Annotated in this window: 50 protein-coding genes and 1 tRNA gene (1 of these 51 only partly in view); 24 read left to right on the top strand and 27 right to left on the bottom strand. The window is 65.1% G+C overall.

Annotated features, from left to right (window positions below):
* Together VF34_RS16540 and VF34_RS16545 are read right to left on the bottom strand one after the other, a co-directional pair.
* Positions 1–369, bottom strand: a 369-nt coding sequence (locus VF34_RS16540; protein ID WP_045841759.1) for a YbhB/YbcL family Raf kinase inhibitor-like protein, incomplete at its 3' end; no start/stop codon positions are given.
* 16 nt (positions 370–385) lie between these two features.
* Positions 386–1744: a M20/M25/M40 family metallo-hydrolase gene (locus VF34_RS16545; RefSeq protein WP_080733170.1), complete on the bottom strand. Its 1359-nt coding sequence runs from the start codon at positions 1742–1744 to the stop codon at positions 386–388.
* A gap of 193 nt (positions 1745–1937) precedes the next feature.
* Between VF34_RS16545 and VF34_RS16550 the strand changes: the two genes are divergently transcribed.
* The 5 genes from VF34_RS16550 (at position 1938) to VF34_RS16570 (ending at position 7898) form a co-directional block, all read left to right on the top strand.
* A tRNA-Leu gene (locus tag VF34_RS16550) sits at positions 1938–2023 on the top strand.
* A gap of 142 nt (positions 2024–2165) precedes the next feature.
* Positions 2166–3629 carry an SDR family NAD(P)-dependent oxidoreductase gene (locus VF34_RS16555; protein ID WP_032372440.1) on the top strand — a complete coding sequence of 488 codons (1464 nt, stop codon included), beginning with the start codon at positions 2166–2168 and terminating at the stop codon, positions 3627–3629.
* Between the two features lie 134 nt (positions 3630–3763).
* A complete protein-coding gene (locus tag VF34_RS16560) occupies positions 3764–5260 on the top strand; it encodes a glutamate-cysteine ligase family protein (RefSeq protein ID WP_032372441.1) in 1497 nt (498 codons plus the stop codon).
* Positions 5261–5298: 38 nt separating this feature from the next.
* Positions 5299–6564: a saccharopine dehydrogenase family protein gene (locus VF34_RS16565; RefSeq protein ID WP_032372442.1), complete on the top strand. Its 1266-nt coding sequence runs from the start codon at positions 5299–5301 to the stop codon at positions 6562–6564.
* A gap of 5 nt (positions 6565–6569) precedes the next feature.
* Positions 6570–7898 (top strand): CoA transferase, encoded by a 1329-nt coding sequence (locus tag VF34_RS16570; protein ID WP_052718682.1) that lies wholly within the window; start codon positions 6570–6572, stop codon positions 7896–7898.
* On the opposite strand, the gene proP is transcribed toward VF34_RS16570, so the two are convergent.
* Positions 7887–9317 (bottom strand): glycine betaine/L-proline transporter ProP, encoded by a 1431-nt coding sequence (gene proP / locus VF34_RS16575; protein ID WP_370878783.1) that lies wholly within the window; start codon positions 9315–9317, stop codon positions 7887–7889. The two genes, VF34_RS16570 and proP, sit on opposite strands and share 12 nt — an antisense overlap.
* 306 nt (positions 9318–9623) lie before the next feature.
* On the opposite strand from proP, the gene VF34_RS16580 reads away from it, so the two are divergent.
* The gene (locus VF34_RS16580) at positions 9624–10094 is read left to right on the top strand and encodes an OsmC family protein (protein ID WP_032372444.1); all 471 of its coding nucleotides are present in this window, start codon (positions 9624–9626) and stop codon (positions 10092–10094) included.
* Positions 10091–11164 (top strand): nucleoside hydrolase, encoded by a 1074-nt coding sequence (locus tag VF34_RS16585; RefSeq protein ID WP_032372445.1) that lies wholly within the window; start codon positions 10091–10093, stop codon positions 11162–11164. Before VF34_RS16580 ends, VF34_RS16585 begins: the two co-directional genes overlap by 4 nt.
* Here VF34_RS16585 and meaB read toward each other — a convergent pair.
* The 3 genes from meaB to mutA are packed head-to-tail and all read right to left on the bottom strand — an operon-like array spanning position 11141 to position 16289.
* Positions 11141–12139: a methylmalonyl Co-A mutase-associated GTPase MeaB gene (gene meaB / locus VF34_RS16590; RefSeq protein WP_027497048.1), complete on the bottom strand. Its 999-nt coding sequence runs from the start codon at positions 12137–12139 to the stop codon at positions 11141–11143. The two genes, VF34_RS16585 and meaB, sit on opposite strands and share 24 nt — an antisense overlap.
* Positions 12140–12141: 2 nt before the next feature.
* Positions 12142–14412, bottom strand: a complete 2271-nt coding sequence (gene scpA / locus VF34_RS16595) for a methylmalonyl-CoA mutase (RefSeq protein ID WP_032372446.1) — start codon at positions 14410–14412, stop codon at positions 12142–12144.
* Positions 14409–16289 (bottom strand): methylmalonyl-CoA mutase small subunit, encoded by a 1881-nt coding sequence (gene mutA / locus VF34_RS16600; RefSeq protein WP_032372447.1) that lies wholly within the window; start codon positions 16287–16289, stop codon positions 14409–14411. The genes scpA and mutA overlap by 4 nt, the downstream gene beginning before the upstream one ends.
* Positions 16290–16489: 200 nt before the next feature.
* Here mutA and VF34_RS16605 point away from each other — a divergent pair, with 200 nt between their 5' ends.
* The 3 genes from VF34_RS16605 to VF34_RS16615 are packed head-to-tail and all read left to right on the top strand — an operon-like array spanning position 16490 to position 18343.
* Positions 16490–17206, top strand: coding sequence for a TVP38/TMEM64 family protein (locus tag VF34_RS16605; protein WP_027497045.1), 717 nt, complete (start codon positions 16490–16492; stop codon positions 17204–17206).
* A 31-nt stretch (positions 17207–17237) separates the two neighbouring features.
* Complete coding sequence (locus VF34_RS16610; protein WP_032372448.1) at positions 17238–17837, top strand: hypothetical protein; 600 nt, start codon at positions 17238–17240, stop codon at positions 17835–17837.
* Positions 17834–18343 (top strand): hypothetical protein, encoded by a 510-nt coding sequence (locus VF34_RS16615; RefSeq protein WP_032372449.1) that lies wholly within the window; start codon positions 17834–17836, stop codon positions 18341–18343. Before VF34_RS16610 ends, VF34_RS16615 begins: the two co-directional genes overlap by 4 nt.
* Here VF34_RS16615 and VF34_RS16620 read toward each other — a convergent pair whose 3' ends face one another.
* Genes VF34_RS16620 through VF34_RS16630 form a run of 3 tightly spaced genes read right to left on the bottom strand, consistent with a single transcriptional unit; the run spans position 18344 to position 20828 of the window.
* Positions 18344–19528, bottom strand: a complete 1185-nt coding sequence (locus VF34_RS16620; protein ID WP_027497042.1) for an SPFH domain-containing protein — start codon at positions 19526–19528, stop codon at positions 18344–18346.
* Between the two features lie 5 nt (positions 19529–19533).
* Positions 19534–19965 carry an NfeD family protein gene (locus tag VF34_RS16625; RefSeq protein WP_027497041.1) on the bottom strand — a complete coding sequence of 144 codons (432 nt, stop codon included), beginning with the start codon at positions 19963–19965 and terminating at the stop codon, positions 19534–19536.
* 56 nt (positions 19966–20021) lie between these two features.
* Positions 20022–20828: a DUF3097 domain-containing protein gene (locus VF34_RS16630; protein WP_032365846.1), complete on the bottom strand. Its 807-nt coding sequence runs from the start codon at positions 20826–20828 to the stop codon at positions 20022–20024.
* 76 nt (positions 20829–20904) lie between these two features.
* Between VF34_RS16630 and VF34_RS16635 the strand changes: the two genes are divergently transcribed.
* A complete protein-coding gene (locus VF34_RS16635) occupies positions 20905–21738 on the top strand; it encodes a hypothetical protein (protein WP_027497039.1) in 834 nt (277 codons plus the stop codon).
* Positions 21739–21821: 83 nt separating this feature from the next.
* On the opposite strand, the gene VF34_RS16640 is transcribed toward VF34_RS16635, so the two are convergent.
* From VF34_RS16640 to VF34_RS16675, 8 genes are all read right to left on the bottom strand, one after another.
* Positions 21822–22901 carry a ferrochelatase gene (locus tag VF34_RS16640; protein WP_032372450.1) on the bottom strand — a complete coding sequence of 360 codons (1080 nt, stop codon included), beginning with the start codon at positions 22899–22901 and terminating at the stop codon, positions 21822–21824.
* 102 nt (positions 22902–23003) lie between these two features.
* Entirely contained in the window at positions 23004–23828 is an 825-nt protein-coding gene (gene inhA, locus VF34_RS16645; protein ID WP_027497037.1) for an NADH-dependent enoyl-ACP reductase InhA, read from the bottom strand.
* 60 nt (positions 23829–23888) lie between these two features.
* Positions 23889–24611 carry a 3-oxoacyl-ACP reductase FabG1 gene (gene fabG1, locus VF34_RS16650; protein ID WP_032372451.1) on the bottom strand — a complete coding sequence of 241 codons (723 nt, stop codon included), beginning with the start codon at positions 24609–24611 and terminating at the stop codon, positions 23889–23891.
* Positions 24612–24677: 66 nt separating this feature from the next.
* A complete protein-coding gene (locus VF34_RS16655; protein WP_032372452.1) occupies positions 24678–25676 on the bottom strand; it encodes a VWA domain-containing protein in 999 nt (332 codons plus the stop codon).
* A complete protein-coding gene (locus VF34_RS16660; protein WP_032365771.1) occupies positions 25673–26659 on the bottom strand; it encodes a DUF58 domain-containing protein in 987 nt (328 codons plus the stop codon). Before VF34_RS16660 ends, VF34_RS16655 begins: the two co-directional genes overlap by 4 nt.
* Positions 26656–27966, bottom strand: coding sequence for an AAA family ATPase (locus tag VF34_RS16665; RefSeq protein ID WP_045841910.1), 1311 nt, complete (start codon positions 27964–27966; stop codon positions 26656–26658). The genes VF34_RS16660 and VF34_RS16665 overlap by 4 nt, the downstream gene beginning before the upstream one ends.
* Positions 27967–28187: 221 nt before the next feature.
* Positions 28188–29738, bottom strand: coding sequence for an NlpC/P60 family protein (locus tag VF34_RS16670; protein ID WP_371129002.1), 1551 nt, complete (start codon positions 29736–29738; stop codon positions 28188–28190).
* Between the two features lie 403 nt (positions 29739–30141).
* Positions 30142–30684: an Rv1476 family membrane protein gene (locus VF34_RS16675; protein ID WP_032372454.1), complete on the bottom strand. Its 543-nt coding sequence runs from the start codon at positions 30682–30684 to the stop codon at positions 30142–30144.
* 347 nt (positions 30685–31031) lie between these two features.
* Here VF34_RS16675 and VF34_RS16680 point away from each other — a divergent pair, with 347 nt between their 5' ends.
* Positions 31032–33842 (top strand): aconitate hydratase, encoded by a 2811-nt coding sequence (locus VF34_RS16680; RefSeq protein WP_027497032.1) that lies wholly within the window; start codon positions 31032–31034, stop codon positions 33840–33842.
* Between the two features lie 117 nt (positions 33843–33959).
* Positions 33960–34541 carry a TetR/AcrR family transcriptional regulator gene (locus VF34_RS16685; protein WP_027497031.1) on the top strand — a complete coding sequence of 194 codons (582 nt, stop codon included), beginning with the start codon at positions 33960–33962 and terminating at the stop codon, positions 34539–34541.
* On the opposite strand, the gene VF34_RS16690 is transcribed toward VF34_RS16685, so the two are convergent.
* On the bottom strand, positions 34529–36160 hold the full coding sequence (locus tag VF34_RS16690; RefSeq protein ID WP_027497030.1) for an ABC-F family ATP-binding cassette domain-containing protein: 1632 nt from the start codon (positions 36158–36160) through the stop codon (positions 34529–34531). The two genes, VF34_RS16685 and VF34_RS16690, sit on opposite strands and share 13 nt — an antisense overlap.
* A 156-nt stretch (positions 36161–36316) precedes the next feature.
* Here VF34_RS16690 and VF34_RS16695 point away from each other — a divergent pair, with 156 nt between their 5' ends.
* The 3 genes from VF34_RS16695 to ku are packed head-to-tail and all read left to right on the top strand — an operon-like array spanning position 36317 to position 39267.
* The gene (locus VF34_RS16695) at positions 36317–37105 is read left to right on the top strand and encodes an SDR family oxidoreductase (protein ID WP_045841762.1); all 789 of its coding nucleotides are present in this window, start codon (positions 36317–36319) and stop codon (positions 37103–37105) included.
* The gene (locus VF34_RS16700) at positions 37102–38244 is read left to right on the top strand and encodes a lycopene cyclase family protein (protein ID WP_032372455.1); all 1143 of its coding nucleotides are present in this window, start codon (positions 37102–37104) and stop codon (positions 38242–38244) included. Before VF34_RS16695 ends, VF34_RS16700 begins: the two co-directional genes overlap by 4 nt.
* Before the next feature lie 51 nt (positions 38245–38295).
* The gene (ku, locus tag VF34_RS16705; RefSeq protein ID WP_032365768.1) at positions 38296–39267 is read left to right on the top strand and encodes a non-homologous end joining protein Ku; all 972 of its coding nucleotides are present in this window, start codon (positions 38296–38298) and stop codon (positions 39265–39267) included.
* 21 nt (positions 39268–39288) lie between these two features.
* Here ku and VF34_RS16710 read toward each other — a convergent pair whose 3' ends face one another.
* The 7 genes from VF34_RS16710 to VF34_RS16740 are packed head-to-tail and all read right to left on the bottom strand — an operon-like array spanning position 39289 to position 45857.
* Positions 39289–39669, bottom strand: a complete 381-nt coding sequence (locus VF34_RS16710; protein WP_027497026.1) for a metal-sulfur cluster assembly factor — start codon at positions 39667–39669, stop codon at positions 39289–39291.
* Positions 39666–40163 (bottom strand): Fe-S cluster assembly sulfur transfer protein SufU, encoded by a 498-nt coding sequence (sufU, locus tag VF34_RS16715; RefSeq protein WP_032372456.1) that lies wholly within the window; start codon positions 40161–40163, stop codon positions 39666–39668. The genes VF34_RS16710 and sufU overlap by 4 nt, the downstream gene beginning before the upstream one ends.
* Positions 40163–41455, bottom strand: coding sequence for a cysteine desulfurase (locus tag VF34_RS16720; protein WP_032372457.1), 1293 nt, complete (start codon positions 41453–41455; stop codon positions 40163–40165). The genes sufU and VF34_RS16720 overlap by 1 nt, the downstream gene beginning before the upstream one ends.
* A gap of 2 nt (positions 41456–41457) precedes the next feature.
* The gene (gene sufC, locus VF34_RS16725) at positions 41458–42234 is read right to left on the bottom strand and encodes a Fe-S cluster assembly ATPase SufC (protein WP_027497023.1); all 777 of its coding nucleotides are present in this window, start codon (positions 42232–42234) and stop codon (positions 41458–41460) included.
* A 39-nt stretch (positions 42235–42273) separates the two neighbouring features.
* The gene (gene sufD, locus VF34_RS16730; protein WP_094694594.1) at positions 42274–43464 is read right to left on the bottom strand and encodes a Fe-S cluster assembly protein SufD; all 1191 of its coding nucleotides are present in this window, start codon (positions 43462–43464) and stop codon (positions 42274–42276) included.
* 24 nt (positions 43465–43488) lie between these two features.
* Positions 43489–44934, bottom strand: a complete 1446-nt coding sequence (sufB, locus tag VF34_RS16735) for a Fe-S cluster assembly protein SufB (protein ID WP_027497021.1) — start codon at positions 44932–44934, stop codon at positions 43489–43491.
* Positions 44931–45857 carry a helix-turn-helix transcriptional regulator gene (locus VF34_RS16740; protein ID WP_371828217.1) on the bottom strand — a complete coding sequence of 309 codons (927 nt, stop codon included), beginning with the start codon at positions 45855–45857 and terminating at the stop codon, positions 44931–44933. The genes sufB and VF34_RS16740 overlap by 4 nt, the downstream gene beginning before the upstream one ends.
* 172 nt (positions 45858–46029) lie before the next feature.
* Between VF34_RS16740 and mptB the strand changes: the two genes are divergently transcribed.
* The 4 genes from mptB to VF34_RS16760 all read left to right on the top strand — a co-directional run bounded on the left by mptB (position 46030) and on the right by VF34_RS16760 (position 50498).
* Positions 46030–47688, top strand: coding sequence for a polyprenol phosphomannose-dependent alpha 1,6 mannosyltransferase MptB (gene mptB, locus VF34_RS16745; protein WP_230595128.1), 1659 nt, complete (start codon positions 46030–46032; stop codon positions 47686–47688).
* Complete coding sequence (locus VF34_RS16750; RefSeq protein WP_032372458.1) at positions 47685–48629, top strand: ABC transporter ATP-binding protein; 945 nt, start codon at positions 47685–47687, stop codon at positions 48627–48629. Before mptB ends, VF34_RS16750 begins: the two co-directional genes overlap by 4 nt.
* Positions 48626–49426, top strand: coding sequence for an ABC transporter permease (locus VF34_RS16755; protein WP_032372459.1), 801 nt, complete (start codon positions 48626–48628; stop codon positions 49424–49426). The genes VF34_RS16750 and VF34_RS16755 overlap by 4 nt, the downstream gene beginning before the upstream one ends.
* Positions 49427–49493: 67 nt before the next feature.
* The gene (locus VF34_RS16760) at positions 49494–50498 is read left to right on the top strand and encodes a COX15/CtaA family protein (protein WP_094622132.1); all 1005 of its coding nucleotides are present in this window, start codon (positions 49494–49496) and stop codon (positions 50496–50498) included.
* A gap of 190 nt (positions 50499–50688) precedes the next feature.
* On the opposite strand, the gene VF34_RS16765 is transcribed toward VF34_RS16760, so the two are convergent.
* Positions 50689–51063 carry a hypothetical protein gene (locus tag VF34_RS16765; RefSeq protein ID WP_027497017.1) on the bottom strand — a complete coding sequence of 125 codons (375 nt, stop codon included), beginning with the start codon at positions 51061–51063 and terminating at the stop codon, positions 50689–50691.
* 135 nt (positions 51064–51198) lie between these two features.
* Between VF34_RS16765 and VF34_RS16770 the strand changes: the two genes are divergently transcribed.
* A complete protein-coding gene (locus VF34_RS16770; RefSeq protein ID WP_032372461.1) occupies positions 51199–52164 on the top strand; it encodes a quinone oxidoreductase family protein in 966 nt (321 codons plus the stop codon).
* A 28-nt stretch (positions 52165–52192) separates the two neighbouring features.
* On the opposite strand, the gene VF34_RS16775 is transcribed toward VF34_RS16770, so the two are convergent.
* The gene (locus VF34_RS16775; RefSeq protein WP_027497015.1) at positions 52193–53197 is read right to left on the bottom strand and encodes a heme o synthase; all 1005 of its coding nucleotides are present in this window, start codon (positions 53195–53197) and stop codon (positions 52193–52195) included.
* 442 nt (positions 53198–53639) lie between these two features.
* Between VF34_RS16775 and tkt the strand changes: the two genes are divergently transcribed.
* The 3 genes in view from tkt to zwf are tightly spaced (at most 3 nt apart) and all read left to right on the top strand, a layout consistent with a single transcriptional unit that may run on beyond the window.
* On the top strand, positions 53640–55739 hold the full coding sequence (tkt, locus tag VF34_RS16780; protein ID WP_032372782.1) for a transketolase: 2100 nt from the start codon (positions 53640–53642) through the stop codon (positions 55737–55739).
* A gap of 3 nt (positions 55740–55742) precedes the next feature.
* Positions 55743–56867: a transaldolase gene (gene tal / locus VF34_RS16785; protein WP_027497013.1), complete on the top strand. Its 1125-nt coding sequence runs from the start codon at positions 55743–55745 to the stop codon at positions 56865–56867.
* A 3-nt stretch (positions 56868–56870) separates the two neighbouring features.
* Positions 56871–57671, top strand: the 5' portion of a protein-coding gene (gene zwf / locus VF34_RS16790; protein WP_032372462.1) for a glucose-6-phosphate dehydrogenase. Its footprint extends 756 nt past the window's final position; only the first 801 of its 1557 coding nucleotides appear in the window; its start codon is at positions 56871–56873; the stop codon falls past the right edge of the window.

A 57671-nucleotide genomic window follows, 5' to 3' on the forward strand; every position in this document is an offset into this window, starting at 1 on the left:
CGGGGCAGCACCGATGTACCGGAACAGGCCCGCGTCGTTCTTCAGCGTCACGGCCGTACTGGGCACCCCGGTTCCACCGTCGTCGCCTGCTCCCGAGACCAGCGACGTCGTCTCGACCGGAATGTTCGCCACGGCCCAATGCCAGAACCCCGAGGCGGTCGGTGCGTCGGGATCGTAGACCGTCACCGCGAAGCTCTTGGTGCCCTCGGGAAATCCGGACCAGGACAGCTGCGGGGAGTTGTCGTGTCCACCGGCTCCCATGATTCCGCTGACCTGCTGGGCCTTCAGGGGCTTGCCGTCCTGCACATCCTCGGACGTCAACTCGAAGGACGGTAGGTCCGGAAGCGAGTCGTATGGGTTGTACGCCACGATGGTTCCTTTCGTATCAGCTGTGCATCAAGAAGTGCTCGAGCACCTGTGTGCCGAACTCCAACGACTCCACGGGTACTCGTTCGTCGATGCCGTGAAACAACGCCGCGAAATCGAGTTCGGGCGGAAGCTTGAGCGGAGCGAACCCGAAACAACGAATTCCGATGCGCGCGAACGCCTTTGCGTCGGTACCGCCGGACAACATGTACGGCACGGTGCGCCCGTTGGGGTCGTGCGCGAGGACGGCGTCGTTCATCGCGTCGACGAGATCCCCGTCGAACGTGGTCTCGTACGGTTCGAGCTTGGTGATCCACTCGCGTTCGACATTCGGGCCGATCAGTTCGTCGACCTCCTTCTCGAAGGCCGCCTGGCGGCCGGGCAACACGCGGCAATCCACCACGGCTGTCGCGGTCTGCGGGATCACGTTGGCCTTGTAGCCGGCCGAGAGCATCGTGGGGTTCGCCGTGTCACGCAGGGTCGCGCCGACGATGCGGGCGATGCTGCCGAGTTTGAGCAGCGTGCCGTCGATGTCCGGTGACGTCGGATCGAAGTCGAGTCCGGATTCCTCGGAGACCGCCTGCAAGAACTGCGATACCGACTCGGTGAGCACCAGGGGAAATGTGTGATTGCCCAGTTTCGCCACGGCCTCGGCCAGGTAGGTCACGGCGTTGTCGTCGTGCAGGAACGATCCGTGTCCGGCCCGCGCCTTCGCGGTCAGCCGCATCCACGCCAGACTCTTCTCGGCGGTTTCGACTATGTACAGCCGCTTCTCGGTGCCGTCCGGTCGAGCGACCGTCAGAGAGAACCCGCCGACTTCGCCGACTGCCTCCGTCACGCCCTCGAACAAATCCGGTCGGTTGTCGACCAGCCAGTGCGATCCGTACTTGCCGCCCGCCTCCTCGTCGGCGAGGAACGCGAACAGGATGTCGCGGGGCGGAACCGTGCCGTTCGACTTGAACTGGCGGGCCAGCGCCAGTGCCATCCCGACCATGTCCTTCATGTCCACGGCACCTCGACCCCAGACGTAGCCGTCTTCGACGGCTCCGGAGAACGGGTGCACACTCCAGTCGGCCGGCTCGGCCGGGACGACGTCGAGGTGTCCGTGTACGAGCAGAGCTCCACGGGACGAGTCGGCGCCGCGCAGCCAGGCGAAGACGTTGCCGCGTCCGGGGGCACCGGATTCGACGTACTCGGTCTCGTACCCCACCTCTTCGAGCTTGCTCGCCACCCATTCGGCGCATTCCTTCTCGCCGACCGTGGTGTCGAGTTCGCCGGTGTTCGAGGTGTCGAACCTGATCAGAGAGCTGACCAGCTCCACCACTTCGTCGAGAGCGACGGTGGGAGCGCGTTCTCCTCGGCTTCGGGCATTGCTCACTTCGGGATCGTTCGAATCGTTTGCCACATCGTCGTTCCTACCATCACCGAGGTGTCGGGGCACCACCGAAAACCGCTCGACGCATGAACTGACGTGGGGATTTGGGTTATCGGGAACCCGTCGGATAATCTTACGCAGCGCACAGCGACCAGCTGTGAGAGCAACAAGAGAATATGCGGCAACGGTCGCACATGTCCGAGTGGCGGAATGGCAGACGCGCTAGCTTGAGGTGCTAGTGTCCTATTAACGGACGTGGGGGTTCAAGTCCCCCCTCGGACACCGTCTGAATGTTGTTCACAGACAAAGATTTTCAAAGATCTGAGTTGAGACAGACGAAACTGACCCTGATTCTTCGGAATCGGGGTCTTTTTCGTTGTTCTCACGTCGACGGCTCGACCGGGCCGATGCTAGGAGACTGAAGATGGACTCGATCGACCCCACCGATCTCGACACGTGTCTGCGGGTGCTCGCACAAGCCGCCGAGCTGGACAAGAATCATCCGGATTCCATCGCCGTCCAGCGGGCGTCCGGTGCCATGTTCAAAGATCTCAAGCGTGCTCGACGCGTTGCCGCACGGAACGCCGTCAGCGCAGCCGACCGGGCCGTCGTGGCGGCCACGGCGACCGGATCCCCGGATCGTATCGACGACGAGACCGCAGGTCTGTCCCTCACCTCGCGCGCCGAGGGTGAGATCGCGGGCACCTTGATCAGGGCGCGCCCGTGCTACATCTGCAAGCAGCGCTACACCGATGTCGATTCGTTCTATCACCAGCTGTGCCCCGAGTGCGCGGCTCTCAACCGCGGTAAGCGAAACGCTCGGACCGACCTGTCGGGGCGACGTGCACTGTTGACCGGTGGCCGAGCGAAGATCGGGATGTACATCGCGCTTCGACTGCTGCGCGACGGTGCCCATACGACCATCACCACCCGCTTCCCCAACGATGCGGTGCGGCGATTCGCCGCGATGGACGACAGCGACCAATGGCTCCATCGTCTGCGCGTCGTCGGCATCGACCTACGAGATCCGGCACAGGTTGTCGCTCTTGCGGATTCGGTGGCGGCCGAGGGGCCGCTCGACATTCTGATCAACAACGCTGCGCAGACGGTCAAGCGCTCCCCCGGCTCGTACAGCGCGCTGGCCGACGCCGAAGCGGAACCGTTGCCCGCGGCACTGACCGACGGTGCCGGGCCGGAACGGATCACGTTCGGCAAGACCAGCGACGCCCACCCTGCGTCGTTGGCCAGCTCGTTGCCGGCCACGGCGATCGGCGGTCAGCAGGTCTCGGCGACTCTGAGCGCAGACGACGTTGCGTCTCTGGCGATGGTGGCGGGTTCGGTGACAGCGGAGCGCATCGAGAACGGACTGGCGATCGACGCGGGCGGCCTGGTGCCCGACCTCGCCGAGACCAACAGCTGGATTCACACCGTCGAGCAGGTCGATCCGGTCGAGTTGCTCGAAGTGCAGCTGTGCAATTCCGTGGCACCGTTCATCCTCGTCTCACGCCTGCGCGCGTCGATGGAGGCGTCGCAGGCTCGACGCAAGTACGTGGTCAACGTTTCTGCCATGGAGGGTCAGTTCGGTCGGGCATACAAGGGCCCGGGGCATCCGCACACCAACATGGCCAAGGCGGCACTGAACATGCTGACCCGCACCAGCGCCAAGGAGATGGTGGAGAGCGGCATCCTGATGACCGCCGTCGACACCGGATGGATCACCGACGAGCGCCCGCACCCCACCAAGATGCGGCTGGCCGACGAGGGCTTCCACGCGCCGCTGGATCTGGTCGACGGTGCTGCGCGGGTGTACGACCCCATCGTGCAGGGCGAACTCGGAATCGATCTGTACGGCTCGTTCCTCAAGGATTACCAGCCCTCGCCCTGGTGACGATCGGCCCCGGGGTCGTTCCTCCGGGCGATTCTGCACGTGGATGCCCCGGAGCAACCCCGGGCTGCGATACTCGGAAACGACGCCGTCTCGCGTGAGCGAACGGCACCGAGACACAGCGTTAGGCGGTCACCATGGGCGAGGATGTCGAACGCCGAAAGTTCACCAGACAGGACCGACACCAGTTTCGGCAGAAGGTTCAGGACTGTCTCGACGCGTTGGCCATCATGTTGGCCGACGAGACGTTCCAGGTCGGCGAACCCCAGATCGGCATGGAGATCGAGCTCAACCTCGTAGACGAGGACATGGCACCGTCGATGGCCAATGCCGAAGTACTCGACGCCATCGCCGATCCTGATTATCAGACCGAGCTGGGCCAGTTCAACATCGAGATCAACGTCGATCCTCGACCGCTGCGGGGCTCGTCGATCGCCGAGTTGGAGACGGATCTGCGGCGATCGCTGAATGCTGCCGACGAGCGGGCCCGTGGCTCGGGTAGTCGACTTGCCATGATCGGCATGCTCCCGACTCTGACGAAGGAACACTTCGAGCATCGGTGGCTGTCGGCGAATCCGCGATACGACCTACTGAACCAGCAGATCTTCGCCGCCCGTGGTGAGGACATCGAACTGAAGATCGCGGGCGTGCGTCTGCCCGGGTCTGCGGCCGCCGAGAACCTCGATATCGTGACCGACACGATTCTGCCCGAGGCGGCCTGCACGTCCGTCCAACTGCATCTGCAAGTCGCCCCTGACGAGTTCGCGTCGTATTGGAATGCCGCACAGGCGTTGTCGGGTGTTCAGGTCGCGCTCGCCGCGAACTCGCCGTTCCTCGCCGGGCGTGCACTGTGGCACGAGACCCGCATACCGTTGTTCGAGCAGGCCACCGATACGAGGCCGCAGGAGCTCAAGAACCAGGGAGTTCGCCCGCGAGTGTGGTTCGGGGAGCGATGGATCACCTCGATCTTCGACCTGTTCGAGGAGAACTCGCGCTACTTCCCCGCCCTGCTCCCGGTGAGCAGCGAAGAGGACCCCAAAGCCGCTCTGGCCCGAGGTGACACACCGTCGCTGTCGGAACTGCGGATGCACAACGGAACCGTGTACCGGTGGAACCGGCCGATTTACGATCGGTCCGGCGACGGGCACCACATCCGGCTCGAGAACCGCGTTCTGCCTGCCGGACCGACAGTCGTCGACACCCTCGCCGATGCCGCGTTCTACTACGGCACCGTACGGGCTCTCGCGGATGCCGATCGGCCCCTGTGGTCGCAGATGTCGTTCGATGCCGCCGAGGAGAACGTGCACTCCGCGGCGCGCGGCGGGTTCGATTCGATGCTCTACTGGCCCGAGGTCGGCTGGGTGAGTCCGCAGGAGCTGGTACTGCGCCGATTGCTTCCGATGGCCGAGGCCGGTCTCGCCGCGTACGGCGTCGACTCTGCCGTACGTGACCGCTATCTCGGCATTATCGAAGCGCGGTGCCTGGCCAAGCAGTCGGGTTCGGGGTGGCAGCGAGCCGCCGTCGTCGCGCGCGAACGGGCCGGCGATACTCGGGAGCAGGCTCTCGCGGGGATGTTGGGAGATTACGTGGACAGGATGGACACGGGAGAACCCGTGCACACCTGGACCCACTAGCCGACGCTGCCGGCGGCGTTCGCGTTAGTGTCGTAACCATGACTACGTCCGACTCGGATTTCACCTCAGGCCCCGACCGCACCCACGACATCGTCGTCTACGGCGTCACCGGATTCGTAGGAAAGCTGACGGCGAAGTACCTCGCCGAACACGCGCCTGCCGACACCCGTATCGCGCTGGCAGGCAGGTCCACCGGACGCATCGAGGCAGCGCGAAAGGAACTGGGACCCACCGCCCAGAACTGGCCCGTCATCGAAGCCGACGCCGCCGACACCGCTGCGCTGCGATCCATGGTCGAATCGACCCGAGTCGTCATCACGACGGTCGGCCCGTATGCCAAGTACGGCTTGCCACTGGCGACTGCGTGCGCCGAGGCCGGAACCGACTACGTCGACCTCACCGGCGAGGTGCTCTTCGCTCGCGAGAGCATCGACACCAACCACGAGATCGCACAACGTACCGGTGCCAGGATCGTCCACTCGTGCGGGTTCGACTCGGTTCCGTCCGACATCGGTGTCCACGCTCTGTACGAGGCCGTCACGGCCGACAATGCGGGCGAACTCACCGACACCACGCTCGTGGTCACCTCGATGTCGGGCGGGGTCAGTGGCGGTACCGTCGACTCGCTCCGTGGTCAGATCGAGGCCATGAAGAAGGACAAGCGGGCCAGACGCATCGCGGCCCGTCCGTATTCGCTGAGCCCCGATCGAAGCCTCGAGCCCCAGCTCGGCCGCCAACTCGATACCGTGCTCATCGACGGAAAGAAGATCGATCCGAGCCTGCGCGGGTGGAAGGCTCCGTTCGTGATGGCCTCGTACAACACACGAGTCGTGCGGCGTACCAATGCACTTCGAGACTGGGCCTACGGAAAGCAGTTCCGGTACAGCGAGGTGATGAGCGTCGGCTCGTCCGTCGTCAGCCCGGTGCTCGCCGGTGCACTGTCGGCAGGACTGTTCGTCGGAGTGTCGGCCATGACGGTACTGCCGGGCAAGGTGCTCGATCGCATCCTGCCCAAGCCCGGTAGCGGCCCCAGTGAAAAGGCCCGAGAGAAGGGCCATTTCACGGTCGATCTATACACCCTGACGACGTCCGGGGCGCGATACCGGGCCCGGGTCAAAGCGTCCGGCGACCCCGGCTACAAGGCGACGGCGGTCATGCTCGCCGAGTCCGCACTCGCGCTGGTTCTCGGTGGAGACGCACTGCCGAAAGCCAGCGGAGTTCTCACTCCCGCGACGGCCATGGGCGACGTTCTGGTGGACCGTCTGAATGCGGCCGGTATGGAGATCTGGGCCAAGCGGAACTGATTGCGGTGCAGGGAACGTCGGGCACGACTGGATATCTCGCATCGACACTTCCGGTCGCGGCGCTCGCCGCCGAGTCGGTCGGTGCCCTCGGCACCGCCGTCGCCCAGTTGCAAAGCGCGCTGGGATCGGTGACGACGGATTCCGAGACGGTGACGCCGACAGCGTCCATGGCGCGTATCACCGCGTCGTTCATGGGCGACACCGTGTTGCGGATCGACGGCGAGCCGGTGCAGGGTTTCGCCGATCTGTCCGGCTTCTTCCCGGTGTCCGACGGTTGGGTGAGAACCCACGCCAACTACCCACACCACCGAGAGGCATTGCTCGGTGTGGTGGGCCTCGGTGGCGCCGGCTCGGCGGAGTCGATCGACGTGTTCGGCGATCGACTCCGTGGAATGTCCGGGTTCGAGCTCGAAGAGCTGTGCGCGGCGTCGGGCGCTCTGGCCGTGCGGGTCCGCACGGAAGATCAATGGTCCGCTCACCCCGCTGGTATTGCCGCGAGCTCCGGTCCGGTCGTTGCACGAAGTGCGGCCGATCCGGCTGCCCGAGTGCGCATTCCGTCGTTCCGGCTGCTTTCGTCGCTTTGGCCACACGGTGCCGAATACCCGTTGGCGGGTATCCGGGTGCTCGATCTGACGCGGGTGATTGCCGGTCCTGTCGCTACGCGCGCTCTCGCACTTCTCGGTGCCGACGTGCTCCGTGTCGATTCGCCCCGGCACCCGGAGTTGCCCTGGCAGCATCTGGAGAACGGCCAGGGCAAGCGGTCGGCCCTGCTGGACCTGGACACGGCGGAGGGACTCGATCGGATGCTCGGGCTCCTCGACTCGGCCGACGTGCTCGTCACCGGGTATCGGCCGGGGGCCCTCGATCGTTTCGGCCTCGAACACCGGGCGGACCTCGTCCACGGGCGCATCAGCGCATGGGGCACAGAGGGTCCCTGGTCGCGGCGGCGGGGCTTCGACAGCCTCGTTCAGGCTGCGAGCGGTATCTCTGTTCTGGAAGGCCGTGACGGTCGGCCCGGTCGGCTTCCGGCTCAGGCGCTCGATCATGCGAGCGGTTATCAGCTGGCTGCCGGAATCGTCTCGGAACTGGCGGCGCGCGTAGAAGGGTCGGGCGCTGCGGCACCGGTCGACGTAGCGCTCGCAGCAACGGCGGCGTGGCTGACCGGTCTTCCCGGGCGCGACCCCGAACACGGCCCCGCCGCGCTACCGCCACCCGAGTGCGTGGTCACGCACGGCTCGGTGACGGCAGCGCGACCGGTGTTCGACTGCTACTCCGACTACGCGTACCCGGCTCACGTCTGGGGTAGCGACGAGGCCGGTTGGTTACCGCGCTGACCGGTCTGCGGAGCTACTCCCGGTCAGTGCAGAAGCCTCGGTGTACAGATCCTTGGCCTCCTCGGTCGAATCCACCTGGGGCGGAGAACCATCGAGCGGCTGAGTAGCCGACTCGCGGAGGAAACCGACGGCGATCAGACCGATGACGCCGCTGATGATCAGGTAGTAGGCCGGGATCATGGTGCTGCCGGTGGAACTGACCAGGGCCGAGGTGACCAGCGGTGTGGTGCCGCCGAAGATCGACACCGACAGGTTGAATCCGATCGACAGTGCGGCGTAGCGCACGCGCGTCGGGAACAGTGCAGGCAAGGTGGAGGCGCTGGGTGCGGCGAAGCACGCCAACACCACTCCCAGCAGCAGGCACGCAATCAGAGGCCCGATCCATCCGCTGCGCTGAATCAGCAGAAAGCACGGGATGGCCAGGACTATCTGTCCGATGGCACCGAACACGAACACCGGCTTGCGGCCGATTCGGTCGGTCAGCCGACCGACGGCCACGATGATGGACACGACCACGACCATCGCGGACAGGACCAACAGATCGGCGCTGAGCTGGCTGCGACCGACGACCTCGGTGAAGTACGTGGGCAGGTACGAGGTCACCATGTAGTTGGTGACGTTGTACAGCAACACGATTCCCATGCAGATGAGCAGTGCTTTCCAATGGACCGTGAAGATCTTTCCGATCGAGCTGCGTCCGGTCTCCTGCGCCTTGACCTTGGAGTCGTGCTCGTCGAGTTGCTTGCGGAACGCGGGGGTGTCCTCGAGCTTGAGGCGCAGGTACAAACCGATGATGCCCATCGGTCCGGCAATGAAGAACGGTATGCGCCAGCCCCATTCGATCATGGTGGCGTCGCCCAGTACCGCATTGAGAATCGTCACCAATCCGGACCCCATCGCGTATCCGACGAAAGTGCCGAAGTCGAGCCAACTGCCGAGAAAACCACGTCTTTTGTCGGGTGAGTATTCGGCGATGAAGGTCGTGGCACCGCCGTATTCACCACCGGTCGAGAATCCCTGAACCAGGCGGGCGACGAGCAGCAGGATGGGAGCCCAGATTCCGATCGAGTCGTAGCTGGGAATCAGGCCGACGGCCAACGTACCGATCGACATCATGATCATGGTGGCGGCCAGGACCTTCTGGCGTCCGATGCGGTCGCCGAGAGGGCCGAAGAAGAGTCCACCGAGTGGCCGTACTACGAACGCGGCCGCGAACGTGGCGAAGGTCGACAGCAACTGGACTGCGGGTGACGCGTCCGGGTAGAACACCTTGCCCAGTGTCGCGGCCAGATAGCCGTACACACCGAAGTCGAACCATTCCATCGTGTTGCCCAGTGCCGCTGCAGACACGGCCCGCTTGAGCATGGGCTGGTCCACGACTGTGATGCTCTCTTCCGACATCGCCGGCTTGCGACGCATACGTTTGAAGAATGCGTCACGCCGCAGACGCTGTACGTGGCGCTGGCCCCATTTCGGGATCTGGGGTGACGACTCGGGCGATTCTGGACCTTGCGCAACCGTCATTGCAGCAACGTTAGCGAGCGCAATGACCAGCAGACAAACGCCGAAACGGACATCGGCACGCACGAGCGTATATTCCCCCAGGTAGAGGACGGTCGATCGAATCTTGGCCACTACCTTGACAATTGGCGCATTGATCGCAATACGGACAGGTCACCTCGGCGTGCGTGACGACGGTGGACGGCGGCCTGGCACGATGGACCCATGCCCACCCATGACTACGCCCTGGCCGTGAGCTGGACCGGCAATCTCGGACACGGGACGGCGAATGCAGCCGCATACGACCGCGATCATTTGGTCACGGCACCCGGAAAACCCGATCTCTCGGCCAGTTCCGATCCGAGCTTTCGAGGCAATCCCGAGCGGTGGAATCCAGAGGAGCTACTCGTGGCGTCGCTGTCGAGCTGCCACATGCTGTGGTACCTCGGGTTGGCCGCCGCGTCGCACGTGACCGTCACCGACTACGTCGACTCCCCCACCGGGGTCATGACCGAGCAATCCGACGGCTCGGGGCAGTTCGTCGAGGTGACCCTGGCTCCGGTAGTGACGGTCGCCGAGTCCTCGATGGTGACCCGTGCGGAGGAACTGCACGCCGAGGCCGCAGCCAAGTGCTTCATCGCCCGATCGGTCAACTTCCCGGTCCGCCACAACCCGACGACTCGGGTGAACGCATGACCGTACCGATGATCGTCGACGTCGACACCGGGATCGACGACTCGCTCGCACTGCTCTACCTGTTGGCCACCGACGAGGCCGAGATCCTCGGCATAGCGTCCACCGCCGGTAACGTGCCGGTGAACCAGGTCGCCGCGAACAACCTGGCCTGGCTCGACCTGTGCCGCGCGGCCGATATCGAAGTGTCGCTCGGTGCGCAGGTGCCGTTGGTGGCACCACTGATGACCACCGAGGACACTCACGGACCGCAGGGCATCGGATATGCGGAGCTGCCGGTGTCGAGTCGGGACCTGTCCGCACGCGATGCCACCACGATGTGGATCGAGTTGGTTCGCTCGCGACCGGGTGAGATCACCGGTCTCGTCACCGGTCCGCTGACCAATCTCGCGCTGGCGGTTCGCCGAGACCCCGAGTTGCCTCGGCTGTTGAAGCGATTGGTGTTGATGGGTGGTGCTTTTCAGCATCAGGGCAACACGACGCCGACGAGCGAGTGGAACATCGCGGTGGACCCCGAGGCTGCAGCGGAGGTCTTCGCCGCTTTCTCCGGACTACCCGAGGACCGCCGCCCGATCGTCTGCGCACTCGACATCACCGAGACCATAGAGATGACACCCGAGCACATTCGCCTTCTCGGTGAACGCGCCGGAAGCGTTCCGGCCGAGCTGATCTCGTCGACCGATGCGCCGGGGGCGCGATCGACGGCCTCGAACCCGATCGTGCGTCATTTCTCGGACGCGGTCCGCTTCTACTTCGAATTCCATCGCGATCACGATCAGGGGTTCCTGGCCCACATGCACGATCCGTTCGCCGCAGCAGTGGCGGTGCAACCGGATATCGCCACTTATCGGCACGCGACCGTGGACGTGGAGCTGGTCGGATCCCTCACTCGCGGAACGACGGTGGCGGATTGGCGCGGAATGTGGGGCAGGCCTCCGAACGCAGCAATCGCCACCCACGCCGATCCTCAGGCGTTCTTCGATCAGCTCGTCGAACGCGTCGGCGAGCTGGCGGCGACTCTGTACCCCGCCCAGCAGGGACAGCAGGCGTCAGGAATCGAAGGCGTCGAGTAGCTCCTGAGCGGCCAACGCCGCCGTGAGCGACCCGTCGCGCACGCGAGATTCCACGTCGTCTCGAATTGCCTTCACCGACGGGCTCTGAGCCAACCGACGCAGTAGCTGATCGTTGACCATCGTCCACGTCCAGTCCACCTGCTGCTTGCGACGCTTCTCGGCGAACTCGCCTGCGTCACGGAGCACCTGCTGGTGGCGGAGCACTGTGTTCCAGTACTCGTCGAGGCCGGTGCCTTCGATGGCACTCATCGTCAACACCGGGGGCTTCCAGATCGCATCGTGCGGATAGATCAGCCGCAGCGCACCCGCCAACTCTCGCGCCGCGTTCTTCGCGTCGGTCGCGTGCTTGCCGTCGGCCTTGTTGACGGCCACCAGATCGGCGAGTTCGAGAACGCCCTTCTTGATGCCCTGCAACTGATCCCCGGTACGCGCAAGCGTGAGGAACGTGAAGCAGTCGACCATGTTCGCGACGGTCACCTCGGACTGGCCCACGCCCACGGTCTCGACCAGGATCACGTCGAACCCTGCGGCTTCGAGCAACACGATGGTCTCTCGAGTCGCGCGGGCGACTCCGCCCAACGTTCCCGACGTCGGAGACGGCCTGATGTACGCGTTCTCCTGCACGGCCAAGCGCGACATGCGGGTCTTGTCACCCAGGATGGAACCACCGGTCCGCGTCGACGACGGATCGACGGCCAGCACCGCGACCCGGTGGCCCTGTTCGATCAACCGCATTCCGAGCGCATCGATGAACGTCGACTTCCCGACCCCCGGAACCCCGGTGATGCCCACCCGGTGCGATCCGCCGGCGTCGGGCAGTACCCGGAGGAGCAACTGCTGCGCCAAGTCGCGATGGTCCGCGCGGGTCGACTCGACCAACGTGATCGCCCGCGCGAGGCCGGATCGTTCGTTCGCTCGGACCGACTCGGCCACCGCATCGATGTCGATGACGCGGCCCTTGTTCGGAGAGTTCATATTCAGGCGTTGGCCTCGCGTGGTGCATGCCCGAGCGCAACGGACAGCTTCTCCACCAGGCCGATCGCCGCGTCGGCGATGACGGTGCCCGGAGGGAAGATCGCCGCGGCACCCGCCGCGTAGAGCTCGTCGAAATCGCCCGGGGGGATGACGCCACCGACGACGATCATGATGTCCTCGCGCCCGACGTCGGCCAAGGCCTGTCGCAAGGCAGGCACCAGCGTCAGATGGCCCGCCGCCAGCGACGACACTCCGACGACATGGACGTCGTTATCCGCCGCCTGCCGGGCCACCTCCTCGGGCGTCTGGAACAACGGACCGACGTCGACGTCGAAGCCGATGTCGGCGAACGCCGTGGCAATGACCTTCTGGCCTCGGTCGTGTCCGTCCTGCCCCATCTTGCACACCAGAACACGAGGACGACGGCCCTCGTCCTCGGCGAACTGTTCGACCAACGCGGTGGCACGGGTGATGTTCTCGGATTTGCCTGCCTCGTCGCGGTACACACCACTGATTGTCCGGATTTCGGCCTGGTGGCGCCCGTAGACCTTCTCCAAGGCGTCGGAAATCTCACCGACGGTGGCCATCTTGCGGGCGGCATCGATGGCGAGAGCCAGTAGATTGTTCTCCATGCCCGGCTGATCCGACGCTGCGGCCCGAGTCAGGTTCGCCAATGCCGCCTCGACCTCGGCGGTGTCCCGCTCGGCACGAAGACGCTCGAGCTTCTCGATCTGTTCTTTTCTCACCTTCGAGTTCTCGACCTTGAGTACCTCGATGGTGTCGGGCTCGTCGGGCACGTACTTGTTGACGCCCACCAGCGGTTGGCGCCCGGAGTCGATGCGCGCCTGGGTACGAGCCGCCGCCTCCTCGATGCGCAACTTCGGAATGCCTTCGCCGATGGCCTGCGCCATGCCGCCCGCTTCCTCGACCTCCGCGATGTGTGCGCGAGCCCGATTCGCCAGCTGATGGGTGAGCCACTCGACGTAGTGCGACCCGCCCCACGGATCGATCGGCCGAACGGTGTTGGATTCCTGCGCGATGAGTAGCTGAGTGTTGCGGGCGATACGGGCCGAGAAGTCGGTCGGCAACGCCAGTGCCTCGTCGAGCGCGTTGGTGTGCAGGGACTGCGTATGGCCCTGGGTCGCGGCCATGGCTTCGACACAGGTGCGGGCGACGTTGTTGAACACGTCCTGTGCGGTCAGCGACCAACCCGACGTCTGCGAATGAGTGCGCAGGGAACGGGATTTGGCACTCTTGGGCTCGAATTGTTGGACGAGCTCGGCCCACAGCAGGCGCCCCGCGCGGAGCTTGGCAACCTCCATGAAGAAATTCATTCCGATGGCCCAGAAGAACGACAGTCGCGGTGCGAACGTGTCGATGTCCATGCCCGCATCCAGACCGGCCCGGATGTACTCGACACCGTCCGCAAGGGTGTAGGCGAGTTCGAGATCGGCTGTGGCACCGGCTTCTTGGATGTGGTAGCCGGAGATGGAGATCGAGTTGTACTTCGGCATCTTCTCGCTGGTGTACGCAAAGATATCCGAGATGATGCGCATCGACGGCTTCGGCGGATAGATGTAGGTGTTGCGCACCATGAACTCTTTGAGGATGTCGTTCTGGATGGTGCCGGCGAGTTTCTCCGGCCCGACGCCTTGCTCCTCCGCGGCGGCGACGTACAGCGCCAGAATCGGCAGCACCGCTCCGTTCATGGTCATCGACACCGAGACGCTACCGAGGTCGATGCCGTCGAACAGCTGACGCATGTCGTAAATGGAATCGATTGCCACCCCGGCCATTCCGACGTCACCCTGCACTCGCGGGTGATCGGAGTCGTAGCCCCGGTGCGTGGCCAGATCGAACGCCACGGACAGGCCTTTCTGCCCGGCCGCGAGGTTGCGGCGGTAGAAGGCGTTGGACTCGGCCGCGGTGGAGAATCCGGCGTACTGACGAATGGTCCACGGCTGGTTGACGTACATCGTGGGATACGGCCCGCGGAGGAACGGCGGAGCACCCGGATAGCTGTGCAACGGGTAGCCCTCTGCCTCGGCGGCGTCCCGGTCTGCCTCGGTGTACACCGGCTTGACGTCGATGCCCTCGGGAGTGGACCACACCACCTGCTCGGGGGTGTAGAAGTTCGCCTTGGCACCGTTCTTCACGTGTGTGGCCACGTCCTCCGCGGACGGCGACGACGGCGTCGGCTCGTCGGGATCGACCAGCGGTACGTCGGCGAAACTGCCGATGGTGTGCGAGATTCGGTTCTCGTCGGTACTCACTTCGAGGCTCCCAGCGTGTCGAGAAGTTCGGTCAGCACGGCGACGGCGTCGACCTTGGCGGTCAGGAATCCATCGGGACGGGACGGGCCGTCGACGCCGGCGAAGATCTTTTCCGGGCCGGCGAGCAAGACCCGCGAGACCCCTGCTGCACGCAGAGCATCCACGGCAGTAGCGGCCTCGTCGCCGTAGCGCTTGTCGGTTCCGCACACCACGGCGATCGAGGCTCCCGACGCTTCGACAGCACCGGCGACAGCGTCGACGCCCAGGGGGCCGGGGTTGACCGCTTCGATTCCCCCCGACGCCAACAGATTGGACGCGAAGGTCGTCCGGACGTTGTGCTCGGCGACGGTCCCCAACGGGACCAGTAGCACCTGGGGCCGCGAATCATGTTGGGCCAGATAAGAATCGGATCGATCTCGGAGCGACTCGAATGCCCGGCCGTACCGATACACGGGTGCCGAGCCGGCAGGCTGCGTCTGCTCGGGAGTCAGGGGGGCCTCGGCCAGATTCGGAAACTCGTTGACACCGGTCAGCGGAGTGATGCGATGCGCGATGTCGGAATCGCGCTCTGCACGGGTCTTCTCGATGTCGGCGACCAGCGAACCGTCCGCGGTTGCTGCAGCGAATCCGCCCGACGCTTCGATGGTCTGGAAGAAGTCCCACGCCGTCGCGGCAACCGCAGCCGTGAGTTCCTCGATGTACCACGAGCCCGAACCCGGATCCAGAACCCGACCCAGATGGGCTTCCTCCAGCAGGAGCAACTGAGTGTTTCTCGCGATACGGGCAGCGAACGTCTTGGACACTCCGGCGGCGCCACCGTTCAGTGCCGCGTCGAACGGCAGCACCGTCACCGAATCCGCACCACCCACTCCGGCGCCGAACGACGCAAGAGTGGTACGCAGCATGTTCACCCACGGATCGCGCTGCGACATCATCGCTTCCGACGTCACCGCATGCTGAGGAGCATCACCGGCGTCGGGCGCACCGCACACCTGCGCAATCCGTGCCCACAGAATGCGAGCAGCGCGAAACTTGGCGATGGTCTGGAACTGGTCGTCGGTTGCTGCGAATCGAAACTCGATCTGGCGCAAAGCATCCGAGACGGCCACACCGTTCTCGGTCATCGATCGGACGTACTCGAGCCCGGCCGCGATCGACGCACCCAGTTCCTGCGCATCCGACGCACCGAGATTGTGGAACACGGTGCCGTCGACGGTGATGGCACGCATCGACTCGGCGCGGTCGACGCACGCGCGAGCCAGTTCGAGTGCATCGGCCATCGCTATGGATTCCGTGCCTGCCACTGCAGCAGTGAGAGTGTCCACTCCGAGCCTGACGTCGACGGCGGCGCGATCGTCGATCTCTGCCGCATCGAGAACGTCGAACAGTGCCGTCGCTGCCGCGCGAACATCCCTGCGGGCATCGATCGTCAACGGGGCCAGCTCGAGCAGCACACCACGGAGAGCCTCCGACAGATCCGACGGATCCAACCCACGCGACCCCACCGTCAACCAGAGCGCACTGGTGCCGTTGGCGAGCGAATCGAGGATCTGACCGTTCAGCGCGGGCACACCGTCACGAACGTCGGAACCGTGACGCGTGCACACCTTCCAGCCCGCATTGACGTCCCGATGCGGATCACGCCCCCGCAGGTACGGAAACTGCCCCGGCAACGGACCCTCGGGGCGCTCGTCGAACGCGGTGTACAGCGGAGACACCGTGATTCCGTCGTACGTCGTGGAATCGAGAAGATGTTCGGGATCGGCAGGCAGATCCGCCACATCGACCCGGCGAGACTTCGCCAGGACCCCGGCCACCGCCTGCTGCCAGGCCGCGTGGGCACTGCGTGCGGCATCTTCGTGCGACGCGATGGACACGTGTGCTGCTCCCTCGGTTCGGCGGGCAGTCCTACACCCGACTTGAAGTGATGCTAACCCCACCTACATGCAGGCTATCGTGAGGATCACCTCACGTTCGGTGACCCACGCCGCAGGCTCCGCTCCCGCCCCTTTTCGGTCACTCCGCAGGCTCCGCTCCCGAACTGTTCTGTCATCTCACGCCGGTACTCTTGCCTCTCGTGACTCGGCACCTGCGCGACCTTCGTCTGATCGCGCTACTGGCGGTGATCGTCGTCCTGGCTGTCGTTGCGGTGTTCGCCCCGCATCCGAGCGTCGAGCAGATGCGCCAGTGGGGCACCTCGGTCGGTCCTGCGTTTCCGCTCGTGTTCTTCGCCGTCCATGCACTGGTTACCATTGCACCCATTCCAAGAACCCTGTTCACATTGAGCGCCGGAGTGCTGTTCGGGCCATTCACCGGTCTGGCGGTGACGATCGGCGCCTCTACGGTCAGCGCGGTCCTCGCCCTGCTGTTGGTTCGGGCGATCGGGCGAGAAGCCGTGGCGGCGCGAATGTCGCATTCAGCTCTCGACTCTGTCGACGAGAGCCTGCGCCGACGAGGGTGGCTCGCGGTCGGCTCTCTGCGATTGATCGCCCCGGTGCCTTTCTCTCTGGTGAACTACGCCTGCGGTGTGTCGGCGGTTCGGCTTGTCCCCTTCGCTCTGGCCACTGCCGCCGGCATGCTGCCCGGCACCCTCGGGATCGTGGTGATCGGTGGAGCAATCGGCGGGCAGACCCATCCGGTACTGCTGGTGCTGTCCGGGATCTGCATTGCGATCGGCGTGAGCGGGTTGTTCGTCGACTGGCGGTTGTCGCGGACTCGTGAGGCCGCATCGGCACCGGAGAACAGGCGTCAGGGCGAGAACCTTGATTCGGGACAATCAAGCCTGGAAGCTTGACTTGATCAAATCAACGCTCTAGCCTTGTCGCATGTTCGTGATGACCGTCGACCAGCGTCGCAGCAGACGTGACATCGATCGCGTGCCCGATCTACTGGACCGGTATCGCGATTTCGATCTGATCCGCCCGTTCGAACGCACCGCAGGCGACGAGGTCCAGGCCGTCTGTGAGGACGCAGCAACCGTCGTCGCGATCGCCCTCGACCTGGTGGCGACGCCACATTGGAGCGTGGGAATCGGCGTCGGTTCGGTCGAGCTTCCGTTACCCGACACGACGCGCGCCGGCCGGGGCCAGGCATTCGAGGCTGCCCGAGACGCCGTCACCAGAGCGAAGAATGCGCCTGCTGCGCTCGCCGTCACCGGACCCGAGCCGGAAGCGGCCGAGGACGCCGAAACCGCATCGACCTTGGTTGCCATACTCGTCGCTCGTCGCTCGGACCAGGGCCGAGAGGCGGTTGCGCTCATGGCAGAGGGAATGTCGCAGACCGACGCGGCCGAAAGGCTCGATATCAGCAAACAGGCTATGTCGCAACGACTTTCCGTCGCCGGCTGGCACGTCGAAAATGCCGGCCGCACCCTTGCCGCGAGGTTGTTGAACGCGGCTGACGCGACAGGAAGTCACACGTCATGATCGTCGTCGCCCTCGTTCTTCTGGCTCTGACGGCAGGTGTCGCCCTCGTCCCGGCCGGCGACCGCATCAGGCTGTGGGTCCCCACTGTGGCTGCCTCGACTCTGCTCACCGCATCCGCTGTGCTTGCCACGCTCGCCGGGCCGGCACACGGCGTCGGTCATGCAGTCGGAGTCGTCCTGAGCGTTGCCGTGGCCGCCGTCGGCGGCACTGCCGTGGTGCCGAGCGTCTTTCGCGTCGCCAGACGACAGAACGACTCGACCGACGACGAGCCGGTCGAGCCGCTGCGTGGAGGGTTGACGATAGGAATTCTCGAACGTGTAGCGGTTGCGGTATCCATTCTCACCGGCTGGCCCGAGGGAATCGCCATCGTACTGGCGGTCAAAGGACTTGCGCGCTACCCCGAACTGCGCGAATCCCACGCCTCCGAACAGTTCATCATCGGCACCTTCGCCAGCGTTCTGTGGGCACTGGCGGCAGCGGGCGTGGGATTCGCGATCAATTCGTGATCAGCGCGCTTCCGGTTCTGCCTCGGGAGATGCCGACAGGGCACCGATATCCATACCCTTGGACAGCTCCGGAGATGCGGCCAACGACGTGTCCACCGGCTTACGGGCCACCGCCTCGGCGGCCTTGACGGCTTCGGCGACAGCCGGATCGGTCTTGGTCTCGAACCACTCCGCAACCTCGTCCGAGTCGTCCTCGGGTTTCGGCTCGTTGCCCGCGGACTCGTTGGGCTCGTATCGGAACACCCCGTCCTCGCCTGGGGCTCCGAGGGTCTTGGCGAACCCTTTGAGAGCGTCGCCGAAATCGCTCGGGATCATCCACACCTTGTTCGCGTCGCCCTGCGCCATCTGAGGCAACGTCTGCATGTACTGGTAGGCCAACAGTTCTGGAGTGGGCTTACCCGCCTTGATGGCACCGAAGACCTTCTCGATGGCCTTCGCCTGCCCCTGCGCCTCGAGGTACTTCGCGGCGCGATCACCCTGAGCCCGCAGAATTCTGGACTGCCGCTCACCCTCGGCAGTGAGGATGGCCGCCTGCTTACCGCCTTCGGCAGCGAGGATTCGACTCTGCTTGTCGCCCTCGGCTGTCTTGATCGCCGATTCACGGTGCCCCTCGGCCGTGAGAATGGTCGCGCGCTTCTCGCGGTCGGCCTTCATCTGCTTCTCCATCGATTCCTGAATCGAGGGTGGCGGGTCGATGCTCTTGAGCTCGACGCGGGCGACTCGAAGACCCCACCGACCGGTGGCCTCGTCCAGCACCACTCGGAGCTGACCGTTGATCGAATCACGGGACGTCAGAGTCTCTTCCAACGTCATTCCGCCGACGACGTTACGCAGCGTGGTCGTGGTCAACTGCTCGACACCGACGATGTAGTTGTTGATCTCGTACACGGCCGACTGTGGATTGGTCACCTGAAAATAGACGACGGTGTCGATCGACACCGTCAGGTTGTCCTTGGTGATGACCGGCTGCGGCGGGAACGAGACGACCCGTTCTCGCAGATCGACTTTCGCACGGATGCGATCGACGAACGGGACGAGGAACGTGAGCTGACCGGACACGGTACGCGTGTACCGACCGAGTCTTTCGATCACTGCTGCCTCGGCTTGCGGGACGATCGAGATGGACTTGGCCATCAACACGGCGACGAACGCAACGATGACGGCCAGTGCTATGAGTGCTTCCACTGGCTTTACGGTCCCTTCCATACGACGGCGGTGGCACCGTCGATTTCCATCACGGTCACGGTGGTACCGGGGGCGTAGACCTCTGTCTCGTCCAACGGACGCGCGGTCCACACCTCGCCACCGAGTTTGATCTGGCCTTCGTGCGCAGTGACCTGTTCGAGCACGACTGCACTCTTACCGGTGAGAGCCGCAACCCCCATCGGGGTGTCCGGCGGATGTGCGAAGCGCCGCAACAAGATCGGACGCAGACCCAGAACCAACGCCAACGACAACACGCCGAAAACGATTGCGTCGGCCCATACCGGGAAGTCGGTCAACGCCGACACCCCGGCGGTACCGAGCGCACCGCCGGCGATCATCAGTAGGAAGAAGTCCCCCGTCAGTGCTTCGGCACCGGCAAGCACAACCGCCGCTATGAGCCACAAGATCGCTGCCACAAGCTCCATCCTGGCACGAATCGGACATCCGCCGACGGATCAGCTGGTCGTAACAGCTACTCGGTGACGAAATCGACCAACTGTTCGACGGCACCGATCAGTGGAGCCTCCAGATCTCGGAAGCTCGACACCGACGAGTACACCCGCCGCCATCCTTCTTGCGGAGTTCCCCAGCCCAGCTCTCGACAGATTCCGGTCTTCCAGTCCTGACCGCGCGGAATCTTCGGCCACGCCGCAATGCCGACCGCCGACGGCTTGACGGCCTCCCACACGTCGATGAACGGATGGCCGGTGACGAGAACGTGTTCGCCCAACGATCTGGTCATCTTCGATTCCTTGGACCCGGTCACCAGGTGGTCGACCAGGACCCCGACGCGACGGCCCGGGCCGGGGCCGAAATCGGCCAACCGCTCCCCCAGATTGTCCAGGCCCTCGAGATGTTCGACGACCACGCCCTCCACTCGAAGGTCGTGTCCCCACACGCTTTCCACCAGGGCCGCGTCGTGCACACCCTCGACCCAGATACGGCTGGCACGAGCCGTCCGGGCTCGCAGGCCCTCGACCTTGGTGGATCCGGACGCCGATCTGGTCGGTTTGGCCGCGGTCGCGGGCTTCGGGCGGACCAGCGTCACCCGGCGGCCGTCGATCAGAAATGCGGCCTCGCGCAGGGCGAACAGTCGCGTCGTTCGGGCGCCGTCCTCGAGTCGGACGAAATCTCCGTCGTATGTGCGCTCGAAGCCGACCACAGCACCGCAATAACCCGAACCTGCGTCCTCGACCACCATGCCGCGCTCGGCCGGCACCTCCGGTGCCGGAACCTTCCGCATGCGACTGTGCCCTTTGAGAATGTCTCCGCCGTACATGTCGTTCACGGCGACCAACGCTAGCGATACCGGCGTCCCGAGCACGGTTCGCCACGCCGACCTATGCTCGTGAGTCGTGTGTTCTCCGAGTGCAAGTCTTGCCCTGTGGGCCGGTTCCTGGCTGGCCGGTGCCGGTTCGCCGGACGACGTCATCGACGCGATGTCCGAGTGGGCACCGATGCATCTGGTCGGTGCCGGTGACAACGAAGCAGCAACGACGTACGGGCTGCGCTTTCCGGGCTACGCAGAGGGCATCGCCGGGGCGCTCGCCGCGGTCCGAACCGCCGCGAACGCAGGACCCTCACCCGCAGCCGGGGAGGAACGGATACGTCTGGTGCTGCCCGCAGCGGGTGCGGTGGCCGAACTGCCGGCCCGGACAGAATTCTCTCGTGCAGCGATCGGTGCCGAGCAGGCGGTGATGATCGGTACCCCGGGCTCCGCCGGAATCGGGGTGGTACCCGTCGTCGAGGGCCCCGACGTGCTGCGCTGGACCGTGTATTCGATCGACGTTCCCTCTCACGCCCACCGAGATCGAGGTCTCGGTGAGGCCGAGTACGAGATGCGCGAGGCCGTGCGCGGCGCGGCGGATGCACTCGCACAGATGCAATCGCTCCCCACCCGCACTCTCGAGGCCGACCCGCGCACTCGCATCGCCGAGCTGATCGCCGACGCTGCACGGCACCGCTATCCCCCCGAGATGTCCGAACGCGCCTTCCGAGTGCTCGAATCGGCCGATCGGGTCGCGGCCATCCTCACCGTCGCCGCCGGATCGGCTCCCTCGGAGGCACCGACTGCCGCCGCAGCGGCCGCCCGAGAAGAACTCGTCCGGCCGCTGTGGGCCGCCGTGCGCACGGCCCGGACCATCGCCGTGGCGACGAGCATCGGTGCCTCGATGCAGTCGGCCCGATGACCGACAGGACCGACACGTAGCGGTCCTGTCGGGGCTGGGCCGCGAGACAGGCAAGAGGCCACCCGTCAGGCAGGAGCCGCCAGTCAGGCAGGTGCCGTCGCAGGCCGCGATGGACGCGTCGGCTGCTCGCAACATCCGACGGCACATCGATTGCCGTCGAGGGTGGATCCGTAGCCGGGAACGCTGCCGAGTCCTCGGCACGTCCCGCCGACGCGATACTCGTCCACCAGCTCCCTGATCATCTTCGGGAATCGAGCATCGGAACCGGGCGTACCCACGCGGGCGAAAGCCATCCCGAGTTCACGGGCCTTCTCCTCGGCTTCGGTGTCGAGATCCCACACCACTTCGAGGTGGTCGGACACGAAACCGATCGGGCACACGATCACCGCGTCGACGGACTTCTCGGACAGTGCTTCGAGATGATCGCAGATGTCGGGGTCGAGCCACGGAACCTGCGGTGGTCCGGAACGAGACTGCCACACCAGATCGTATTCGGTGCTGCCGGATGCGGCCGCGACCAGACGCGACGCCTCCGCAACCTGCCGGCTGTACAGGTGGCCACCATCCGCGGGTGGGCCTGCATTGGCGTCGGCTGCCGACGGAATGGAATGCGCGGTGAACACCAGCCGCGCTCCTGCCCGATGCTCCTCTGGCAGCGACCTGCGCGCGGCATCGACGGCCTCGGCGAACGCCTCGACCATCAACGGGTGGTCGTAGTACTGACGGATCTTGAGCAAATGCGGGGCGTCGTCCCCCACGGACGCACGGGCCCTGGCGATGTCCTCGTGGTACTGCCTGCACCCGGAATACCCGCCCCACGCGGAAGTCGGAAAGACGAGCGCGGAGCGGACGCCGTCCGCCTTCATCGTCGCAACGGTGTCCTCGACCATCGGATGCCAATTGCGATTGCCGAAGTAGATCGGCAATTCGATTCCGGCCGAATCGAACTCGGCCTGCAGTGCGGCGATGATGTCGCGATTGAGTTCGTTGATCGGTGACACGCCACCGAAGTGCATGTAGTGCTCGACGACGGCGTCGAGACGCTCGGGCGGCACACCACGTCCGCGAGTGACGTTCTCGAGAAACGGGCGAACGTCGGCGGGCTTTTCCGGTCCGCCGAACGAGAGCACCAACAGTGCGTCGAAATCTCCAGGGGTGGTCATGAATCCATTGTGCCCCTGTCGCAGCAGGGCTGCGGCAGGGGCACAATCGGTCGACGAAACCTACGGTGAGCGAGCCCACGTCGGACTCCGCTCACCGACGTGTCACATGTTTTCGGGCAGGTACGTGTTGTGGCTCGCTCCGCCGTCGACGTACACGATCGACCCGGTGGTTCCGGGCAGCCAATCCGACAGCAACGCGACGATCGACTTGGCGACGACGGTCGGATCGTTGACGTCCCATCCGATGGGAGCGGCACCGTCCCAGTACACGTTCAGCTGGTCCATCTTGGCCGCATCGCCGGTCGCGGTGCCCGCAATCGCCTTGGCGGCAAGAGTCCTGATCGGTCCTGCTGCAACGAGATTGGAGCGGATACGCTTGGCTGCGCCCACTTCCCGTGCCACGTAACGATTCACCGACTCGAGAGCAGCCTTGGCTACGCCCATCCAGTTGTAGTAGGGCATCGACGTCCGCGGATCGAAGTCCATTCCGACGATCGAGCCACCCTCGTTCATGACCGGCAGCACGGCACGCGCGAGAGATGCGTAGCTCCACGCCGAGATCTCGAATGCCCTCGCCGCGTCGGGGCCGGGGCCGTCGAGGAACGGCTTGGCATCCGGGCCCATCAGGGTGCGAGGTGCGAATGCGATGGAGTGCAGAACTCCGTCGATACCCTCCGGCGCTACTTCACGAATTCGGTCCGCCAGCGCGGCGAGGTGCTCCTCGTTGGTGGCGTCGAGCTCGATCGCCGGGGGCACCTCCTTGGGCAGCCGCTGCGCGATGCGGTCGATGAGCCGCAGCCGATCGAACCCGGTGATGATCACCTTGGCACCCTGCTCCTGCGCCATGGCCGCGGCGTGGAACGCGATCGACGCGTCGGTGATGATGCCGGTGATGAGAATGGTCTTGCCTTCGAGCAATCCGCCCATAATGCTACGTCCTTAATTCGGAGGTGAGTATCTATCGAAATCGTTGTGCGAGAGGGTTTCTCAGTGCCCCATGCCCATGCCGCCGTCGACGGGAATGACAGCACCGGACACGTACGACGAGTCCGGTCCCGCAAGGAAACTCACGACTGCTGCAACGTCCTCGGGCTGACCGAGACGCTGAAGTGGAATGTATTCCTTCGCCTTGCCGCGCAAGTCGTCCGACAACTCTGCGGTCATGTCGGTTTCGATGAATCCCGGTGAGACGACGTTCGCCGTGATGGACCGCGAACCCAACTCCCTCGTGATCGACCGGGCCATGCCGATGACTCCGGCCTTCGACGCCGCGTAATTGATCTGCCCCGGCCCGCCGGCCATCGCGACAACGGAACTGAGGAAGATCATCCGACCCCAGCGCGCGCGCAGCATGGCCCGGTTGGCGCGTTTGGCGACTCGGAAGGCTCCGGTCAGGTTCGCATCGATGACCCGCTGGAACTGCTCCTCGGTCATACGCATCAGCAGGGTGTCGTCGGTGATGCCCGCGTTGGCGACGAGTACCTCGACAGGTCCGTGCTTCTCCTCGACCTCCTTGAAGGCCGCGTCGACCGAATCGGAGTCGGTGACGTCGCAGACGACCCCGAGCAATCCGTCGGGAGCCCCGGATCCGCGGTGGGTGACGGCCACCTTGTGTCCGTCGTCACTGAGCCGTTGGGCGATGGCCAGACCGATACCCCGGTTACCTCCGGTGACGAGTACCGATCGCGCGATGAAGTCAGGTGTGGACATGCCTAGCAACCTATCTGTTCGTCCTGGAATGACAAAGCGAAACTTACTGGTGAGTAATAACAGCGATCACGGCAATCGTTGCCGCATCACCAACGCCGAACCGAGCCCGGCGGAGATGCACAGGACACCGAGGATCAACCAGGGTCGCGATGCGTCCCCGCGGGTGATCTCGAAACCGATCTGCTCCTCCAGGGTGTCGTAGACGTCTCGGAGGCCCTCGAGCGAGGAGGCCGTGAAGAAACTCCCTCCGGACAGAGTCGCGATCTCGCGCAACGACGGGTCGTCGACCGGAACGGGGACGCGCTCGACCCCGCCTCCACCTTCGTCTTCGATCTCGACCGACCCGTAGCTGGTGCCGAACGAGATCGTCGAGATCGGCACTCCCTTGTCCTTGGCTGCGCGCGCTGCGGTGTAGCCGCCCCGTGGATCGTCGAGGTTCTGGGGAACGGTTTGCTTACCGTCCGAGAGCAGCACGATGCGGGCCGGCGGTGCCGCGTCGCCACCCCCGAGGATCGCGCCGAGAGTGTCGATCGACTGCAGCGAGGTGAAGATTGCTTCACCGGTGGCCGTCCGCTCGCTGAGCTGCAGTTTGTCGATTGCCGACTTGGTGGCGTCGCGGTTGGCCGTGGGTGAGACCAATACCGAGGCAGTGCCGGCGAACGCGACGAGACCGAGGTTGATGCCGGGCGTTAGGCCATCGGCGAACGACTTCGCTGCTTCTTGGGCCGCAGCCAGCCGAGTGGGTTCGACGTCCGTCGCTTCCATGGACAGCGACACATCGATGACGAGCATGACCGTCGCGCGGTTGCGTGGAACACGTTGATCGGCAGTGGGGCCGGCCAACGCGACGGTCAGGAACATCAGCCCGACCAGTACCAGTGCGGTCGGGAGATGACGCAGACGACTGGGCCGGTTCGGCGCGATCGACTCGAGCAACTCCATGTTGGAGAAACGCAGCACGTGCTTCTGCTTGCGGCGTTGAATCCAGACGTACCCCGCCGTCAAGGCGATGACGACGACCAGAAACGCGAGCCACCACGGCGCAGAGAAATCGGTGAGGCTCATCGCGAACCTGCCCTCGCGGTATTGGTGAAACCGGAGCCGATGGTGTGCCTGCGAGCAGTGACGAAGCGGACGACATCGGCGATCCAGTCACCGTCGGTGCGCAGAGTCAAACGCGGTGCCCCGCATCGGCGCAACGCTTTCTCCACGTCGTCGCGGTGTGCTGCGGCTGCTCGCGCGAAGTCGGCGCGGAGCCGGGGCGTCGCGGCGAACTCCCGAGTGCGGCCGGACTCCGGGTCGTGCAGAACCACGTCTCCCACATCCGGAAGTTCGAGGTCTCGCGGATCGAGTACCTCGACGGCCAGTACGTCGTGTCTGGCAGAGATCGCCCGCAGCGATCGCTCCCAGTCGATCGGGCCGAGGAAGTCGCTGATCACCACGGCCAGACCGCGACGGCGTTCGGGACGCCGCAGCGCCTCGACGGCATCGCGAAGATCTCCTCGGACGCCGTCCGCGGCGGACGGTGTCGTAGCGATCGTCCGCAGCATCGACTGGCTGTGCACCCGGCCCCCGCGCGCCGGGATTCGCGTCGTCGTCGCGCCGGTGGCCACGACAGCTCCGATGCGATTACCACCGCCGCCGGTCAGGTGGGTGATGGCGGCCGAGGCCGCGACCGCGAGATCGCGCTTCTCACACCCCGCGGTTCCGAAGTCGAGGCTGGCCGACAGATCGACGACAAGCCACGTTTCCAGTTCGCGATCGGCCACCGACTGCCGCACGTGTGGGTGTGTCGTCCGGGCAGTGACCGACCAGTCCATCTGCCGAACGTCGTCACCGGGCTGATACTCGCGCGCGTCCCCCGGTTCGGATCCCGGGCCGGGTATCAGGCCGAGGTGGTCGCCGTGCAGAACGCCGTCGAGACGCCTACGTACCGTTATCTCGAGCGTGCGCAGCGCAGCGGCCAGCTTCGGATCACGCAGTTCGCCGGACCGAAACGACGGCGGCCGTGAGACCGCACCTCGGCCGGCTCTGTCGGCTGCGCTCACTGACCCGGCGAACCGGTCGACGATGCATCACCCGACGGCTTGTGCAGCGACGGAGCGGGTTCGCCGGCCGGACCGCCCGGTGGGCGCTGCTCGGGTCCGGGCTGGGGTGCCGAGCCGGGCCCTTGCCCGGGGAACTGCGGCTGACCCGGGTACTGCCCCTGGGCCGGATGCGGTACCTGAGCCGGATACTGCGGCCCCGCTCCCGGAAACTGCGGTGTGCCCTGTTGGCCACCGAAGGGCTGACCGGGTGCGGTGCCGTTGTCCTGCGACATCGGAACCGCCTGCGGCGACACCTGCGGTAGTCCGACGGTCTGCAAAATGCGGGAGATCACGGTCTCGGGCGTCACTTCGTCGGCGAGGGCATCGTAGGAGAGCACCAGCCGATGCCGGAGCACGTCGGGAATCACCTCGAGCACGTCCTGAGGAACGACGTAGTCGCGGCCTCGCAGCAGGGCGAGGGCGCGGGACGCAGCGATGATGCCGAGGGTCGCACGCGGGGAGGCCCCGTATGCGATCCAGCTGCCGACATCGTCCAACCCGAACTGTTCGGGCGTGCGGGTGGCGGCGATGACCCGAACCACGTAGTCGACGAGCGCGTGGTGCACGAACACCGAACTGGCCAGGTTCTGCAGACGGACCAACTCGACAGGGTCGAGTATCTGCTTGGGCTCGGGGGCCTTGATCCCCATGCGGTAGACGATCTCGCGTTCTTCCTCCACCGTCGGGTAGTCGACGACGATCTTGAACAGGAAGCGGTCGCGCTGGGCTTCCGGGAGCGGGTACACGCCTTCGTTCTCGATGGGGTTCTGCGTCGCCATCACCAGGAAAGGATCGGGCATGGGGAACGTCCTGCCACCGATGGTCACGTGCCGCTCGGCCATGACTTCGAGCAGCGCCGACTGGACCTTCGCCGGTGCTCGGTTGATCTCGTCGGCAAGGACGAAGTTCGCGACGACCGGGCCGAGTTCGGTGTCGAACTCTTCGCGGCCCTGACGGTAGATGCGGGTTCCGACCAGGTCGGTGGGCACCAGGTCCGGGGTGAACTGGACGCGGGAGAACGAGCCACCGACCACGCGGGCGAACGTCTCCACTGCGAGGGTCTTCGCCACGCCGGGAACGCCTTCCAGCAGCACATGCCCACGGGCCAACAAGCCGACTAGAATGCGCTCGACCAGACGATCCTGACCGACGATCACCCTTTTGACCTCGTACACGGCCTTCTCGAGAAGCCGAACGTCCTCGGCGAGATCGGGACTGTCCACCCGCTCCGGCTCCCCACCCCGAGGATTCGGACTCGAAGACCCGATCTGTGTCGGCTCCTCGTCGTTCGAAATCCGGCCGTCACGTGATGTCACCAAGAATTCACCGCTTTCAGTCGATCATCGTCGGGCACGTTCCATACCGCCGAGATCAACTATTCCAGGTGATGCTCGCGCGCGCCGAAACCCACCCCTGACCCGCGCGCCGGAGTGGAGCCTGCGGAACGACGCAGAAGTACCGAACAGCGACCTCGGGAGCGACAGCGAGCTCAGGACACCATGCGCACGGCGTACGGCGTCATACCGCTGTATCTGACGTCGGAGACCTTGACCACCGATCCGGATTGCGGAGCCTCGAGCATCTTCCCGTCGCCGAGGTAGAGCGCGACGTGCTGACTGGCGTTCGGTCCGTAGAAGATCATGTCGCCACGCTTCATCTGCGACGACGGAACCTGCTTGCCTGCCGTGTACTGGTAGCCGGTGTAGTGGGGCAGAGAGATACCCAGACCTGCGAATGCGTAGATCATGAGGCCGGAGCAGTCGAAGCCGACCTTGTTGTAGTCGCCGTAACTGTCTGCGACTCCGCCGTCTCGGATTCCCTTGGTCGGCCCGTTCTCGTCGCCGCCGCCCCAGGAATACGGAACACCGAGCTGGCTCATCCCGCGGTCGATCGCCAATTCCACGGCAGCACTGCCCGTGACCGACGGTGTGGTCGAGGGCTTGGGCTTGCTGGGAGTGGGCTTGCTGGGTGTGGGCTGGGTCGGAGTCGTGGTTCCGCTCGAACTGTCGGAGTCGGTGGACGAACTCGAGTCGTCGTCGACATCGACGTGCGAGCGTTGGCCCTCGGCGATCGCAGCGGCTCGCTGTTGTGCGGCCAGGTTGGCCGAGACCCGGGCCGCCGCCTGAACCGCGGCCTCACGAGCGGCAGCTGCGGCTGCTGCTATTGCTGCGTCCTCTGCTGCCTTCTGCGCCTCCCAGTCGCTGTATGCGGCTCGTTGACCCTGGAGGCCGGCCACATTGCTTCGGGCTGCGTCGAGCTCGGTCTGAGCGGCGTCTCGCTGGGACTCGATAGCGGCTTTCTGATCGGCCTCGGCTTGCAACGCCGCCTGCGCTGCAGCGATGGCCTGCTCGGCCTCGGCCTTCTTGGATTCGGCTTCGGACGCTGCCGCGTCCGCCTGCTGCTTGGATTCGCGGGCGGCCGAGTCCCGGTTCGCCTGCTCGGTTCGGGCCCGCTGGAGGCTGTCGAGCACGGCATTCTGGCTGTTGGACAGCACCTTCAGGACCTGGGCGCGGTCGAGAACGTCGTCCGGTCCGCTCGAACCGAGGAACGACGCCATCGAGGCGACGCCCGAGCCCTGGGTGTAGCTCGATTTGGCGAATTCGTCGAACTTGCGCTGGGCTGCCTGAATCTGTGTGCCTGCATCGGCGAGCGCCTGCTGCGCTGCTCCTACGACTGCTGCGGCCACGTCGGCGGCGTCCCGTGCGTTCTGCAGGTCGACCAGTGCTTTGTTGACGCCTTCTCGCTTCACGGCGACCTCGTCGTCGAGCTGTGCGAGTTGTTGGTTGGCGGATGCGATCGCGTCGATCAGCTGTCCGACCTGCCCCAGGCGTGAGTCGACGGCGCTGCCGGCCGCGGCGATGTCGGTATCGGACGGGTTGGGCGGGGGCGGCGGTACCGCGGCGGCGACTCCGGGCATGGTCGCGGTCAGCGCGAGAACCAGACCGGCACCTGCCAGTACGAATCGGGTACGGACGAGCGCTCTGCGGCGCGTGCCGCGAACTGGACGTCGGCTCACAAATGTCTCCCTCGGGTCCGGCATTCACTCGGGTCCCGAGAGGACCGTCGTGCCGTCGAGGCGTTCCCCGTTCCCACCCCGATCGCAGGTGACGGTGAACATGTTCGCCGGGCGGGAAAGTGGCGCGCAGCGACACGACAGGTGCGAACCACGTCAGTCACACCCGAAGCAGTGGCCTCCCGAGTTCCCCACGGATGACACCTGCCTTCTGCGACACTCCTTCCCCAGCAGTGCCAATGGCACCGTACGACACTTCGCACACTAAAGAAACTCCAGTCACAAATGACACATTTGTAATTCCACCAGGCACAATGCCGTGAACTCGGTGTTTGCCCGAAACAATTTTTCGGACTTTTTCCGGACCGACGTCCGGTGGAGTAATCGCGCGTCGATGTCGGTCGGTCGAATGACGAATGTGCGCGCTACGTCAGCGCTCGACGGGCTGCGCTTCGTGCGGGTCGGCAGTGGCCGACCGCGCGCGGTATCGCCGGACCTTCACAGCGGCTGTCAACGCGGCCACCGCGGCGACGATCACCACCAACCCACCCGTCAGCAAGCCCCACGGAGTCTGGTCCTCGACGAGTGTGTCGACGAAGTTGTCGGCGGCGACGACGTGATTTCCGGTGTACGTGCGATCCTGACCGGCTTCGAGTGTCACTCGGCTGATCGAGTCGCTGAACGTTCCGACCTGCCCCGGGCTCAGCACCAACACCGTTCCGCCCTCGCGGGCACCGACCGCAGTGGCGAGGTCGCGTAGCTGCGAATCGTGGCGCGGTTCGTCGGGGACGATCACGATGCTCAGATCGATTCCGTGGTCCTCGGCTCGGTTCACGGCGGCAGTCAGTCCGTCCTGCTCTGCCGCAGGAGCACTGACTCCTGACTCGCGGACCGTGGCGACGATGCTGTCGACGTCCAGACCTGCCGGGATATCGGTGGCAAGTGGGGAAACAGCGTGGATCGGCTCAGTCATCTCTCGTCCAGTCGGTAGGAACCAGTCGCGTGGAACCCTACGTCACGGTGCCGTCGATTCTCGGGAGGCAGGTATGCCCGACGCGGCAACTGAGGCCGCCCTTCATTGCGTCGCACGAAGCACTACGTGAGGATTGTGACGTGGGTCGTTCTCGCGGTGTCCACCGCGAAACGGACCCGCACGTTTTCACAGGACAAGCGTACTGTTAGACTTCCATCGAGACACTGCCCGAGGGTCCGCAAGCAATCCGCACGCCGGATGCCATGCCGAGACACACGGTCAGCGCCTCGCTTCAACCGTCGACACAGCCCCGTCGGCGGTGTGCCTCATAGACGAGTGGAGCTGAAGTGACCGCAAGTAACAATTCATTCGGTGCAAAGGGCACCCTCGAAGTCGGAGAGAACTCGTACGAGATCTTTCGGCTGTCGGCCTTGCCCGGTGCCGAGAAACTGCCCTATGCACTGAAGGTCCTCGCGGAGAACCTCCTTCGCACCGAGGACGGTGCCAACATCACCGCCGACCATATTCGCTCGATCGCGTCGTGGGATCCCTCGGCCGACCCGAGTATCGAAATCCAGTTCACCCCTGCGCGAGTCATCATGCAGGACTTCACCGGCGTTCCGTGTGTCGTGGACCTCGCCACCATGCGTGAGGCCGTGACCACCCTCGGCGGCGACCCCAACAAGGTCAACCCCCTCTCCCCCGCCGACATGGTCATCGACCACTCGGTCATCCTCGACGTGTTCGGCCGCGCCGATGCACTCGAGCGCAACGTCGACCTCGAGTACGAGCGCAACGGCGAGCGTTACCAGTTCCTGCGTTGGGGCCAGGGCGCCTTCGACGACTTCAAGGTCGTCCCGCCCGGCATGGGCATCGTGCACCAGGTCAACATCGAGTACCTCGCACCGACCGTCATGACCCGCAAGGGTCAGGCGTACCCCGACACCTGCGTCGGAACCGACTCGCACACGACGATGGTCAACGGCCTCGGCGTGCTCGGCTGGGGCGTCGGCGGAATCGAAGCCGAAGCTGCCATGCTCGGCCAGCCCGTGTCGATGCTGATCCCGCGTGTAGTCGGCTTCAAGCTCTCGGGCGAGATCCAGCCGGGAGTCACGGCCACCGACGTCGTTCTGACCGCCACCGAGATGCTGCGCAAGCACGGCGTCGTCGGAAAGTTCGTCGAGTTCTACGGCGAAGGTGTGGCCGAGGTTCCCCTCGCCAACCGCGCCACCCTCGGCAACATGAGCCCCGAATTCGGCTCCACCGCAGCCATTTTCCCGATCGACGAAGAGACGATCAACTACCTGCGCCTCACCGGCCGCAGCGACGAGCAGCTCGCTCTCGTCGAGGCGTACGCCAAGGAACAGGGCATGTGGCACGACCCGAAGAACGAAGCCGTGTACTCCGAGTACATCGAGCTCGACCTCAACACGGTCGTCCCGTCCATCGCAGGCCCGAAGCGCCCGCAGGACCGAATCCTGTTGTCCGAGTCCAAGGTTGCGTTCCGCAAGGACATCCACAACTACGTGGAGGAGAACCACCCGGCGCACGAGGGTGACAGCAAGCTGGACGAGGCCCTCAACGAGTCGTTCCCGGCCAGCGATCCCGCGTCGCTGAGCTTCGCGGAAGACGATGCAGTCGATGTGCGGTCGGCCGCATACGGCTCCGAAGGTCGCCCGAGCAAGCCGGTTCGTGTCATCACCGACGAAGCAGGCGAGTTCGTTCTCGACCATGGCGCCGTCGTGGTGGCAGGTATCACCTCCTGCACCAACACCTCCAACCCGTCGGTCATGCTGGGCGCAGCACTGCTCGCTCGGAACGCCGTCGAAAAGGGCCTGTCCACCAAGCCGTGGGTCAAGACCAACATGGCACCCGGTTCGCAGGTCGTGACCGACTACTACGAGAAGGCCGGCCTGTGGCCGTACCTCGAGAAGCTCGGCTACTTCCTGGGCGGCTACGGCTGCACCACGTGCATCGGTAACACGGGCCCGTTGCTCGAGCCGATCTCGAAGGCGATCAACGACAACGATCTTTCGGTGACCGCCGTGCTGTCGGGCAACCGCAACTTCGAGGGTCGCATCTCCCCCGACGTCAAGATGAACTACCTGGCGTCGCCGCCGCTGGTCATCGCTTACGGCCTCGCGGGCACGATGGACTTCGACTTCGAGACCGACGCGCTCGGTAACGACCACGAGGGCAACCCGGTGTACCTCAAGGACATCTGGCCGTCGTCGCAGGAGATCGAGGACACGATCAAGTCCTCGATCAGCCGGGACATGTTCAGCAAGTCCTACGAGACGATCTTCGCCGGTGACAGCCGCTGGCAGAACCTGTCGACCCCCGAGGGCGACACGTTCGAGTGGGATCCCAACTCGACGTACGTGCGGAAGCCTCCGTACTTCGACGGTATGACGATGGACCCGGCTCCGGTCGAGGACATCAAGGGTGCCCGCGTGCTGGCCCTGCTCGGCGATTCGGTCACCACCGACCACATCAGCCCGGCAGGACCCATCAAGGCCGGTACGCCTGCCGCTCAGTACCTCGATTCGCACGGCGTGGAGCGCAAGGATTACAACTCGCTCGGATCGCGTCGTGGCAACCACGAGGTCATGATTCGCGGAACGTTCGCGAACATCCGTCTGAAGAACCAGCTGCTCGACGACGTCTCGGGTGGCTACACCCGCGACTTCACCCAGGACGGTGGCCCGCAATCGTTCATCTACGATGCGTCGCAGAACTACCAGAAGGCCGGCATCCCGCTGGTCGTGCTGGGCGGCAAGGAGTACGGCTCCGGAAGCTCCCGTGACTGGGCGGCCAAGGGCACCTCGCTCCTGGGCGTCAAGGCGGTCATCACCGAGTCGTTCGAGCGCATCCACCGCTCCAACCTCATCGGCATGGGCGTCGTTCCGCTGCAGTTCCCGGCAGGCGAGAGCGCCGCGTCGCTCAAGCTCGACGGCACCGAGACGTTCGACATCATCGGCGTCGAGAAGCTGAACGAGGGCACCACCCCGAAGACGATGGCGGTGACCGCGACCAAGGAAGACGGAACCAAGGTCGAGTTCGACGCCGTGGTCCGTATCGATACCCCCGGTGAAGCGGACTACTACCGCAACGGCGGAATCCTGCAGTACGTCCTGCGCAACATGATCAGAGGCTAGTCACACGGCGCTGTAGACAAACGCCACGCACAGCGATGGGCCCGGAACTCGATACGTGTTTCGGGCCCATCGCCGTATCGGTACGGGCCCCTTCATCGGAAAGTAGGAGTTTCACACGTGCCCAAGGTCAGTGAAGACCACCTGGCGGCCCGCCGCAGCGAAATTCTCGACGGTGCGCGTAAATGCTTCGGAGAGTTCGGCTACGAGGGTGCCACCGTGCGACGCCTCGAGGAGGCGACAGGCCTCTCCCGCGGAGCCATCTTCCACCACTTCAAGGACAAGGACGGTCTCTTCCTCGCGTTGGCGCAGGAGGACGCCCGGCGTATGGCCGAAGTCGCGGCGACGCAGGGTCTGGTTCAGGTGATGCGAGACATGCTGGCCCAGCCGGAGCAGTTCGAGTGGCTCGGAACGCGGCTCGAGATCACCCGACGACTACGAACCGACGCCGACTTCCGAACCAGCTGGGCCGAGCGTTCGGCCGAGCTGACCGACGCGACACTCGGCCGACTCGAACGCCAGAAAACGGCAGGAAAACTGCGGGACGACGTTCCCAACGACGTTCTGGCCGACTACCTGGACCTGGTTCTCGACGGTCTGGTCGCCAGAATCGCGTCGGGCAACGGCGGGTCGAACCTGTCGGCCATTCTGGATCTGGTCGAAGAATCGGTGCGCAGGCGCGACCCGGGTCAGGCCAGCTGAATCAGTTCCAGGTAGTCCTGCGACCAGTGGTCCTCGGTGCCGTCGGGAAGGAGGATGACTCGTTCTGGTGAGAGCGCCTCGGCGGCACCCGGATCGTGAGTCACCAGAACGACAGCACCCTTGTAACTGCGCAGTGCGTCGAGAACCTGCTCGCGTGAGATCGGATCGAGGTTGTTGGTCGGTTCGTCGAGCAGCAGCACGTTCGCAGCCGAAGACACCAGTCCGGCCAGCGCCAGACGCGTCTTCTCGCCGCCGGACAGCGTTCCTGCGGGCTGTTCGAGCTGGGGTCCGGTGAACATGAAGGCGCCGAGTAGCGATCTGAGCTCCTGCTCGCCGGTGTCGGGTGCCGCATGCCGGATGTTCTCCCACACCGACGCCATGTCGTCGAGGGTGTCGTGCTCCTGGGCGAAGTAACCCACGCGCATGCCGTGGCCGGGTTCGATCTCGCCGGTGTCGGCCTTCTCGGTTCCCGCGAGGATCCGAAGCAGCGTCGTCTTGCCCGCACCGTTGAGCCCGAGCACCACCACTCGACTTCCTCTGTCGATCGCCAGATCGACGCCGGCGAAGATCTCCAGCGACCCGTACATCTTGGTCAGGTTCTTGGCCATCAACGGAGTCTTGCCGCAGGGAGCAGGCTCAGGGAAGCGAATGTGCGCAACCTTGTCGGATACGCGCTCCGCATCGAGGTTGGCCATCAGCTTGTCTGCTCGTTTGGCCATGTTCTGTGCCGCAACGGCTTTGGTTGCCTTGGCACCCATCTTGGCGGCCTGGACGCGCAGCGCACCCGCCTTCTTCTCCGCGTTCGCGCGTTCGCGACGGCGCCGTTGCTCGTCCGTGGCGCGTGCGTCGAGGTACTTCTTCCAGTTCATGTTGTAGATGTCGGCCTCACCGCGCACTGCATCGAGGAACCACACCCTGTTCACGACATCACCGAGCAGTTCGACATCGTGACTGATCACGATGAGTCCGCCCTCGTGGTTCTGCAGGAAACTGCGCAACCAGGTGATGGAATCGGCGTCGAGGTGGTTGGTGGGCTCGTCGAGCAGCAATGTGGTGTTCGAGCGTCCGCCACTGCCGTCGGACGCGGCGAACAGAATGCGAGCGAGTTCGACGCGTCGACGTTGACCACCGGACAGGGTTCGCAGCGGTTGACCGAGAATGCGGTCGGCCAAGCCGAGGCTGTTGCAGATGCGAGCCGCTTCGCTTTCGGCTTCGTAGCCGCCGAGGGACGCGAACCGCTCTTCCAGCTCGCCGTACTTACGGACGGCTTTGTCGAGCAATGTCTCGTCGGCAACCTCGGCCATCAGAGCCTGCTGCTTCTCCATACTGTGCAGGAGGGTGTCCAGCCCGCGGGCCGACAGCACCCGGTCCTTGGCCAGCACGTCCAGGTCGCCCTCTTTGGGATCTTGCGGGAGGTAGCCGAGATCTCCGGTGCGTACGACCTCGCCGGCATACGGTTCGCCCTCGCCCGCCAGGATGCGCAGCGTGGTGGTTTTTCCGGCACCGTTGCGGCCGACCAGCCCGATGCGGTCACCTGCCTGCACGCGGAGCGCGGGCCCCTCGGTGGACAGAAGGGTCCGCACACCGGCACGAACTTCGAGGTCGGTGGCGGTGATCACGCGTGAGCTCCTAGCGATTGCCGAACAAGATGAGTGCTCGTCGACCGACGAGCGAGCAATGAAAGCGCCGTAGGTCGGCACAGCAAACCCCCATTTTAGCTCAGCATTCACGTGCCTCCACCCAGGAACGCAGGTGACCCCGGTAACGTCTGAGCGATGACCGACGTCACCGAAACGGCCACTGCCCGCCCAGCCCTGCCCCTCGACCTCACCGGACGGACCGCACTGGTCACCGGGGGTAGTCGAGGCATCGGCCGCGCGATCGCCGCAGAACTGCTCGCGCGCGGTGCCAACGTGGCCATCACTGCGCGTAAGCGGGAACCGTTGCTGGCCGTCGCGGCGGAACTCGGCGACTCCGTACTCGCGCTGGACGGTAACGCGGGCGACCCGGAACATCGGCGCACCGCAGTGGACCGCACCGTCGAGACCTTCGGTTCGCTGGACATCCTGGTCAACAACACCGGTATCAACCCCGTCTACGGCTCGCTGATGGATGCCGACCTCGTCGGTGTCAGCAAGATCTTCGACACCAACGTCGTCGGCACGCTCGGCTTCGTGCAGAACGCGTTCCATGCGTGGATGGGAGAACACGGCGGTGCGGTCGTCAACATCGCCAGCGTCGCAGGCATCCGCTCCACCGGAGTCATTGCCGCGTACGGCGCATCCAAAGCTGCGTTGATTCGGCTCACCGAGGAGCTGGCATGGCAGCTCGGTCCGAAGATCCGCGTCAACGCGGTGGCGCCGGGCGTGGTGAAGACCAAGTTCGCCGAGGCGTTGTTCGCCGGCGGCGAAGAAGCAGCAGCGGCCGGCTACCCGATGAAGCGACTCGGTACCCCCGAGGACGTGGCATCGCTCGTCGCGTTCCTGGTCTCGGACGCGTCCTCGTGGATCACCGGCGAGACGGTGCGCGTCGACGGTGGCCTGCTCGCCACCGGCGGAATGTGAGCGACCTGTCGGCCGACGTCGCCGTGATCGGGCTGGGACCGGCGGGTCGCGCGATCGCCCACCGCTGCGCGGCCGCGGGTATGGACGTTCTCGCACTCGATCCGCACCCGTCCAGAACCTGGACGCCGACCTACTCGGCATGGGCGGACGAATTGCCGTCATGGCTCTCGGAGTCCGCAATCGCCTCGACTGCACGCAGGCCCGCAGTGTGGACCGATCGGCATCGCGTCATCGACCGGACGTACTGCGTGCTCGACACCCATGCCCTGCAAGCCTCGCTGTCTCTCGACCTCGTACGAGTGCACGCGGGCACCGCAGTCGACGTCACCGGCACCCGCGTCACCACCGTCGACGGGACGGTCGTCACGGCTCGCCACGTCGTCGATGCGCGAGGAACGCTCGACTCGCGTGATCTGGCGCAACAGACCGCATACGGAATCGTCGTCGAGCGGGAACGCGCCGAGCCCATTCTGGAAGGCTCCGACGCCTGGTTCATGGATTGGCGTACCGACAACGGCGTACGACCCGGTGACGCTCCGAGTTTTCTCTATGCCGTCGCACTCGACGACCACCGCGTTCTGCTCGAAGAAACGTGCCTGGTCGGCAGGCCTGCCCTCCACCTCGATGTACTCCGGACTCGTCTGCATCATCGTCTCGCCCGACGCGATCTCGTGCCGACCGGGACCGAGGACGTCGAGCGGGTGCGCTTTTCGGTCGAACCTCCGCCGCGCTCACGGCTGCACACCCCACGAAGCGGTCCCGTCTTGTTCGGGTCGCGGTCGAATCTGATGCATCCGGCGACGGGATACAGCGTCGCCGCGTCGTTGGCGTCTGCCGATCACCTGGTCGACGGACTTCGCACCGGCAAGCCGGGGAGCCGACGTGCACTCCACACCTGGACGGTGCAGAAGCTACGCAATCTCGGTCTGCGCACTGCGTTGAGCCTCGAGCCGGAGATGGTTCCGCAGTTCTTCGCCAGCTTCTTCTCGCTGCCGGTCGAACTGCAACGCTCCTACCTGTCCGGCCACGACGACGCCATGGGGACCATGACCGCAATGCTGAGAATGTTCCCTACACTTCCGGTCTCGGCCAGGCTCGCTATCGCGCGCACCGTCGTCCACGCTCCGAGACGCGGCTGAGTTTCTCGGCAACGGTCGACACACAGGCGCCCGGTCGGCGATCATGAACACATGCGCAGCATTTGGAAAGGCTCGATCGCCTTCGGACTCGTCAACGTTCCGGTGAAGGTCTACTCGGCCACCGAGCAACACGACATCCGGTTTCATCAAGTGCACGCAAAGGACGGCGGACGAATCAAGTACGACCGCATCTGCCAGGAATGCGGAAAATCGGTCCAGTTCGCCGACATCGACAAGGCGTACGACTCGCCCGACGGCGAGCGCGTGATCCTCACCGACGACGACTTCGACAAACTCCCCGCTGCCGAGAAGCACGAGATCCCCGTTCTCGAATTCGTTCCGACCGAGCAGATCGATCCGATCCTCTACGACAAGAGTTACTTCCTGGAGCCCGACTCGTCGTCGCCCAAGGCGTACGTACTGCTGCGAGAGACGCTGGAAGAAACCGAACGCACCGCGCTGGTCCATTTCACGCTGCGACAGAAGACGCGGCTGGCCGCCTTGCGGGTCCGTGACAACGTGCTGGTCATCCAGACTCTGCTGTGGCCGGACGAGGTACGAGCCGCAGAATTTCCGTCGCTCGACGACGCCCCGTCGGCGCGCCCGCAAGAAGTGAAGATGGCGACGTCGCTCGTCGAGAGCATGTCCTCGGAATTCGATCCGACGGAGTACACCGACGACTACCAGATCGAACTGCGCAAACTGATCGACGAGACACTGGCGAACGGTGGCGAGAAGGTCATCCACACCGAGGCCGAGTCACAGGACGACGGCGAGGACGCGGAGGTCGTGGATCTGGTCGCCGCCCTCCAGCGCAGCGTCGAGGCCGCGGGAAAGAACGCGAAGTCGGGGTCCGATTCGTCGACATCATCATCGTCGAAATCTTCGTCGTCGAAGACACCGGCCAAGAAGACCGCTGCCAAGAAGACCACTGCGCGGAAGACCCCGGCAAAAAAGGCTCCGGCCAAGAAGGCCGCAGCAAAGAAGGCTGCCCCGTCGACCGACGAAGCGAAGGGTGCGTGACGGGGCAGCCGGACCGGACCGTCAGACGGTGAAGCCGAGGGCCCGAAGCTGCTCGCGTCCGTCGTCGGTGATCTTGTCCGGTCCCCACGGCGGCATCCAGACCCAGTTGATCTTGAGGTCGGCGGCGAGCCCACTGCGCACGAGCGCACCACGGGCCTGATCCTCGATGACGTCCGTCAACGGGCAGGCCGCCGATGTCAGTGTCATGTCGACGGTGACGATGTCCTCGGCGTCGATCTTGATGTCGTAGACCAAACCGAGATCGACGACGTTGATTCCCAGCTCGGGGTCGACGACGTCGCGCATCGCTTCTTCGAGGTCCTCGAGTACCTTGATCTCGTCGGCGGTGAGTTCCACCGGCGTCGTCGTCACAGCCGGTGTGGTCTCTGTTGCGTCGGTCATGATTGCTGTCCTCCGGAAAGTGCCGACTGGGCGGTCCCGCCCGTCGTAGCTGTCGTATCTGCGTCCACTACTTGAACAACCGCATCCTTGAAAGCCATCCAACCCAGCAAGGCGCATTTCACGCGAGCCGGATACTTGGCCACACCGGCGAACGCAATGCCGTCGCCGATGACGTCTTCGTCTCCCTCGACGGTACCTCTGCTGCCGACCATCTCGCTGAACGAATCCACGGTCTTCAGGGCGTCCTGAACTGACAAGCCGACCACCTGATCGGTCAGCACCGACGTGGAGGCTTGGCTGATCGAGCAACCCTGGCCGTCGTACGAGACGTCCGCAACGGTGCCGTTGTCGACGTGAACCCGCAGAGTCACCTCGTCGCCGCAGGTGGGATTGACGTGGTGCACCTCCGCACCGAACGGCTCGCGCAGTCCACGACCGTGCGGATGCTTGTAGTGATCGAGGATCACTTCCTGGTACATCTGTTCCATTCGCATCAGGCGTGTCCCTCCTCACCGTTGCGGTCGGTGCCGAAGAACGATTGCGCGCGACGAATCGCGTTCGCGAGCACCTGCACTTCCTCGACCGTGTTGTACAACGCGAAGGACGCCCGCGCGGTCGCTGCCACTCCGAAGCGCCGATGCAGTGGCCACGCGCAATGATGACCGACGCGAATGGCGACGCCTTCGTCGTCGAGAATCTGCCCCAGGTCGTGTGCGTGGATACCGTCGACGACGAACGACACTGCCGAACCTCGATCGACGTTCTCCGTCGGACCGATGACTCTAACGCCGTCGATCTTTGCGAACTCGGCGAGAGTCGCTGCGACCAAGGTCTTTTCGTGAGCTGCCACGGCGTCGATACCGATGTTGTCGAGGTACCGCACGGCGGCACCGAGCCCGATGACCTGCGACGTCATGGGCACACCGGCCTCGAAGCGTTGCGGCGGAGGAGCGAACGTCGTCTTCTCCATCGTGACCGTTTCGATCATCGATCCGCCGGTGATGAACGGCGGCATCGCATCGAGCAGCGCGGCCTTGCCGTACAACACTCCGACACCCGAGGGTCCCAGCATCTTGTGGCCGGAGAACGCTGCGTAGTCGACATCGAGGTCGTGGAAATCGACCTTCATATGGGGCACGGATTGGCACGCGTCGAGAACGACGAGCGCGCCGACAGCTCGGGCGCGACGCACCAACTCCTCGACGGGAGCGACGGCACCGGTCACGTTCGACTGGTGGGTGAACGCGACGACCTTCACCGCGGACGACAATTCCAGCGAGTCGAGGTCGATTCGACCGTCGTCGGTCACTCCGTACCACCGCAGAGTTGCGCCGGTACGGGCCGCAAGCTCTTGCCACGGAACGAGATTGGCGTGGTGTTCGAGTTCGGTGACGACGATCTCGTCACCGGGTCCGAGATGACGATCGAAGCGCTGATCGGCCAACACGTACGTCACGAGGTTGAGCGACTCGGTTGCGTTCTTGGTGAAGACGATCTCGTCGACGTCTGCACCGACGAACGCGGCGATATCCGCCCTGGCTCCCTCGTACGCGTCGGTGGCTTCCTCGGCCAGCTGGTGCGCCCCGCGGTGCACCGCCGCGTTACAGGTGGTGAGGAACTCGCGTTCGGCGTCGAGCACCTGCACCGGCCGCTGCGAGGTTGCGCCGGAATCCAGATACACCAACGGCTTTCCGTCGCGGACGGTGCGCGAGAGGATAGGAAAATCGCGGCGAACGGTAGCGACATCGAACGATGTCGCTACCGCCACAGCTGCCGGTGCAGCCATACTCATGCTCCGGTGGTCGCGGCCTGCGTGTAGCCGGCGTAGCCGTTGGCCTCGAGCTCGTCGGCCAGCTCGGCGCCGCCGGACTTGACGATCTCACCGTTGACGAAGACGTGCACGAAGTCGGGCTTGATGTAGCGAAGAATGCGGGTGTAGTGCGTGATCAGCAGCACTCCCCCGTCTTCACGCTCCTTGTACTTGTTCACGCCCTCGGACACCACGCGCAAAGCGTCGACGTCGAGGCCGGAATCGGTCTCGTCGAGGATGGCGATCTTCGGCTTGAGTAGTCCCAGCTGCAGGATCTCGTGACGCTTCTTCTCGCCGCCGGAGAAACCCTCGTTGACGTTGCGCTCGAGGAAGTTCGCCTCGATTTCGAGCTCGCTCATGGCGGTCTTGGCTTCCTTGACCCAGTGCCGCAGCTTGGGGGCTTCGCCGCGCACGGCGGTGGCGGCGGTGCGCAGGAAGTTCGACATCGACACTCCGGGCACCTCCACCGGGTACTGCATCGCCAGGAACAGACCTGCGCGGGCGCGCTCGTCGACGCTCATCTCGAGAACGTCTTCACCGTCGAGGGTGATGGTGCCGGAGGTGACGGTGTACTTCGGGTGGCCGGCAATGGCGTACGACAAGGTGGACTTGCCGGAGCCGTTGGGCCCCATGATCGCGTGCGTCTCGCCGGACTTCACGGTCAGATCGACACCTTTGAGGATGTCGATCGGCTCGGCGGACGAGTCGGTGTTGGCGACGCTGACGTGCAGATCGCGGATTTCGAGTGTGGACATCAAAGTTCCTTTGTGCAGTCGAGAAAGGTTCGGTTGGGCCTACGCGCCGACGACGGCGAGCTCGGTCTCGATGGCAGCATCGAGACGCTCGCGTACGGCGGGGACCGGAATCTTGTCGATGATTTCGTGGAAGAAGCCGCGGACCACCAGTCGACGGGCCACCTCCTCCGAGATGCCGCGAGCACGCAGGTAGAACAGCTGCTCGTCGTCGAATCGGCCGGTAGCACTGGCGTGCCCTGCTCCGACGATCTCGCCGGTTTCGATTTCCAGGTTCGGTACCGAATCGGCGCGAGCGCCGTCGGTGAGCACGAGATTTCGGTTCAGTTCGTACGTCTCGGTGCCCTCGGCCTCGGCGCGAATGAGAACGTCGCCGATCCATACGGTGTGTGCGTCGACGGTGCCGGGTCCGGTTTCACCCTGGAGCGCGCCCTTGTACATCACGTTCGACTTGCAATGCGGAGCCGAATGGTCGACGAGCAGTCGCTGCTCGAGGTGCTGACCGGCGTCGGCGAAGTACACACCGAGCATGTTCGCGTCACCGCCGGGCGCGCTGTAGCGCACGGTCGGGCTGATGCGCACCAAGTCGCCGCCGAGGCTGACGTTGTAGTGGCGCAACACCGAGTCACGTCCGAGCAGGGCGTGGTGGGCGGCCACGTGCACCGCGTCCGACTGCCAGTCCTGGATCAGCACGACGTGCAACTGCGAGCTGTCACCCAGCACGAACTCGACGTTCTCGGCGTACGTGCCGCTGCCGCGCTGATCGATCACCACGGTGGCGCGAGCAAACGTGCCGAGGCGAATCTGCACGTGTCCGTAGGCGACGTGGTCGACGCCCGGTCCGTCGATCGTGATCTCGATCGGCTCCGCTACCTCGACCTCGTTGGGAACACTGACGATCGTGGCCTCGGTGAAGGCCGAATATGCCTGTGCGGCAATCCGATCGGCAGGCACGCCGGCCTTCCCGAGTCGATCGTCGTCGCGTCCCACGGTCTCCACGACCACCTGGTCCGCAGCCCCGACGGTGACCTGAGCGGTCCCGTCGGCGACTGCCGAACCGTCGTGCAGGCCGCGAAGGCGACGCAGCGGCGTGAAGCGCCACAGTTCGTCACGGCCCGACGGCACCTCGAACGCGTTCACGTCGTACGACGTGAATTGAGCGCCCTTGTTGGCGACGAGCTTCGACTTGTCTTCCTTGGCGGAATCGGGGTTCTCGGATGCCACGGCACCCATGACTCCGGTGAGGGGGTTGTTCACTTATCCGACCGACCCTTCCATCTGCAACTCGATGAGCCGGTTGAGCTCGAGCGCGTACTCCATCGGCAGTTCGCGAGCAATGGGCTCGACGAATCCGCGGACGACCATGGCCATCGCTTCGTCCTCGGTCATGCCGCGGCTCATCAGGTAGAACAACTGATCGTCGCTGACCTTCGAGACAGTGGCCTCGTGACCCATCGACACGTCGTCCTCACGGATGTCGACGTACGGGTAGGTGTCGGACCGACTGATCGTGTCGACCAGCAGGGCGTCGCACTTGACCGTCGAACGCGAGCCGTGCGCGCCCTTGTTGATCTGGATCAGACCGCGGTAGGACGTCCGTCCACCGCCACGGGCGACGGACTTGCTGACGATGTTCGACGACGTGTGCGGTGCCAGGTGCAGCATCTTGGAACCGGTGTCCTGGTGCTGATCGGGCCCTGCGAACGCGACCGAGAGAACCTCGCCCTTGGCGTATTCGCCGGTCATCCACACAGCCGGGTACTTCATGGTGACCTTGGAGCCGATGTTGCCGTCGACCCACTCCATCGTTGCGCCTGCTTCTGCCTTGGCGCGCTTGGTGACCAGGTTGTAGACGTTGTTCGACCAGTTCTGAATGGTCGTGTACCGGCAACGACCACCCTTCTTGACGATGATCTCGACCACGGCGGAGTGCAGCGAATCGGACTTGTAGATCGGCGCGGTGCAGCCCTCGACGTAGTGCACGTAGGCACCCTCGTCGACGATGATCAGCGTGCGCTCGAACTGGCCCATGTTCTCGGTGTTGATCCGGAAGTAGGCCTGCAGCGGGATGTCGACGTGCACGCCCGGCGGGATGTAGATGAACGATCCACCGGACCACACTGCGGTGTTCAACGCAGAGAACTTGTTGTCGCCTGCCGGAATGACGGTGCCGAAGTACTCGCGGAACAGCTCCGGCTGCTCTTTGAGTGCGGTGTCGGTGTCGAGGAACAACACACCCTGCGCCTCGAGGTCCTCACGGATCGAGTGGTAGACGACCTCGGACTCGTACTGAGCGGCGACACCGGAGACGAGGCGCTGCTTCTCGGCCTCGGGGATGCCGAGCTTGTCGTACGTGTTCTTGATGTCCTCGGGCAGGTCGTCCCACGTAGCGGCCTGCTTCTCGCTGGACCGCACGAAGTACTTGATGTTGTCGAAGTCGATGCCGTCCAGGTCGGAACCCCAGTTGGGCATGGGCTTGCGGTCGAAGGTCTTGAGAGCCTTCAGACGGGCTTCGAGCATCCACTCGGGCTCGCTCTTCTTGGCCGAGATGTCACGGACGACAGCCTCGGACAAGCCGCGCTTGGCGCTCGCGCCGGCCACGTCGGAATCGGCCCAGCCGTATCCGTAGGTGCCGAGCGATGCGATGGTCTCGTCCTGAGTCAGCGGCGCGGCGGGTGTCACCTGGTCTGGTGTGACGGTCATGCGGGCTCCTTCCGGAGGCGTGTGCGTTCTCCGACACGGGGCTGCGTGTCGGACGTCATCTTGTGTGAACTATCTGTCGATACGTCGGTATCGGATCGACCGCTCCTCGATCGCGTCGAGGTGAGCGGTACGTGTGTGGTGCAAGCGCAGTTGCCGTTCGCAATGGTGGCAAGACGCTGCACATGCGTGCCGAGGATCTCGGCGAACGCTGCTTGTTCGGCCTCGCACAGTTCGGGAAACTCTGCTGCGACGTGCGACACCGGGCAATGGTGTTGGCAGATCTGCACTCCGTTGCCGACTTGCCGCGTGGTGGCCGAGAATCCCGCCGCACTGAACGCGTCGGCAATTCTTCCCGCCGCCGTTTCCACGGCATGTGCGTCGGAACCGGTCGCGGGTTCGACGTCGGCAACGATGGTGTTGACGCGTTGCCGCGCGAACGTCTCGATGGCGTCGTTGCCACCGATCTTGCGCAGCTGCCGCATGGCGGCTCCGGCCAGATCGTCGTAGGTGTGGCCCAGCCGATTGCGGCCGGCTGCGGTGAGCTGGAAATGCTTGGCCGGTCGCCCGCGTCCACGCTGACGTGCTCCGGCCGGGGTGGTGATCCTGGCCTCGCCTGCATCGATGAGCGCATCGAGGTGGCGCCGGACACCGGCCGCGCTCAATCCAAGGCGAGTGCCGATATCGGACGCGGTGATGGGGCCCTCTTCGAGCAGTAGGGTGACCACTGCGCCCCGCGTCTGCCCCTCGGGGGCCGATGCCGGTCGCACCGACGACGCGCCTGCTCCGGCGGTCGATGGATCGACGCTTTCCGGACGCACGAGCGAGCTCTCGGTTGTTTTCACAACACCAGTGTGACGGAATTGTTTCACCTGGTCCAGCAAGGGTGCCCTATCCCTCAGGTGAATCCGAGCCGAGCTACGCAGGCCGCGGAGTCCGGAGGACCGGGTGAATCGCGCTATTGCACACAGCTACGCTCCCACTGTGCCATCGACCGAGAGTGAGCAGAGTTCCGAGAACTCGCCTTCCGCGACCGGTGCCAGCTCGTCCCCCGATCCCGAGAACCCCGAATCCGCGCGCGGCACGCTGCTGCACAGGATGATTCTCACCCCTGCTCGGCGCGTGTTCGGCCTGGAACCGACCCCACCGGGTGCCGGTGTCGCCACGTTGCACGGCGACGAGCCGGAGGCACCCGGTCTCGATCCCGCCGAGACCGTTCAACTACGCAACATTCGCCGTTTCGGAGCCGCGGGCGCGCTGCTGATGGCGATCGGCGCGCTCGGCGCGGGTGCGCAGCCGGTACTGCAGAACCCGATCGCGGGCGTCCGGTTACTGAGCCTGCCGTCGCGCATGGCCACGTCGGCTCTGACGGTGACCATGACGGGAACCGTCGTCGTGGTCCTCGCGTGGCTACTGCTCGGCAGGTTCGCGCTGGGGCGGACGCGATCGGGCGCGACTCCCCGCCGCCTGTCCCGATCGCAGATGGACCGAACTCTGCTGCTGTGGATCCTGCCGCTGAGCGTCGCACCGCCTATGTTCTCGCGCGACGTCTACTCCTACCTGGCCCAGAGCGAGATCACGGCCCGCGGTCTCGACCCCTACGAGATCGGCCCCGTGGATGCACTGGGGGCCGACAACGTCCTGACCCGGACGGTGCCCAACATCTGGCGAGAGACTCCGGCACCCTACGGTCCGCTGTTCCTGTGGATGGGGCGCGGGATCACGTACTTGACCGGCGAGAACATCGTCGCCGGCATCTTCCTGCACCGACTGCTCGCCTTGGCGGGAGTCGCGCTGATCGTCTGGGCGCTGCCGCGTCTCGCACGCCGTTGCGGGGTCGCGTCGGTCACGGCACTGTGGCTCGGTGCAGCGAATCCGCTGTTGCTGTTCCACCTGGTCGCCGGAATTCACAACGAGGCCCTGATGATCGGTCTCATGCTCGCGGGTACCGAACTGGCGCTGCGTGCGATCGAGCGCCCGGGTGCGTTGCGCAGCACCGATATCGCGTTCCTCGTCGGCGGAGCGGGTGTGATCGCACTCTCGTCGACGATCAAGATCCCGTCGCTGATAGCGCTGGGGTTCGTCGGCATGGCGCTGTCGAGACGGTGGGGCGGCACTCTGAGATCGGTCGTCTACGCTGCGCTGCTGCTCGGCACGATCGCCGTTGCCGTCCAAGTCGCCGTGAGCCTGGGTAGCGGACTCGGATTCGGTTGGATCCACACTCTGGGTACCGCGGGGGTGGTGCGCAGCTGGATGTCGATTCCCACGATTCTCGGCCTGGCTACCGGATTCGTCGGCGTGCTGCTCGGCCTCGGCGATCACACCACCGCTGTGTTGAGTCTCACTCGGCCGATCGCAGCCGTCGTCGCCGGCGTCATCGTCATCCGCATGCTGGTCGCTGTTCTGAGGGGCCGACTGCACTCGGTGGGAGCGCTGGGGGTGGCGCTGGGAGCAGTGGTTCTGCTGTTCCCGGTAGTCCAGCCCTGGTACCTGCTGTGGGCGGTGATTCCGCTGGCCGCATGGGCCACCACTCCGTCCTTCCGGCGTCCCGCCATTGCCTTCTCGTCTCTGGTCAGCGTGATCCTCATGCCGAACGGCAGCGAATACCAGCCGTTCCAGATCGTGCAGGCCGCAGTGATGACCATCCTGACCATCGTCGTGTTGTATCTGCTGACACGGAACCGGCTGCCGTGGCCCACGCGCATCGGACCACCGGCACCCGAGCGGCACACCGACGAATACGCTGAGTCCTCGTGATCTCCGGGACGTCGAATGCGGCGCAACCTGTCGTGCAGTTGACCGACGTGCGCAAGTCCTACGACGGCACCACCGCCGTCGACGGACTGAGCCTGAGCATCGGTGCGGGTGAAGTTCTCGCGCTGCTCGGCCCGAACGGAGCCGGAAAGACCACCACCGTCGAGATGTGCGAAGGCTTCGTCGTACCCGACAGCGGCACGGTCAGAATTCTCGGCCTCGACCCCATCGCCGAGTCCGCCCAGCTCCGACCCCGCATCGGCGTCATGCTGCAGGGAGGCGGTGCCTACCCGGGGTCCAAGGCAGGCGAAATGCTCGAGCTCGTCGCCTCGTACTCGGCCGACCCTCTCGACACGACGTGGCTGCTCGACTGTCTGGGCCTGACCTCGGCGGTCCGCACACCCTATCGGCGGTTGTCCGGTGGCCAGCAGCAGCGACTGGCGTTGGCCTGTGCCATCGTCGGCCGCCCCGAGTTGGTGTTTCTCGACGAACCGACAGCCGGACTCGACGCCCAGGCCCGACTGCTGGTGTGGGAATTGATCGACGCACTTCGACGCGACGGCGTCGGCGTTCTACTGACCACACATCTGATGGACGAGGCCGAGCAGCTGGCGGATCGGTTGACGATCATCGACAACGGCCGCATCGTCGCCTCCGGATCCCCGTCCGAGCTCACCAAGCAGGGAGCCGAGGGACAGCTGCGCTTCTCCGCTCCCCCAGGTCTCGATCTGTCCCTGCTCGACGCGGCCCTGCCCTCCGGTTACGTACCGTCGGAGACGTCACCGGGGTCGTACGTGGTCACCGGAGTGATCGAACCGCAGATCCTGGTGGTCGTCACCTCCTGGTGCGCACAACAGAACGTGCTTGCGACGGAGTTGCAGGTCGATCAGCGGCGGCTCGAGGACGTCTTCCTCGAACTGACCGGCAGAGAATTGAGGATGTGACGGTGCGCAGAGAAGCCCGGCTCGCCGACAACCGTTTCGAGACAGGACTGTTCGCGCCGCGCCCACAGCCGGCGTCGGCCGCCCGGATGCTGTTCGCGCAGTCGCGTCTCGAGCTGAAGTTGTTGCTGCGCAACGGTGAGCAGCTGCTGTTGACGATGTTCATTCCGATCACGCTGCTGATCGGACTCACTCTGCTGCCGTTCGGTGAGCTCGGCGACGACCGCGTCGCGCGGGTCGTGCCGGCGGTGATGATGGTGGCCATCATGTCGACGGCATTCACCGGACAGGCGATCGCCGTCGGGTTCGATCGACGCTACGGCGCCCTCAAGAGACTCGGTGCCACGCCGCTCCCACGGTGGGGAATCATCGGCGGCAAGTCGGTAGCCGTCGTGATCGTGGTGATCATGCAGTCGGTTCTGCTGGGCTCGATCGGCGTCGCCCTCGGCTGGCGACCGAGTCCGGCAGGTCTGCTGCTGGGAGCGGTCGTCATCGCTTTGGGGACGGTCACGTTCGCCTCGATGGGGTTGCTACTCGGCGGCACCCTGCGGGCGGAGATCGTGTTGGCATTGGCCAACGTCGCCTGGTTCGTGATGCTCGGGATCGGCAGCGCGGTGTTCGTCGACGACCAGATTCCGCAGGGCCTGCAGATCGTCGCACGGATAGTCCCGTCCGGCGCACTCGGCGAGGCGCTCAACCGCGGTGTGGCCTCGTCGTTCGACCTCTTCGGGATCGCCGTGCTGCTCGTCTGGGCTGCGGTCTGCGGCACTCTTGCGGTCCGAACCTTCAAATTCACCTGAGCGAGGCTTTCCGCCGGTCGCTCTACCCAACGACGCTGTGTAGTTGATCGGCGTTTACCATCGTGGAGTGCCCTACCTCCTACGGAAGCTCTACGGCGTGTTCCTGCGCCTCGTGGCCTACCTGCCCCTGCCCTCGCTGCGGGTACAGCGGGTGCTGGCGTTCATCGCCATCCTCACCCAGGGCGGCATAGCCGTCACCGGTGCGGTGGTCCGAGTGACCGGCTCCGGGCTCGGGTGCCCCACCTGGCCACAGTGCTTCCCCGGAAGCTTCACGCCGGTCGGAGTATCCGAGGTTCCGGTGCTGCATCAGGCAGTCGAGTTCGGCAATCGACTGCTCACCTTCGTGGTGGTCATCGCCGCTGCGGCGGTCGTTCTCGCTGTCACTCGCGCGGCCCGGCGGCGCGAGGTGTTGCTCTTCGCGTGGTTCATGCCGCTGGGAACCGTCGTGCAGGCCGTCATCGGTGGCGTCACCGTGCTGACCGGCCTGCTGTGGTGGACAGTGGCCATTCACCTCGTGGTGTCGATGGCAATGGTCTGGCTGGCTACCCTGCTGTTCGTCAAGGTGGGTGAAACCGACGCCGCGCCGAAGTCGCTGCCCACCGTCCCCGCCGCGCTACGCGGGCTCACTGCCCTGTCCGGCGTCGCGCTGACCGGCGTACTGATCGCCGGGACGATGGTGACCGGTGCCGGCCCGCACGCCGGCGACAAGAGCATCGACGAGCCGGTACCGCGCCTGGGCATCGAGATCGTCACGCTGGTGCACGCCCACTCGCAATTCCTGGTCGGGTATCTCGCGCTGCTCGTCGGGCTCGGTTTCGCTCTGTACGCGGTCGGAGCGCCGACTGCCGTCAAGCAGCGGCTGCACGTTCTGGTGGCGATCGTGCTGGCCCAGTCCCTGATCGGCCTGGTGCAGTACTTCACGGGCGTTCCCGCAGTACTCGTCGCGTTCCACGTTGCCGGTGCCGGTGCCTGCACGGCTGCCACGGCTGCGCTGTGGGCATCGTGCAGAACACGCGGGCCTGCGGTTGCCGATCGGGAAGCCGACGTGGACAGGGTCGCCGCAGCGTCCTGAGGCCCGGCAGTCTTCGGGTGTCGGCTCCTCAGCCGGCTCGACACGCGCGTGTCCGAGCACAGCAGTTTCGAATCGCAGTGGAGGGGCAGCCGACCTCCCCCTCAGATGGCCGACTGCCCCTCCACTGATTTCGACGCATAGGACCGCGAGACGGTTCCCGTCGAGTCGAAAAAACTTTGCGACTCTCGTCCTACCCGACGATGGCCTGGTTGCGGGCCTTGGGGAACTTCTTCTGCCGAGCGACCCAGCCGGCCATCTTCTCGTAATGGCCCGGTGCCGGATTGACCGAACTGACCAGCTCGCGGTCCCACTCCGCCTCGGTCAGTTCGTCGAACCTGGCGACTATCGCGTGTGCGACCGCTGTGGACGGAACCACCTGGTCTCCGAGCACTCCGTCTGCGCCGACCAGCGTGAGCCGGGTTCCGGCCCGACCGATGGGTTGGATCACCACACTTGCCGAGTTGCCGTGATCGGCGAGAAAAGCCTTCACAGCCGCGAGAGTTCCCTTCGGAACCTCGTTGGACGTGTCCTTCTCGTTGCCCGCACTGTCGATTTCGGTAGCCATGCAGACACGATACCGAGGTCGTCCACCGTGGCGGCATCGGCCCGCCGAATCGCTACTGATCGGTAACTTGTCGCACCCGTCGTGGAAGCGTGCGTCCGCTCTCGAACTCACATCGCTCCCGTGTAGAACAGGGATATGCGTGCCATTCGAGTAGACAACACCGGCGGACCCGAGGTCATGGTCGTCGTGGACGTGCCCATTCCCGAGCCCGGACCGGGGCAGGTTCTCGTGCGCGTCGACGCCATCGGGATCAACTACATCGACACCTACTTCCGCCGCGGCCTGTATCCACGGTCCCTGCCCTACATCCCCGGCGACGAGGGTTCCGGAGTTGTCCACGAGGCCGGCCCTGACGTCACCGCGTTCGCTCCTGGGGACCGCATCGCCTGGGCGGCCGCGCCGGGTAGCTATGCCGAGTTCGTCGTCGTGGACGCCTCGTCCGCCATATCCGTTCCCGACGGCGTTCCGGCCGATCAGGCGGCGTCGGCGCTGCTCCAGGGCATGACTGCGCACTACCTGATCGAGTCCACCTACCCGGCGCGCAGCGGCGACACGGTCCTCGTGCACGCGGGCGCGGGAGGCGTCGGACTACTGCTGACCCAGATGGCGGTCGGAAAGGGGGTACGGGTCATCACGACGGTGTCCACCGATGCCAAAGCAGAGCGGTCGGCCCAGGCCGGTGCCGCCCACGTACTGCGGTACGACGACGACATTGCGGCCCAGGTTCGCGAGCTCACCGGCGGCGAGGGCGTCCATGCCGTCTACGACGGTGTCGGAGCCGACACGTTCGAGGCCAGTCTGGCGTCGCTGCGCATCAGAGGCACGCTGGCCCTGTTCGGTGCTGCGAGCGGACCGGTACCGCCGTTCGACCCACAACGGCTCAACGGGGCCGGATCGGTGTTTCTGACCAGACCCACGCTGGCGCATCACATACGGGACCGGGCCGAGCTCGAATGGCGTGCGGGCGATGTGTTCGAGGCGTTGTCGAGCGGCGCTCTGACGGTCGAGGTCGGCGCTCGCTACGCGCTCGAAGATGTCGCGCAGGCACATATGGACCTGGAAGGACGTAAGACGACCGGTTCGATCGTTCTCGTCCCCTGATCGGGTGCAGATGTGAGGAGGCGCTCGCTCAGGAGACCAGCTGGGCGAGCGTCTGCCAGCCGAGGACAGAGTCGACGGCGAGGCCGCAGAACACCAGCGCCAGGTATTCGTTGGACAGGATGAACAGTTTGAGAGGCTTGACCGGTGTTCCAGCCCGCACGCCTGCGTACAGGCGATGCGCCACGACGAGGAACCAAATTCCCGATGCCACCGCGATCACCGCGTAGACGACGCCGGAGCCCGGGGCCAGTGCCAACGTCGCAGCAACCGTGGCCCACGCGTAGAGCACGATGTGCTTGGTCACCTTGGTCTCCGACGCGACGGCAGGAAGCATCGGGACGTTGGCCGCCTGGTAGTCCTCCTTGTAGCGAAGCATCAAGGCCCAGGTGTGCGGCGGTGTCCACAGGAAGATGACGAGGAACATCACCAGCGCCTGCCAGCCGATCGTGCCGGTGACGGCGGACCAGCCGATCATGACCGGCATGCAGCCGGCGGCACCGCCCCACACCACGTTCTGCGAAGTTCGGCGCTTGAGCACCAGGGTGTAGACGAAGATGTAGAAGCAGATCGTGACGACGGCCAGCACGCCGCTGAGGAGGTTGGTCGTCGCCCAGAGCCAGAAGAACGAGAACACCCCGAGGACGAGACCGAACACCAGTGCGTGCGACACAGGCATCGCGCCGCGGGCCAACGGCCGCTTCTCGGTGCGCTTCATCACCTTGTCGATGTCTGCGTCGACCACCATGTTCAAGGTGTTCGCGCTCGCCGCGGCCAGCATTCCACCGAACAGTGTGGTGAGAATCAGCCACGGGTCCACGTGACCGCGATCTGCCAGCAGCATCGCGGGAATGGTCGTGACGAGAAGTAGTTCGATGACCCGAGGCTTCGTCAGCGCGACATAGGCCAGGAAGAGAGCCCACGCTCTGCGCGGCGCCGACGCCGGCGCGGCGTGTTCGGTGTCGCCCTGGTCGTCTGCTCCGAATCCGGGGCCGCCGGCGAAACCGTGTCCGCCCGGCTGCTGCCCAATTCGCACTGCGTCTCCTCGCACGACTGTCGTTCTCTGGCGCTCGGCCACTTGCCACGCGCCGTCGGGCACGCGGGTTCGTTCCTGGCGGCCGACCGATCCTGGGAGAACCCTCACGAGGACCTCGGCCACCGACGCGCACGCGGATGGTCCCGGTTCGGAAATTGCCCCCGGGAGCCGTCGAGCATGCGCCTACTACAGACGATGGTAGACGGCGGGGTTTGCACGTCCAATTCGCAGGGCACCCAAACCGAAGAACGATGCGGCGACGCCACACACGTTCGTGCTCCGACGGGGGAAGGCACGACAGTAGCGTCGGTCGGAACTAGGCTGGTGGGGGACGTCCTTCGGCATCGACTACGTTCGCGCCTCACGCAGGCGCTGTGCAGTTACCGCCGAGCGACGAATCCTCGGAGCCACAACTCGAACGAATGTCAGGAGATTTCTGCTCGTGTCGATCACAGACGATATTGACGTCCTCACCACGGCGCACCACCCCAGCGACTGGACGGACCTGGACACCCGGGCGGTCGACACCGTTCGTGTCCTGGCAGCGGACGCAGTGCAGAAGGTCGGCAACGGCCACCCCGGAACCGCGATGAGCTTGGCTCCCCTCGCGTACACCCTCTTCCAGCGCACCATGCGCCACGACCCCACCGACACCCACTGGATCGGCCGCGACCGGTTCGTACTGTCGTGCGGTCACTCGAGCCTCACCCTGTACTTGCAGCTCTACTTGGGCGGTTTCGGTCTCGAGCTCGCAGACATCGAAGCACTGCGGACCTACAAGTCCAAGACCCCGGGGCACCCCGAGTTCCGCCACACCGACGGCGTCGAGATCACCACCGGCCCACTCGGCCAGGGACTGGCATCCGCTGTGGGAATGGCAATGGCATCGCGCCGTGAACGCGGACTGTTCGATCCCGAACCTGCGCTCGGCGAGAGCCCGTTCGATCACTTCATCTATGTGATCGCCTCCGACGGCGACATCGAAGAGGGCGTCACGTCCGAGGCGTCGTCGCTCGCTGGCACCCAGCAGCTCGGCAACCTGATCCTGTTCTACGACGACAACAAGATCTCGATCGAGCACTCGACCGACATCGCCCTGTCCGAGAACACCGCCGCGCGGTACGAGGCCTACGGGTGGCACGTACAGGTCGTCGAGGGCGGCGAGAACGTCACCGCGATCGAGGACGCCATCGAGGCCGCCAAGGCCGTCACCGACAAGCCGTCGATCATCGTGCTGCGGACCATCATCGGGTTCCCGGCTCCGACGATGATGAACACCGGTGCCGTCCACGGTGCCGCGCTGGGCGACGACGAGGTCGCGAAGGTCAAGCAGGCCCTGGACTTCGACCCGGCCAAGACGTTCGAGGTCAGCGACGAGGTCATCGGCCACACTCGCAAGCTCCAGGAACGCGGCCGCGCGGCACACAACGAGTGGATGACGCAGTTCGAGTCCTGGGCAGCCCGTGAGCCCGAGCGCAAGCAGTTGCTCGACCGTCTTCAGCAGGGCACGCTGCCCGAGAACTGGACCGACGTGCTGCCCACGTGGGAGCCCGGCAGCAAGGCCGTCGCCACGCGTGCGGCGTCGGGCGAGGTCCTCAACGCCGTCGGACCCGTTCTTCCGGAACTGTGGGGCGGCTCGGCCGACCTCGCAGGCAGCAACAACACCACGATCAAGGGTGCGAAGTCCTTCGGCCCCACGTCGATCTCCACCGACGACTGGGACGCCGAGCCCTACGGCCGCACGCTGCACTTCGGTATCCGCGAGCACGCCATGGGTGCGATCCTGTCGGGCATCGTCATGCACGGTCCGACCCGCGCGTACGGCGGAACGTTCATGCAGTTCAGCGACTACATGCGGCCGTCGGTTCGCCTGGCGTCGCTGATGGACATCGATCCCATCTACGTATGGACCCACGACTCCATCGGCCTCGGCGAGGACGGCCCGACGCACCAGCCGGTCGAGCACCTCGCGGCCCTGCGTGCGATTCCCAACCTGTCTGTCGTACGCCCCGGTGACGCCAACGAGACGGCCTACGCCTGGCAGTCGGTGCTCGCCAGGTCGAGCAGCAGCGGGCCCGTCGGCCTGGCGCTGACGCGTCAGGGCATCCCGATCCTGGAAGGCACCAGCTTCGAGGGCGTCTCGAAGGGTGGCTACATCCTCTCCGAATCGTCGAAGGCCAGCCCTGACGTCGTCCTGATCGGCACCGGTTCCGAACTGCAGTACGCAGTGGAGGCCCAGAAACTGCTAGAGGCGCAGGGCATCGCGGCACGCGTGGTGTCGATGCCGTGTGTCGAGTGGTTCGAGAGCCAGGACCAGAACTACCGCGACCAGGTCATTCCGCCCACCGTCAAGGCGCGGGTGTCCATCGAGGCCGGCATCGCGATGCCGTGGTGGAAGATCGTCGGCGGTTTCGGCGAGATCATCTCGCTCGAGCACTACGGCGAATCTGCCGATGCGGCAACACTTTTCCGCGAGTTCGGCTTCACGGCCGACGCCGTCGTCGCGGCCGCGCAGCGCTCCATCACCAACGTGAAGGGATAACTCATGACCCAGAACAAAAACCTTGCCGAGCTGTCCGCCGCCGGAATTTCGGTCTGGCTGGACGACCTGTCCCGCGACCGCATTCGGTCGGGCAACCTCAAGGACCTGATCGACACCAAGAGCGTCGTCGGCGTGACGACCAACCCGTCGATCTTCCAGGCCGCATTGAGCAAGGGCGATGCTTACGACGAGCAGGTCACCAAGCTCGCCGGCGAAGGTGCCGATGTCGAGACCACGATTCGCACCGTCACCACCGACGACGTCCGTGAGGCGTGCGACATCCTCGTACCGCAGTACGAGGCCAGCGCGGGCGTCGACGGCCGCGTGTCGATCGAGGTCGACCCCCGCATGGCGCACGACGCGGACAAGACGTACGAGCAGGCCGTCGAACTCTGGAAGATCGTCGACCGTCCGAATCTCCTCATCAAGATTCCGGCAACCGAAGAAGGCATCCCCGCCATTGCCAAGGTGATCGGTGAGGGAATCAGCGTCAACGTGACCCTGATCTTCTCCGTCGAGCGCTACGAGCTGGTCATGAACGCGTACCTCGAGGGTCTCGAGGCCGCCCGCGCCGCCGGTCACGACCTCGACAAGATCCATTCCGTGGCGTCGTTCTTCGTGTCCCGCGTGGACAGCGAGATCGACTCCCGCCTGGACGCCATCGGCACCCCCGACGCCGAGGCCCTCAAGGGCAAGGCCGCGCTGGCCAATGCGCGCCTCGCGTACGTGGCGTACCAGCAGGTCTTCGAGGTGGCTCCTCGGTTCCGCGAACTCGCGGGCAACGGTGCACGTCCGCAGCGGCCACTGTGGGCTTCGACGGGCGTCAAGTCCGACGCCTACCCGGACACCATGTACGTCACCGAGCTCGTCTCTCCGAACACCGTGAACACGATGCCGGAGAAGACCATGGACGCGGTCGCAGACCACGGCGAGATCGTCGGCGACACCGTCTCGGGTAAGGGACCGGAGTCGCAGGAGATCTTCGACCGCATCTCCGCCCTGGGAATCGACCTCACCGACGTCTTCCTGACGTTGGAGAACGAGGGCGTCCAGAAGTTCGAGGCTGCGTGGAACGAGCTGCTCGAAGCTACCGAGGAGCAGCTCCGCCAAGCAGGTCAGAAGAGCTGACCTGTGCCCACCGCAGACACAGAAAACCTGAATTCCGCGGACTGGCGTAATCCACTTCGCGACGCGCGAGACAAGCGGCTCCCCCGCATCGCCGGGCCGTGCAGCATGGTCATCTTCGGGGTGACCGGTGACCTCGCGCGTAAGAAGCTCATGCCTGCGGTGTACGACCTGGCGAACCGGGGGCTCCTACCCCCCGGTTTCGCCCTGGTCGGCTTCGCTCGCCGTGAGTGGCAGAACCAGGATTTCGAGAAGATCGTGCACGACTCGGTACGCGATCATGCTCGAACTCCGTTCAGCGAAGAGGTGTGGAACACCCTTGCCGAGGGCTTCCGGTTCGTTCAGGGTTCGTTCGACGACGATGCCGCGTTCGACGAGTTGTCGCGGACTCTCACCGAGCTCGACGCCACCCGCGGCACCGGCGGAAACCATGCCTTCTACCTCTCGATCCCACCCGGCGCGTTCCCTGTTGTACTGCAACAACTTTCACGCTCCGGACTGGCCCAGGCGCAGGACGGCAACTGGCGACGCGTCGTCATCGAGAAGCCGTTCGGTCACGATTTGCAGAGCGCCAAGGAGCTCAACGCGATCGTGAACCGAGTGTTCCCCGAGGACACCGTCTTTCGGATCGATCACTACCTGGGCAAGGAGACGGTGCAGAACATTCTCGCGCTGCGCTTCGCCAACCAGTTGTTCGATCCGATCTGGAACGCGCACTATGTGGACCACGTGCAGATCACGATGGCCGAGGACATCGGATTGGGTGGCCGCGCAGGCTATTACGACGGAATCGGGGCAGCCCGCGAC

It is taken from the genome of Rhodococcus sp. PML026 (assembly GCF_000963615.1).
Classification (GTDB): domain Bacteria; phylum Actinomycetota; class Actinomycetes; order Mycobacteriales; family Mycobacteriaceae; genus Rhodococcoides; species Rhodococcoides fascians.

Coding starts and splice junctions, on each gene's coding strand:
- VF34_RS16580 (WP_032372444.1), top strand. CDS start 9,624: ATGCCCACCCATGACTACGCCCTGGCCGTGAGCTGGACCGGCAATCTC.
- tal (WP_027497013.1), top strand. CDS start 55,743: ATGACCCAGAACAAAAACCTTGCCGAGCTGTCCGCCGCCGGAATTTCG.
- VF34_RS16565 (WP_032372442.1), top strand. CDS start 5,299: ATGACTACGTCCGACTCGGATTTCACCTCAGGCCCCGACCGCACCCAC.
- VF34_RS16710 (WP_027497026.1), bottom strand. CDS start 39,669: ATGACCGACGCAACAGAGACCACACCGGCTGTGACGACGACGCCGGTG.
- VF34_RS16655 (WP_032372452.1), bottom strand. CDS start 25,676: ATGAGCCTCACCGATTTCTCTGCGCCGTGGTGGCTCGCGTTTCTGGTC.
- VF34_RS16630 (WP_032365846.1), bottom strand. CDS start 20,828: ATGTACGGCGGAGACATTCTCAAAGGGCACAGTCGCATGCGGAAGGTT.
- sufU (WP_032372456.1), bottom strand. CDS start 40,163: ATGCGAATGGAACAGATGTACCAGGAAGTGATCCTCGATCACTACAAG.
- fabG1 (WP_032372451.1), bottom strand. CDS start 24,611: ATGTCCACACCTGACTTCATCGCGCGATCGGTACTCGTCACCGGAGGT.
- sufD (WP_094694594.1), bottom strand. CDS start 43,464: ATGGGTGCCGTGGCATCCGAGAACCCCGATTCCGCCAAGGAAGACAAG.
- VF34_RS16640 (WP_032372450.1), bottom strand. CDS start 22,901: ATGACCACCCCTGGAGATTTCGACGCACTGTTGGTGCTCTCGTTCGGC.
- proP (WP_370878783.1), bottom strand. CDS start 9,317: ATGCGTCGCAAGCCGGCGATGTCGGAAGAGAGCATCACAGTCGTGGAC.
- VF34_RS16720 (WP_032372457.1), bottom strand. CDS start 41,455: ATGGCTGCACCGGCAGCTGTGGCGGTAGCGACATCGTTCGATGTCGCT.
- VF34_RS16675 (WP_032372454.1), bottom strand. CDS start 30,684: ATGACTGAGCCGATCCACGCTGTTTCCCCACTTGCCACCGATATCCCG.
- meaB (WP_027497048.1), bottom strand. CDS start 12,139: ATGAACTCTCCGAACAAGGGCCGCGTCATCGACATCGATGCGGTGGCC.
- sufB (WP_027497021.1), bottom strand. CDS start 44,934: ATGACCGTCACACCAGACCAGGTGACACCCGCCGCGCCGCTGACTCAG.
- VF34_RS16610 (WP_032372448.1), top strand. CDS start 17,238: ATGTTCGTGATGACCGTCGACCAGCGTCGCAGCAGACGTGACATCGAT.
- VF34_RS16765 (WP_027497017.1), bottom strand. CDS start 51,063: ATGGCTACCGAAATCGACAGTGCGGGCAACGAGAAGGACACGTCCAAC.
- VF34_RS16585 (WP_032372445.1), top strand. CDS start 10,091: ATGACCGTACCGATGATCGTCGACGTCGACACCGGGATCGACGACTCG.
- VF34_RS16670 (WP_371129002.1), bottom strand. CDS start 29,738: ATGCCGGACCCGAGGGAGACATTTGTGAGCCGACGTCCAGTTCGCGGC.
- mptB (WP_230595128.1), top strand. CDS start 46,030: ATGATTCTCACCCCTGCTCGGCGCGTGTTCGGCCTGGAACCGACCCCA.
- VF34_RS16695 (WP_045841762.1), top strand. CDS start 36,317: ATGACCGACGTCACCGAAACGGCCACTGCCCGCCCAGCCCTGCCCCTC.
- VF34_RS16560 (WP_032372441.1), top strand. CDS start 3,764: ATGGGCGAGGATGTCGAACGCCGAAAGTTCACCAGACAGGACCGACAC.
- ku (WP_032365768.1), top strand. CDS start 38,296: ATGCGCAGCATTTGGAAAGGCTCGATCGCCTTCGGACTCGTCAACGTT.
- VF34_RS16615 (WP_032372449.1), top strand. CDS start 17,834: ATGATCGTCGTCGCCCTCGTTCTTCTGGCTCTGACGGCAGGTGTCGCC.
- VF34_RS16770 (WP_032372461.1), top strand. CDS start 51,199: ATGCGTGCCATTCGAGTAGACAACACCGGCGGACCCGAGGTCATGGTC.
- sufC (WP_027497023.1), bottom strand. CDS start 42,234: ATGTCCACACTCGAAATCCGCGATCTGCACGTCAGCGTCGCCAACACC.
- inhA (WP_027497037.1), bottom strand. CDS start 23,828: ATGGGCGGATTGCTCGAAGGCAAGACCATTCTCATCACCGGCATCATC.
- VF34_RS16555 (WP_032372440.1), top strand. CDS start 2,166: ATGGACTCGATCGACCCCACCGATCTCGACACGTGTCTGCGGGTGCTC.